Here is a 56,201-nt window from a genome sequence, read left to right as displayed (position 1 = left end):
GCTGAGCATCGGCAGGCACTCGCCTTCCCCCTCATCGTCGGCGAAGAACTCGGCCTGCCAGGCGATATCGCCATCCTGCAAGACGTACTTCTGGATATTGAGCTGCTCGACGCTGGCGCTCTCCTCGTCGCTATCCGGATTATTGGCCAGGTACTCTTCGCGGGCCGCATCGATAGCTTCTTCGAGCGTGGCATAGAAAACGGAATCCTTTGGCATGGCTAACCCCCTAAGAAGAATGAGAAATGGACACGATCCAATCTATAGAAGGCGGCGGGCGATGCGTCAAGGGCAAGGACGCTTTGCGGACTTAATTTACCGAACGATCGCCGGAGCCCCGGCCGTCAGAGGGTTCGCTGCTTCGCGGCTGACGTAAGGTGATGGTCGAGTAGATAGCGTTGAACAGCACCACGCAGGCGGTGACCAAAAAGACCGCCCGGAAGCCATAGTTGGCGGAGACGGAGGCGCCGATGAGCGGGCCGGTGACGTTGCCAATATCGCGAAACGACTGGTTATAGCTGAAGATGCGGCCGGCGACCTGGCTGGTGGAGTTGTACACCAGCAGCGTTTGCACCGCCGGCAGCAGCGCACCGTCGGCGGCGCCGAGCAGGAAACGCAAAATGCCCAGCTGCAGCGGGGTCTGGACGAATGACATCGGAATAAGCAGCAGAACGGAGAGGATCAGCGCCACGATGAGGATTTTTTCCGGCCCGATACGATCGCCCAGCCGGCCAAGACGTGGGGCGCTGATCAGGGCGGCAACGCCGGGTACGGAGGCGATCATTCCGCTGATAAACGCAATATTGCTGATATCCCCGCTCAGATCCCGCACGTACAGCGTCAGGATCGGCGCAATCGACCCGGTCGCGACCTGGATAATCAGGGTGGTGACGAACAGGCTGAGCACCAGTTTTGGGCTTTTCAGGGAGGAGAAGACGTCTCTGGCGCTGAGCATCTCTTTTTTAGCCACCGGCACAAACTGCTCGCGAATAAAGAATAGCGTCAGGAGGAAGCATATAAACAGGACGCTGGCGGTGAGAAAGAAGACGGGGCGCAGGCCCCACAGGTCAGCGAGAAAACCGCCGGCCAGCGGGCCAAGTAGGGCGCCGCTGACCGCCCCGGTGGAGAGTGTTCCCAGCGCCCACCCGCTCTTCTGGCGAGGAATTTGGGTGGCGATAAGGGCGTTGGCGTTCGGGATAAACCCGCCTAACAATCCCAGCAGCGCGCGCAGCAGCAGAAATTGCCAGATATTTTGCGCCAGCCCCATCAGCACCATGACGATAGCCATTCCGAGTGCGGAACGGAGCAGCATAATTTTGCGACCTTTTCGGTCGGCCAGGCCGCCCCAGAACGGTGAGGCAACGGCGGAGAAAAGAAAGGTAATGCTGAAGACCAGACCCGACCACATATTGAGGGCACTGTGGCCCGTTACGCCGAGCTGTTCAACGTAAAGCGGAAGGAACGGCATCACGAGGCTGAACGCCGCGCCGGTTAAAAAACAGCCGAACCAGGTGACGGTAAGATTACGTTTCCAGTTAACAGGTAGATCGGCAGACGACATAGGATCCCACTGGCCTGCGCCGCAGGCCAAAAGTTGAAAATATGAGCCTGCTAATTATGCGCCTGAGAAACGGTTGCCGCAATGGAGGAGCGCTTTTAATGCTAAGGTGGTGGCCCCCAAACGGGGGCTTTGGGCGTAATAACGGCAGCTATTCGTAGCGCGAAGGGACGCCGGGCGGGCGCGACTTGAAGCGGCGATGCATCCACATATACTGCTCCGGCGCCATCAGAATGCACTTCTCGACGATGTGGTTCATCCATACGGCGGTCGTCTGCGGGTCATCCAGCGGCGGATCGCACTCCGGCGGCAGAATAATCAGCTCGTAGCCTTTGCCGTCGGGCTTACGCCGCGGCACGAAGGGAACGATGCAGGCTTTCGACATTTTTGCCAGCATCCAGGTACCGGAGGTGGTGGCGGCCTGTTCGACGGCGAAAAAAGGCACAAAGACGCTGGAGGCCGGGCCGTAGTCGTGATCCGGCGCGTACCAGATAACATCGCCTTTTTTCAGCGCCCGCACCATGCCCTTCAGGTCCTTACGGTCGATCATATCCTTGTTGGAACGCAGTCGTCCCCACGTCTGGAGCCAGTCGATAACCGGATTATCATTCGGGCGATAGACGCCAATACCCGGCTCATTCATCCCGAACATCCGGGCGCCCATTTCGAGAGTGAGGAAGTGGATACCGATCAGCAGAATGCCGCGTTTTTGCGCCTGTACGGCCCTGATATGTTCGACGCCGATAGAATCGGTCCAGCGCGCTATGCGGTGCGCAGGCCAGAACCAGGCCATGCCGGTTTCCATCAGGCCCATGCCAACGGATTCAAAATTTTGTTTTATCAGCTGATGACGTTCCTGCTCGCTCTTCTCGGGAAAGCAGAGCTCCAGGTTACGGTAGGCAATTTTTGCGCGCCGGGTCATCAGGCGCATCGCGAGTCGACCCAGGGCGGTACCCAGGCGATAAATCAGCGGATAGGGGAGTTGGACAACGAGCCACAGCAGGCCGATTCCTGGCCAAAGTAGCCAATAGCGCGGATGCAGCAACGCCACGGAAAATTTAGGTAAATGGGTCATCTCATACCTGTTTAATTAAGCAACGCGTTCTATTATCGCATTTTTTTATGGTTCAGCCAAAACCAGCGAACAGGTTGGCATTTATTGTTAAATCATAGCTAAGGTTGCTGTAAAAAATGTAGCGTGAAATGTATGGATGTAAATTAATGCCTTTTACTATATGATGCCGGCCGTTTGTTTTACTCATTTTTATGTCGAGCAGGTACACCATGCCAGTGTTACATAACCGCATTTCAAATGAGACGTTAAAAGCGCAGATGTTGGCCGAGACCGAGCCGCGCACGACGATCTCTTTCTATAAGTACTTCACCATCGTTGACCCAAAAGCGACGCGCGACGCCCTGTGGATTGCGCTGACTAAGCTGAACGTATTTGGCCGTATTTACCTGGCCCACGAAGGGATCAATGCGCAAATCAGCGTCCCGCAAAGCCGAGTTGAGGCCCTGCGCGAATATCTGTACGCCTTCAACCCGGCGCTGGAAGGGCTGCGCATGAACGTCGCCCTCGACGACGACGGGAAATCGTTCTGGGTGCTACGCCTGAAGGTGCGTGACCGAATTGTTGCCGACGGTATCGATGATGAGACCTTTGATTCCTCTGACGTCGGTGACTACCTGAAGGCTGCGGAAGTTAACGAGATGCTGGACGATCCCGATACGGTCTTTATCGATATGCGTAACCATTACGAATACGAAGTGGGGCATTTCGAGCAGGCGCTGGAAATTCCCGCCGACACCTTCCGCGATCAGTTGCCGAAGGCGGTTGAGATGATGCAGGAGCATAAAGATAAAAAAATCGTTATGTACTGTACCGGCGGTATCCGCTGCGAAAAAGCCAGCGCGTGGATGAAACACAACGGCTTCAGCAAGGTCTGGCACATTGAAGGCGGCATTATTGAGTACGCGCGTCGCGCGCGCGAGCAGGGTTTGCCGGTGCGTTTTATCGGTAAAAACTTTGTTTTTGATGAGCGCATGGGCGAACGTATTTCTGACGACATCATCGCGCATTGTCATCAGTGCGGTGAGCCCTGCGATAGCCACACCAATTGCCTGAACGACGGCTGCCATCTGCTGTTTATTCAGTGTCCGAGCTGCGCGGAGAAGTTTGCCGGATGCTGCAGTGAATCCTGTATGGAAGAACATAAGCTGCCGGAAGAGGAGCAGCGTCAGCTGCGGGCCGGGCGTGAGAACGGGAATAAGATCTTCAATAAATCCCGCGGGCGTCTGAATACCAAGCTGGGGATCCCGGATCCTGAGACGTCAGAAAAACCATAGCCAGACGAGGTCGATGATGGCCAGCAGCAGCCACAGAGCGAGATAGATCATAAAGTGCTCGCGGACGTTGTTGATCAGTAAGTCATACAGGCGACGCATAGGATCTCTCAGTGATAAACGGCCTCCGATGAGGCCGTTTTTTTATCGGTGCGGTGGCGGCACCGCGGGTGGGCTATTATTGCTGAAAGCGGGCCAGTGAGAAGGGGGTCAGATCAAACGCTGACGATTCTCCGCGGGCAAACTGGACGGCGATTTCGCCCAAAACCGGCGCAAACTTAAAGCCATGACCGCTCAATCCACTGATGAGCAGCGTTTGCGGATGACCGGGGAGTGTATCGATAATGAAGTCCTCATCCGGCGTATTGTCATAGGTGCAGGATGCGCCGTGCAGGCAGCCGCCGATGCCGGGCAGGACGTTGCGCAGGAAACTGAACGATTCCGAACCGTCCGTCGCCACGCTGCCAAACGGCGTGCGCTCTTGTGCAGTAGAGATAAGCTGCCCGCCGTTGTGCTTGCCGATTTTGAGTTCATTATCTTCCGCCGGGAAGCCGTAGAACTGGTCGCCGTTAGGCAGCTCTCCGGTAAATGCCGGAAAGTTATTTTTGCTGCTGTAGCGGCCATCGGCCTGGAACCAGGCAAAGATTTTGCGCACCGGCTGAACCGGCAGATCCGGCAGCAGGCGCGTCACCCAGGTACCGGCGCTGATCAGCAGTTTTTTAGCGCTGTACTGGCCGTCGGCGGTGTCGATAGTGACGCCGTCCTGGTGATGGTCGATAGCGGTGACCGGACAGTTGAACAGCTGCGCGCAGCCCGCTTCACGGGCCAGGCGAATCCAGGTTTCAATCGCCAGCTCGCTGCGCAGGACGCCTGATGCCGGCTCAAAAACTCCGCGATAGCCCTCAGGCACGCGAATCTCCGGCCAGCGGGCCATAATGGCCTGGGCGTCCATCTCTTCAACGTTGAGCTCAAATTCACGAGCGCTGTTCATGACGTTGGTGAGAAACGCAGACTCCGCCGGGCCAAGATTGATAACCCCGGTACGCTCAAAAACGGCTTCACCGCTGAGGGCCGCCAGTTCATCCCACAGCTGCTGCGCCCGCAGCACCAGAGGGACATATTTTTCACCTTCACCATAGGCGTGGCGGATAAGACGCGTATTGCCGTGATGACTGCCTTCCTGATGCGGAGGCTGGTGGGCGTCGATCATCAGAACGTTGAGTCCTGCGCGACGAGCGTAATAGCCTGCGGCGGCGCCGGTTGAGCCGCTGCCGATAATGATGAGGTCGTATTGCATGGTATGTTCCGGGTTTTTGCTTTATTAGCAGGGTAATTAACAACCCGCACTTATTCAAGCCCGAAAATAAATCAGGCACCAATCGGTGCCCGTTTAGTTAGAGTATATGGATGACAGCAGAATCACTAATGTCTGCGGTACTCATTTATCTGGTATTCACCTGCTTCAATCTTCGCAATACCGGCTTCAAGAATAGAAATAAATTGACGTGCGACGTCCGTCGTCAGCCATAAAGTCTGGCCAATTTCAGCTTCATTACTGCTTTCATGAGTGGGGTTCTGGTAGTGCAGGCGCAACATCAGCGCGTCGTAGCTGTCTACAGTGCTGATGTCCCATCCGACGAGGGGATGGGTCTGGATGACTTCATTATTCTTTTCCATCATAACCCCTTATTCATATGTTAAAAGACAACAATTCTCGAGGTTTAATGCATATTTTTTGAAGCAAGTTAATTATATCAGGAGTTAAGAATAAACTCGAGAAATTAACGCACGCGGGGCGATATTTTCTCTTTTTGCCGCTTTTCTTGCGCAAATTTTGTCCCGCCGTACGTTATTTTGTAAGGAAATAATCAGGAAATTAAAGAAAAGTCTGAGTATTCAGGAAGAGGGAATAAAAAAGCCGGGGCGACCCGGCAAAAGAAGCACAATGAGGGAGCGAATTAATTTGCTGTACCGGTCAGACTTCGAGTCGCATGAGCATGGAACAGGCAAAAACCTCGATGAACGACCTGAGGTATTTTGCGCCGCCGCCTGCATGCAACCCGAATGACTCAGGGTACGTCGTGGATAAACCAGTCATCAGCGCTTTCCCAGGTTTCTTGCAGGATTTCGCTTATCCGGTCTTTATCTTCTTTAAGGCCACCAATAACAGAAAGATTGTTAGCGGTGGCGAAGCGTACGGTTACCTGGCTTGGTTTGGCCGGGAACTGCTGATCGATACGTCGGGAGAGTTCATTATTCAGCGCTTCTAAAGCGCCGCTCGGTAAGGCGGTAGTTTTGGCGATAGACACTTCGATGCGCATGATAGCCCCCTGTGTAATATACTGTTTATTTATACAGTATCGTTTGCGTATTTACAACAGAGGGCAGCGTTTTATTTTTTCATCGTCCAGCGCACTGTTTCACCGGCCAGGAAGGGGACCAGCGTGTCGCCAGGCAGCGCGATGCTCTCTGCCACAACGCTCTCTTCGCGCACCAGTTCAACAAAGGTCTCGTTAACCGGCAGACCGTAGAAGCGCGGGCCGTTAAGCGAGCAAAACGCCTCGAAGTGCTGCAGCGCATTCATCTCTTCAAACACCGTCGCGTAGCTGCCCAGCGCGGTCGGCGCATTAAAGCAGCCGGCGCAACCGCAGCTGGCTTCCTTACGATGACGGGCGTGCGGCGCGGAGTCGGTGCCGAGAAACGCGCGCGTAAAGCCGCTGGCGACCAGCTCGCGCAGCGCCTGCTGGTGAATATTACGTTTGAGGATCGGCAGGCAGTAAAGGTGCGGACGAATACCGCCGACCAGCATGTGGTTACGGTTAAACATCAGATGCTGCGGCGTAATGGTGGCGGCCAGCAGCTCGTTGCCATCGCGAACGTACTCTGCGGCGTCTTTGGTGGTGATATGTTCGAACACCACCTTCAGGCCGGGCAGGCGCTGGCGCAGCGGCTCCATGACCGTCTCGATAAAGCGCGCCTCGCGATCGAAAATATCGATTTCCGCGTGCGTAACTTCGCCGTGGACCAGCAGCGGCATGCCGAGTTTTTCCATGCGCTCAAGCACCGGCATAATGGTATCGATGCTGGTCACGCCATGGCTGGAGTTGGTGGTGGCATTGGCCGGGTAGAGTTTAGCCGCGGTGAAAACGCCGGCCTCAAATCCGCGTTCCAGCTCGGCTGGATCGAGCGTATCGGTGAGGTAGCAGGTCATCAGAGGGGTAAAGTCATGCCCGGCGGGCACGGCGTTAAGGATCCGCTGGCGATAGGCGACGGCGGCTTCAACGGTGGTGACAGGGGGCGCCAGATTCGGCATCACGATCGCCCGACCGTAAAACTCGCTGGTATAAGGCACGACGGTTTCCAGCATATCGTCATCGCGCAGATGGATGTGCCAGTCGTCAGGGCGACGGATTTTCAGTACCTGGGGTTGTGCTGTCATGGAAGGCTCCGGCTAATAGGTTCAGTCATCAGGGCTGTTTTTCACCGGGCACAAAGGATAAGCGTAAACGTTTTCCTTTGCATCAACTTCCGTAAAAAAACGGACGCCTGGCGCCCGTGATGTTAATTGGTGAAGGGGATGATTATCTCACCCGGCTTGACCTCTATGCCTTTCGCGTACTTTTTCGCCAGCGCTTCGCCGGTGCTGGCGTCTTCGCGCAGAACGTAGGCGGGCTGCTGGTTAAAATAGCTGCGCAGGGATTGATTCAGGTAGGGGATCAGCGTCTGCACGACCGACTGCAGCTTCTCCGGCGCGACTTTCGCATCGACGACTTCCATCTCCTGCAGGAAGATCGCTCCTTTTTCCTTGTTGAATACCGGCAGCGCTTTCAGCTTAAGGTCAATCGTGGCTTTTTGATTACCGAACAGCGAATTGAGATCCAGGCTGGCAACGCCGCTCAGAGTCACCTTATTCGGCTCCTCGCGACCAATCGCGCTGGTTAAATTGTGCAGTTCAATATGCGCATCCGCCACGCCCGGCAGGCCGATATCCTTGGCGAAGTGATTACGTTTCTGCAGCGCCTGATTAATTTCCTGTTCGCTTACCGAATACTGCGTAAGCTGGTTACAGCCGCTCAGGAGGCCGCTGACGATAAGCGCGGCCACGATAAACATCTTTTTCATTGGGTTCCTTAACGTAATGCCATGGACTCATCCTGACACAAAGCAGCATGGCCTGCCAGCACCACAGGCGCTAGCGGAAAATGCTGAAAATCAGCCCGGCATGACGCATCGAATCAGGTTCGTGGCTCCAGCATGCCGGAGGCCGAACGCCTGGCGCTGAATTGCCACCACAGGGCGATAAAGGTGATGAAGCCGATAATACCCAGCATCAGCCACGGCAGCTCCGGTTGATTGACCGCTTTACCGGCGTCAAATAGCCACCCGCCGCCGGCGTAGCCAAAGGCCCCACCAAAGGCCAGCCCTAGTCGACTAAAGCCCATATAGCTGCCGCGCGCGCGTGCGTCGGCCAGCGATGCGCCCAGCGTTTCACGCGCCGGCTCGGCGATGATCGAACCCATATAGAAAATGCAAATCAGCGTAAACAGCTGCTGCAGGTTGCTGGTTAAGCCTATCGGCAGCATGGCCAGCGTCATGACCAGCAGGCCGGCCATCAGCCGATGCTCCAGCCGATAGCGTTTTTCACTCCAGCGGGCAATCGGATAGAGCAGCGTCAGGGAGATAGCCGCTTCAATGGCATACATCCATTTGACGGCGGCAGGGGAGCCGGCGATGTCGTTGACCATAATCGGCAGCATCAGCATGACCTGCACCGCCAGCATGTAATAGCCGGTTAGCGTCAGGACATAGGTCACGAAGCGCCTGTCGCGCAGCACGCGCCCCAGCCCCTCGCGCAGCGGCGTTTTCACCGTCGACAGCTTCCACGCCGGGAGATACCAGGCGTTAAAGCCAGCGCAGGTGACGAACAGCGCCGCGCCTACGCTGCAGACGAGGCGGAAATCGTACTGTAACAACCAGCTGCCGAGCAGGGCGCCGATGACCGCGCCGGCGCTGTCCTGCATCATCAGGATCGAAAAGAAGCGGCCGCGCTGATGCGGGCGCACCAGCTTAACCACCAGCGCCGCGCGCGGCGGGTCGAACAGCGTCCCGCCGAGGCCAGATAGAATGCAGGATAGCCAGAGTACCCATGGTTCGTGGGCCACCGCCATCGCGGCAAAGCCGCCCGCGCGCATCAGCATACCGGTGACGATCATCGGCTTGGCGCCGAAGCGGTCGGCAACCGCGCCGCCAAAAATCCCCAGCCCCTGCTGCACCAGCTGGCGCAGGCCGAGGGCGATCCCGACCATCAGCGCGGCCCAGCCCATCTGGTCAACAAAGCGAATTGAAATCAGCGGGAAAACGACAAAAAAACCGAGAACGACCAGCATATTGTCGACCAACAGGAAGTATTTACCCAGGCTCCTTGCCTGCGATACGCGGGACATTTCCCCTCCAGGGAAAATAGAGATTAGCCCCTCTAGTGTGCGGGGAAGGGCGGGCGTTTCCCAGCGAACCTGCGACAATATTTTTTTATCAAAAAGCAAGTTTGATTGAGGCTATTCATCGAAAAGGGGAGATGGTGCAGAAAATGGTATGTTGCTGTTTTCACACCGTCGTTCAGGACAGGTATAGTGAAGGGAGCAGGGTAATAAGTCAGGGGAACAGGAGAGGGGAATGTTTGGCTACCGCAGTAACGTACCAAAGGTGCGTTTGACGACGGACAGGCTGGTGATGCGGCTGGTCCACGATCGTGACGCCTGGCGTCTGGCCGACTACTACGCGGAGAATAAAGGGTTCTTAAAACCCTGGGAGCCGGTGCGCGATGACAGCCACTGCTACCCCTCCGGCTGGCAGGCGCGCTTGTCGATGATTTCGGAGTTTCATAAGCAGGGATCGGCGTTCTACTTTGCGCTCCTCGATCCGGAAGAAAAAGAGATAGTCGGCGTGGCGAATTTTTCGAACGTGGTGCGCGGCTCGTTTCATGCCTGCTACCTCGGCTACTCCATCGGCGAGAAGTGGCAGGGGCAGGGCCTGATGTTTGAAGCGCTGACTTCGGCGATTCGCTATATGCAGCGCACGCAGCATATCCATCGCATTATGGCCAACTATATGCCGCACAACCAGCGCAGCGGCGATTTGCTGGCGCGTCTTGGCTTTGAAAAAGAGGGTTATGCCAAAGATTATCTGTTAATCGATGGCCAGTGGCGTGACCACGTATTGACGGCGTTGACGACACCGGACTGGATCCCGGGTCGCTAAGGAGAGAGCATGAAATATCAGTTAACCGCGCACGAAGCGCGCGTTATTGGCTGCCTGCTGGAGAAACAGGTCACGACGCCGGAGCAGTATCCTCTATCGGTTAACGCGGTGGTGACCGCCTGCAACCAGAAAACCAACCGCGAGCCGGTGATGTCGCTCAGCGAAAGCGATATCCAGGATCAGCTGGATACGTTAGTTAAGCGTCATTTCCTGCGCACGGTGAGCGGGTTTGGCAATCGGGTGACCAAATACGAACAGCGTTTTTGCAACTCCGAGTTCGGCGATCTGAAGCTGACCCCGGCGGAGGTCGCTGTGGTCGCGACGCTGCTGCTGCGCGGCGCGCAGACCCCGGGTGAGCTGCGCAGCCGGGCGCAGAGAATGTACGAATTTAGCGATATGGCTGAAATCGAAGGCGTGCTCGAGACGCTGGCTGGCCGCGAAGATGGCCCGTTCGTCGCGCGTCTGCCTCGCGAGCCGGGGAAGCGCGAATGCCGCTACATGCATCTGTTTTGTGATGATATGGACTCGCTGATTACGGCGGTAGAAGCGGTATCGCCGTCGGGAGACGATCTCCAGACCCGGGTTGAGGTGCTGGAGGCCGAAGTGGCGGAACTTAAAGAGCGGCTGGCCTCGCTGCTGGCTCATCTGGGGGATTAATCGTGACGGCGAAACTACGCGTTGGAGTGGTGGGACTGGGCGGCATTGCGCAGAAGGCCTGGCTGCCGGTATTAGGCGCCGCAGACGGCTGGACGCTGCAGGCGGCGTGGTCTCCGGGGAAAGAGAAGGCGCTGCGCGTCTGCGAAACCTGGCGCATACCCTACGCTGACTCTCTGGAGCAGCTGGCGGCGCAGTGCGATGCGGTATTTGTCCATACCTCAACGGCCTCGCATTTTGAGGTCGTCAGCCGGCTGCTTGGCGCCGGGGTGCACGTCTGCGTGGATAAGCCGCTGGCGGATAAGCTCAGCGACGCCGAATCCCTGGTCGAGCTGGCCGCCCGCCGCGGGCTGACGCTGATGGTCGGATTTAACCGTCGCTTTGCGCCGCTTTATCGCGAGCTGAAAGCGCATCTGGACGATGCCGCCTCGCTGCGTATGGATAAGCATCGCAGCGACAGCGTTGGCCACGATCTGCGCTTTACGCTGCTTGATGACTACCTGCACGTGGTCGATACCGCGCTGTGGCTGGCCGGCGGGAAGGCGCGTCTCAGCGGCGGTCTGCTGCAAACCACCGCCCAGGGCGAAATGCTCTATGCTGAGCACCACTTCAGCTCGCCGCAGCTGGAGGTCACCACCAGCATGCACCGGCGCGCCGGCAGCCAGCGGGAGTGGGTGCAGGCGGTTACCGACGGCAGCCTGTATGAGGTTCGCGATATGCGCGAGTGGCAGGAAGAGGGCGGTCAGGGCGTGGTTCAGCGTCCGGTTCCCGGCTGGCAAACCACTCTCGAGCAGCGCGGCTTTGTCGGCTGCGCGCGTCATTTTATCGAATGCGTGCAAAATCAGACGGTTCCCGAAACCGCTGGCGAACAGGCGCTGCTGGCCCAGCGCATCGTTGAAAAGCTGTGGCGCGAGGCGATGAGCGAATAATTCGTTGTAACATCTGGCAGTAGTAATTCATGACGAACCCGGTAGACTATCGCCACTTTCCAGCGCCCGCCATTGCGGGCGTTTTACTTCAGGGTTGTGGAAAACACCTCAATGAATCTTTTAAAATCACTGGCGGCAGTCAGTTCGATGACCATGTTTTCGCGCGTGCTGGGCTTTGCGCGAGACGCCATCGTCGCGCGTATTTTTGGTGCCGGCATGGCGACGGACGCCTTTTTTGTGGCGTTCAAATTACCGAATCTGCTGCGGCGCATTTTTGCCGAAGGCGCGTTTTCTCAGGCGTTTGTACCGATACTGGCTGAATATAAAAGCAAGCAGGGCGAAGACGCCACCCGCGTATTTGTCTCCTACGTTTCAGGCCTGCTGACGCTGGTTCTGGCAGTAGTGACCGTGCTCGGCATGCTGGCCGCACCGTGGGTCATCACCGTGACCGCGCCAGGGTTTGCCGACTCCCCGGATAAATTTGCGCTGACGACCCAGCTGCTGCGCATCACCTTTCCCTATATTTTGCTTATCTCGCTGGCCTCGTTAGCCGGCGCGATCCTTAATACCTGGAACCGTTTTTCGGTCCCCGCCTTTGCGCCGACTTTTCTTAACGTCAGCATGATTGGCTTTGCGCTATTTGCGGCGCCGTATTTCCACCCGCCGATGCTGGCAATGGCGTGGGCGGTCACCGTCGGCGGCGTGCTGCAGCTGGCGTATCAGCTGCCGCATCTGAAAAAAATCGGCATGCTGGTGCTGCCGCGTATCAGTCTGAAAGACGCCGGTGCGGTGCGGGTAGTAAAACAGATGGGGCCGGCGATCCTCGGCGTATCCGTCAGCCAGATCTCACTGATTATTAACACCATATTCGCCTCTTTCCTCGTTTCCGGGTCGGTCTCCTGGATGTACTACGCCGACCGCCTGATGGAGTTTCCCTCCGGCGTGCTGGGCGTAGCGCTGGGGACTATCCTGCTGCCGTCGCTGTCGAAAAGCTTTGCCAGCGGCAATCATGATGAGTACTGCCGTTTGATGGACTGGGGGCTGCGCCTGTGCTTCCTGCTGGCCTTGCCGAGCGCGGTGGCGCTGGGGATCCTCGCGAAGCCGCTGACGGTAGCCCTGTTCCAGTACGGCAAGTTTAGCGCCTTTGATGCGGCGATGACCCAGCGTGCGCTGGTGGCCTATTCCGTCGGCCTGATGGGGCTAATTGTCGTCAAGGTCCTGGCGCCGGGGTTCTACTCGCGCCAGGATATTAAAACGCCGGTTAAAATCGCCATCGTCACCCTGATTATGACCCAGGTGATGAATCTGATCTTTATCGGTCCGCTGAAGCATGCCGGCCTGTCGCTCTCTATCGGGCTTGCCGCCTGCCTCAACGCCGCGCTGCTCTACTGGCAGCTGCGTAAGCAAAAAATATTCACCCCGCAGCCGGGCTGGTTTACCTTCCTGCTGCGTCTGGTGATTGCGGTGCTGGTGATGTCTGCGGCGCTGCTCGGGATGATGTACATCATGCCGGAGTGGTCCCAGGGGACCATGCCGTTCCGTCTGCTGCGCCTGATGGCGGTGGTGGGGGTTGGCGTAGTGGCCTATTTTGCCAGCCTGCTGCTGCTGGGCTTTAGGGTGAAAGAGTTTGCCCGACGCACGGCCTGACGCTAAACGTCGGGTAGAAACAGACCCGTTCCGCAGCGCGGAGCGGGTTTTTTTACTCTCCTGCGCGCTGTAGCGCCGCGATCCGTGCGTTTTCCAGCAGGCGAATTGCAAGGGCGATTGCGCCCGCGGCGACGGCCAGAATCACCACGCCGCTCCAGCCGGCTATCACGTACAGCTTGCTGCCGAGCACGGAGCCGAGCGACATACCGATAAAGACCCCGGTGAACAGCAGAGCGTTCAGCCTGCCGCGAGCCTGCGGCTCCAGGCCGTAGACGAGGTTCTGGTGCGCCACGAGGCTTGACTGCAGGCCAAGGTCGAAGCCGATAGCCGCGATGGCGATCAGCACCAGCTGGCCGTGGGGCGGCAGTACCGGCATCAGGAACATCAGGGCAAAGGAGAAGGTAACCAGCGCGGCGCCCAGCTGGGTGACCTTCCCTGCGCCATACTTATCCGCCAGGCCACCGGCCAGCGGTGCGGCGAGCGCGCCTGCGGCCCCGGCGATGCCGAATCCACCGGCAACGGCGCTGCCCATCTGATAGCGTTCGAGCAACATGACCGCCAGCGTTGACCAGAAGGCGCTGAAGGCGACGGAGAGAAATCCCTGCGCCAGCGCGGCGCGGCGCAGGGCGGGGTAGCGCTGCCAGAGATGCGCCATCGACTTCATCAGCTGCGGATAGCTCAGCGCGGAGTGAATTTCAAACCGCGGCACCACCCGCCACATCAGCAGGCCAATCAGCGCGATGCTCACCGCCGCAGCCTGGTACATCACCCGCCAGCCAAATAGCGCGCCGACCACGCCGCTCACCGTTCTTGAGAGCAGGATCCCCAGCAGCAGGCCGGTCATGACGGTGCCGACCATTTTCCCCTGTTTTCCCGCCGGAGCGAGGATAGCGGCGGCCGGAACGATGTCCTGGGCCATCGTCGCCGCCATACCGATAAGCAGGCTGGCAATCAGCAGGGAAGTGAGCTGCCCCGTCAGGCTACACAGCAGCAGGAGCACGGCCAGCGCCGCGCTTTTCAGCAAAATTAGCGTACGGCGGTCATGACGATCGCCCAGCGGCAGAAGAAACAGAATGCCGAGCGCGTAGCCCGCCTGAGTCAGGGTAGGAACCAGCCCCATGCCTTCGACGCTAAGATGTAGATTGGCACCCATCAGCGGCAGCAGCGGCTGCGCGTAGTAAATAGAGGCGACGCTAAAACCTGCGCCAAGTGCGAGTATGAAGATAATCCAGCCGGCTTCGCGGGAGGATAGTGTTGTCGGTGCCATGATAAAGCCCTCGTAGATGCGATGGCGCTATTTTTCCCTGAATCCGGCTGGCGCGGTAGATAGCGTGGTGGTAAAACGGTTATACGCAAAACGTATAGGCATGGTAGGTATGAAACGGCAGGAACGTATAGACCGAATTGAACTGATGCGCACCTTTATTCGAATCGTCGAAGCCGGTTCGCTTTCTGCCGCTGCGCTGCAGATGACCACGACCCAGGCGACGGTGAGCCGGCGCCTGCAGTCGCTGGAGGGGCTGCTGGGCAGCAAGCTTATTCTGCGAACCACCCATGCGATGAAGTTGACCGACGACGGCGAGCGCTGCTATCAGCATGCGCGTCGGGTGGTTGATGCGTGGCTGGCGCTGGAGGACGACCTGAGCATTGCCTATGACCGACCCGTCGGCGTGCTACGGGTACGCGCGCCGCACGCTTTTGGTCAGCAGCAGCTGCTGGAGCCGCTGGTCAGCTTTCTGCAGCGCTATCCTCAGCTCTCCGTAGAGTGGATGCTCAATGACAAAAACGTCGATTTTCTCAGCGATAATATCGATTGTGCGATTCGCGTCGGGGCCGAAGTTGATCCGGAGACGGTGTCGGTGCTGCTGGCTGAAGTACCGCGCAGCGTGGTTGCCTCTCCCTCTCTGCTGGCGCGCTATCCGGTATTAGAAACGCCCCAGCAGCTGTCGCAGCTGCCGTGGGTGGCGATCAGCACCTTTTATCAGCATGAGGTGAAATTATTCCATCAGGAGCAAAGTCAGCAGCAGGTCTTCGGCATCGTGCCGTGCCTGAGCACCGACAGCGTCTACGTGGCACGCAATACCGCGCTGGCGGGATTGGGAGTGGCTATCGTTTCAAGCTGGGCGGTGGTGGAGGATATCGCCGCCGGACGGCTGGTCGAGCCGTTCCCACAGTGGCGAGCCTCTTCGCTGCCGGTCCACCTGGTCTATCCGTGGGCGCGGTACTATCCGACCCGTTTACGCAAGTTTCTCGACCTGATGCGCGAGGTTATGCCGCAGGTAGCGGGTATGCAGCGCCCGGAAGGGGAATAAAAAAAACCGGCCAGAGGCCGGTTTTTTTAGGCTTAACGCTTACTCGACGGACTGTGGGCGGGTTGGTTCCGCCGTAGCCTGATGAGTTGCGCTATGGCCGCCGGCAGAACCTTTGCCGTCGAACGCGAACGACGGACGAACCCAGTCGCTGCGACGCGGTGCTTCCGGTTCGTAAGCCGGAGCCGGTGCGCGGGTCATCGGCGCGGTAGCGTGGTGGTCAGTATCGATAGCCGCTGCAGCGACGGGAGCGGGTGCTACCGCGGCAACAGGGGCCGGCGCTGCTGCCGGTGCCTGGTCAACGACCTGCGGTGCCACAGCTTCTTCCACTTCAGCCGGCGCTTCTGCCTGGATTGCAGGCTCGGCGTCAACGACGGCGGTTTCAGGCTCGGCAGCCGTCTGCTCAACCACGGTTTCTTCGTCTACGGCTGCAGACTCAGCGGCGGTGACAGGCTCAGCAGCGATAACCGGCTCAGCGACGGCTTCAGCTTTAACCTCAACCTCAACTTCAGCTTCAGCTGCGGCTTCTGCTGCTACGGTCTCGGCAACGACTTCCTCAGGCGCCGCCTGCGGTTCGCTGGCAGCGACGTCAGCCGCGACCGGTGCGATGACTTCCGCAACAGCCGGTTCGCTAACGATCTGCTCGGCAATAGCCGGCTCGGCAACAACAGTTGGCGCGACGGTTTCGGCAACAGCCTGAACCTGCGGCTCTTCCTGCTGCTGGTCGTTCGGGCGAGCTACCGGGTAACGGATCCAGATTTTACCTGAAGCCATTTCCGGCGATGCACAGGCTACGGTCAGCGGCATCGGTGATTGGGTCGGATAACGCTCGTCACGGTAACGACGACGACGCTGGCCGCTCACGCGCAGGTGGCGCGGCGAACGACGGGAGCGACGCGGCATACCGTTAGCATCACGAGATTCGTTGCTCTCTTCGTGCTCGACGTGAGTCTCAACCACCGCAGGCAGGTCAACTTTCGCCAGTTCAGTACGCGGAGCCACAACAACGTCTGGCTGCGCTTTCTCAACTACGGCTTCAGCTGCTTCTACGGCGACTTCCGCTACCGCAGATTCAATGCGAACCTTCTGGGCCAACTGGCGAGGTTTACGACGCGGCATGTTCTGAACGCGTTCTTCCAGCTCAGCTTCCTGCAGAACAACCGGCTCATCCTGTACTTTAGCGGCTTCCAGCGGTGCCTGACGCTTATCGTCATTATTACGACGACGGTTACGTTCACGACGCGGCTGCTGCTCGTCACGGGATTTCGCTTTTTCCGCTTCGTCGCCGGTGGCCTGGCGAGGTTCGCGCTGCTCGACGTTCTGCTGCTGCTTCTCACGACGGTTACGGCGGTTCTCCTCGCGAGATTCACGAGACTCACGGCCTTCGCCATTTTCGCTGCGGTTATCGCGGTCAGCACGCTCTGCACGGTTATCGCGCTCGGTACGGCTGTCGCGCTCGGTACGGCTGTCGCGCTCGGTACGGTTGTCGCGGTTGTCACGATTTTCGCGGTTATCGCGACTATCACGGCCTTCGCGGTTGTCACGACGATCGTTACGATCGCGTCGATTATTGGTGCGCGGTTTACGACGTTCCTGCTGACGCTCCGGCTTCTCTTCGACCTTTTTCTCTTCCTGGACTTCAGCCGGTTTGGCTTCTTCCGTACCAGAGAAGATATTTTTCAAGGCACCAAAGAAGCGAGAGATCAGGCCCGGCTCGGCCGGCGCTGAGGCCACGGCCGCAGTCGGTGCGCTGGCGGCTACGGCTACGGCGACGGCTTCAGGCTCTTCATATGCCGGCGCAGGCGGAGCATCCGGCATCACGAAGGTTGCCAGAGCCGGCTGTTCCGGACGTTTACGTTCTGCCGGTTCTTCATCAGCTGGCAGCGCCATCTCTTCTTCATGCAGCTTCGGCAACAGATAGCTCAGGGTAGAGGTCTCTTCGCCTTTGCGCACGCGCAGCACGGAATAGTGTGGGGTTTCCATCTGATCGTTCGGCACGATGATAACGCGCACGTCGCCCTGACGGGTTTCGATAGCACTTACCGCCGCACGTTTTTCGTTCAGCAGATAGGAGGCGATTGGCACAGGAACGATCGCGTGAACTTCCTGGGTGTTCTCCTTCAGCGCTTCTTCTTCAATCAGACGCAGAATGGAGAGCGACAGGGATTCGTTATCGCGTACGGTGCCGGTGCCGCTACAGCGCGGGCAGACGTGATGGCTGGATTCGCCGAGCGACGGGCTCAGGCGCTGACGCGACATTTCGAGCAGGCCGAAGCGAGAAATATGGCTGATCTGGATGCGCGCGCGATCCTGACGTACGGCTTCGCGCAGGCGGTTTTCTACCGCGCGCTGGTGGCGTACCGGAGTCATATCGATAAAGTCGATAACGATCAGACCGCCAAGGTCGCGCAGACGCAGCTGGCGGGCAATCTCATCGGATGCTTCAAGGTTGGTGTTGAAGGCGGTTTCTTCGATGTCGCCGCCGCGGGTTGCGCGTGCGGAGTTGATATCGATCGCGGTCAACGCCTCGGTGCTATCGATAACGATAGAGCCGCCGGACGGCAGACGAACTTCACGCTGGAAAGCGGATTCGATCTGCGATTCGATTTGGTAGTGGCTGAACAGCGGGATTTCACCGGTGTAGAGCTTAATTTTGCTGCTGAAGTCCGGACGACCCAGCGCGGCGATGTGCTGGCGAGCCAGCTCAAGCACTTTCGGGTTATCGATAAGAATTTCACCGATATCCTGACGCAGGTAGTCGCGGAACGCGCGCACGATGACGTTGCTTTCCTGGTGGATCAGGAACGGCGCCGGGCGGCTTTCTGCGGCTTTCTGGATAGCTTCCCAGTGCTTCAGGCGGAAGCTAAGGTCCCACTGCAGCGCTTCGGCAGATTTGCCGACGCCCGCGGTGCGTACAATTAGCCCCATACCGTCCGGCAGCTCGAGGCTGGCCAGCGCTTCTTTCAGCTCGGTGCGATCGTCACCCTCGATGCGGCGGGAAATACCGCCAGCGCGCGGGTTATTCGGCATCAGTACCAGATAGCTGCCTGCCAGGCTGATAAAGGTGGTGAGCGCGGCGCCTTTGTTGCCACGTTCTTCTTTATCAATCTGAACGATAACTTCCTGACCTTCACGCAGCACATCCTTAATATTAGGACGGCCGTGAGCGTTGTAGCTGGCTGGGAAGTATTCGCGGGCAATTTCTTTAAGAGGGAGGAAGCCATGACGCTCGGCGCCGTAATCAACAAATGCGGCCTCCAGGCTAGGTTCAATACGGGTGATTTTGCCTTTGTAGATGTTCGCTTTTTTCTGTTCGTGCCCGGGGCTTTCGATATCCAGGTCGTACAGGCGCTGCCCATCAACAAGGGCGACGCGCAACTCTTCCTGCTGAGTTGCGTTGATTAACATTCTTTTCATCGTAACTTACTCATTATTCTTACATTGACGACTAAGCTGCGGGCAGAGTAACGCCTTGCCGGGGGAAACCGATGGCCTCGTGTCTGTTTCACGTCGCCAACCTCACGGTTGTCGCGCGCTTAAGAGGCGCAGAGTGTCGGTCGCCTGCATTTCAAACGGAAACACAGCGCAATTGTCAGGGGAATTGCCTGGGATGTATCACCAGAGAAGATTCCATTTATACACTTCATGCATCGAGCTGCTTTTGCACTGGCTGCGCTCGTTCATCCCTGTTACCTGGCGATGCAGGCTTCCGGGGATTCACTCTCTTGCTGCCATGACGCATCTCGAATAATTTTGCGTATATTCTATCGTCTTTCACGTTGCAGGCGTGTTGGCTTAACCTGCTCATCACAATCATGCGATTATTATGAGCTCCCGGGGATACCCGGAGTCGACGCCTTCCTGCGACGTGAAATCCATAGAGCCTGTACCGGTAAGGACTGCAACCCGCAGCCCGCTAACTGTCTGAAAGATCAATACGTCTTACGCCATTGCTGCGTTGATGATCGGTCAGACAAAATTGGTCATTCCGCTAATCTCTTGTTCTAACAAGATTCAACACGGAAAACGGCATCATTATTCCATTGCTAAGCTTGTTATAGCAAGTTGACTTTTACCTTTTATCACCCGGTTACTCACAGTTTTATCACCTGCGTATACAGATTGTTCTAATAACAAACAAAACGACGATGACGCATACGATGAAAACCGGATAATGATAAATATAAGCATATAAAAATGAGTGGCGCTAATGCGTCGGGCTATTTAGAATCGCGCACCATGAAAACTGAGACCCCAACCGTAAAAATGGTTGCCATTACCGCTGATGAAGCGGGGCAACGCATCGATAACTTTTTGCGTACGCAGCTTAAGGGCGTACCGAAGAGTATGATTTATCGCATCCTGCGTAAGGGCGAGGTGCGGGTAAACAAAAAACGCGTCAAGCCTGAGTACAAGCTGGAAGCGGGCGATGAGATCCGTATTCCACCGGTCCGCGTAGCCGAGCGTGAGGAAGACGCGGTCTCCCCGCATCTGCAAAAAGTCGCGGCTCTGGCGGACGTCATTCTGTATGAAGACGATCATATCCTGGTGCTCAACAAGCCTTCCGGTACCGCGGTTCACGGCGGCAGCGGCCTGAGCTTTGGCGTGATTGAGGGCCTACGTGCGCTGCGTCCTGAGGCGCGCTTCCTCGAGCTGGTGCACCGTCTTGACCGCGATACCTCCGGCGTGCTGCTGGTGGCGAAGAAGCGTTCCGCGCTGCGTTCGCTGCATGAGCAGCTGCGCGAGAAGGGGATGCAAAAGGATTATCTGGCGCTGGTACGCGGGCAGTGGCAGTCGCATACCAAAGTGGTACAGGCACCGCTGCTGAAAAACATCCTGCAAAGCGGCGAGCGTATCGTGCGCGTGAATCAGGAAGGCAAGCCGTCGGAAACCCGCTTTAAGGTAGAAGAGCGCTTTACCGACGCCACGCTGGTGCGCTGCAGCCCGGTGACCGGTCGAACCCATCAGATTCGCGTGCACACGCAGTATGCCGGACACCCGATCGCGTTTGACGATCGTTACGGCGATCGGGAATTTGATAAGCAGCTCACGGGAACCGGCCTCAATCGCCTGTTCCTGCACGCCGCGGCGCTGAAGTTTACCCACCCGGGTACGGGTGAGGTGATGCGCGTTGAAGCGCCGCTGGACGGCCAGCTGAAGCGCTGCCTGCAGGTGCTACGCGACAAGAAGTAACGGAACGGCGGATGCACTCTCCGCCGCTTCACCGCGCGGGCCGATAAGCCCGCGGCGCTAATGCTTAGAGCGTGGCTCCGCGCTTCAGGTAAGCAGCGGATTATAGCCTTCTCTGCGCAACATCTGACAAAGCGCAATCAGCGGCAGGCCGACCAGCGTATTGGGGTCCCGGCCTTCTAAGCGCTCGAAAAGCGCGATCCCCAGCCCTTCGCTTTTAAAGCTCCCGGCGCACTGCAGCGGGTTCTCTTTACGCACGTAGGCCTCTATCTCCCGGTCGCTTAAATGGCGAAAATGAACGTCAAAGGGCTCGCATTCGGTTTGCAGATGGCCGTTCGCCGAGTTGTAGAGCGCCAGCCCGGTGTAAAACGTCACGATGGTGCCGCTGGCTTTTCTTAACTGCAGGCAGGCGTTCTCTTCGCTATGCGGTTTACCGGTGATTTCGCCATCAAGGACGCAAACCTGATCGGAGCCTATAATGAGATGCTGCGGGTAGCGGGCGGCGAGAGCCTGCGCCTTAGCCTGCGCCAGACGTACGACCAGCTGGCGAGCGGACTCGCCAGGGTGAGAGGTTTCATCGACCTCAGGTGCCGCGCATTCAAACGGCACGGAGAGTTTTTCCAGCAGCATGCGCCGCCAGGGCGAGGTCGACGCCAGGATCAGCTCAGACATATTTTTTCATCCACATATAGCGCTTCGAAGAGCATCATTTTAAACTATGGGCCGCAATGTGTGCGAATAAATGGCAAAAGGCAACCTGAGGCTGCCTTTTTCTTTGACTCTATGACATTACAAAGTTAATATGCGCGCCCTATGCAAAAAGTAAAATTACCCCTGACTCTTGACCCGGTTCGCACGGCTCAAAAACGCCTTGATTACCAGGGCATTTATGCTCGCGATCAGGTAGCACGTGTGGCCGATTCTGTAGTCAGCGTGGACACCGATGTGGAATGCAGCATGTCGTTCGCTATTGATAACCAGCGTCTTGCCGTTATAACCGGCGATGCGACGGTGTCAGTAACCCTCGAATGTCAGCGTTGCGGGAAACCGTTCCCCCGTCATGTCCACACAACGTATTGTTTCAGCCCGGTCAGAAATGACGAACAGGCCGAAGCACTGCCGGAAGCGTATGAGCCGATTGAGGTTAACGAATTCGGTGAAATCGATCTGCAAGCGTTGGTTGAGGATGAAATTATTCTCTCCTTGCCTGTAGTTCCGGTGCATGATTCTGAACACTGTGAAGTGTCCGACGCGGACATGGTTTTTGGTGAACTGCCTGCAGAGGCACAGAAGCCAAACCCATTTGCCGTATTAGCCAGCTTAAAGAAATAAGTAATTGAGGAGTAAGGTCCATGGCCGTACAACAGAATAAACCAACCCGTTCCAAACGTGGCATGCGTCGTTCCCATGACGCTCTGACCGCAGTCACCAGCCTGTCTGTAGACAAAACTTCTGGTGAGAAACACCTGCGTCACCACATGACTGCCGACGGTTTCTACCGCGGCCGCAAGGTTATCACTAAGTAATCACGCGATACTCTATGAACTTCGCGTTGCATGAAGTCCGTGCAGTTAACGGTGCTGCAGCGTGAAGGTCAACGAGTATAAGCGTGGTGAAGCTTAGTGAGGATTTCCCCAGGTTACTGGGGAATAACCGAACCGGGCAGCGACGATACCTTGACACGTCTAACCCTGGCGTTAGATGTCATGGGGGGCGATTTTGGTCCCTCCGTGACGGTGCCTGCAGCACTGCAGGCACTGATCTCTAATTCGCAACTCACACTTCTTTTAGTCGGCGACCCCGACGCCATCACGCCATTACTTGCCAAAGCTGACTTCGAACAACGTTCACGTCTGCAGGTTATTCCTGCGCAGTCAGTTATTGCCAGTGATGCGCGACCCGCGCAGGCGATTCGCAGCAGCCGCGGAAGCTCAATGCGCATGGCGCTCGAGCTGGTGAAAGAGGGGCGGGCAGAGGCCTGCGTCAGCGCGGGCAATACCGGCGCGCTAATGGGGCTGGCAAAACTATTGCTCAAGCCCATTGAGGGAATTGAGCGCCCGGCGCTGGTGACGGTGCTGCCGCATCAGCAGAAGGGGAAAACGGTGGTGCTGGATCTTGGCGCCAACGTCGACTGTGACAGCACCATGCTGGTCCAGTTTGCGGTGATGGGGGCGGTACTGGCGGAAGAAGTTGTCGGTATTGAAAATCCCCGCGTCGCGCTGCTGAATATTGGCGAAGAAGAAATGAAGGGCCTCAGCAGCATTCGCGACGCCGCGGCGGTTTTGAAAACGCTGCCGTCTCTCAACTATATAGGCTATCTTGAAGCCAATGAACTCTTGACGGGCAAAACCGATGTTCTGGTTTGTGATGGATTCACGGGCAACGTCACATTAAAAACCATGGAAGGTGTTGTCAGAATGTTTCTTTCGCTGCTGAAATCGCAGGGAGAGGGCAAAAAACGGTCGTGGTGGCTGCTGTTATTGAAACGTTGGTTACAAAAAAGCCTCGCAAGGCGATTCAGTCACCTCAACCCCGACCAGTATAATGGCGCCTGTCTGTTAGGATTGCGCGGTTCCGTGATTAAGAGTCATGGTGCTGCCAATCAGCGTGCCTTTAGCGTTGCAATAGAGCAGGCAGTGCAGGCGGTGCAGCGGCAGATACCTCAACGGATCGCCGCTCGCCTGGAATCTTTATACCCAGCAGGCTTTGAACTGCCGGGGGGCGGCAGAAACGGGAACTCCCGACAGCAAAGCGGGACGAACGAGCAGGACTGACGCCCCAGCGGTTTGAACAAGGCGGGTATGTTACCCAAGAGTGACTGAGCGTACATGTATACGAAGATTATTGGTACCGGCAGTTATCTGCCTGAGCAAGTGCGTACTAACGCCGACCTGGAAAAAATGGTAGATACGTCTGACGAGTGGATTGTCACCCGTACGGGTATCCGTGAACGTCGTATTGCCGCGCCGAATGAAACCGTTGCTACGCTGGGTTTTGAAGCTGCAAAAAATGCGCTGGATATGGCGGGCGTTAAGCCGGAGCAAATTGGTCTGATTATTGTTGCGACCACCTCCGGCACCCACGCGTTCCCGAGCTCGGCCTGTCAGATTCAGTCTTTGCTGGGCATTAACGGCTGCCCGGCGTTTGACGTTGCTGCGGCCTGTGCCGGCTTCACCTACGCCCTGAGCATCGCCGACCAGTATGTCAAAAACGGCGCGGTAGACTACGCGCTGGTTATTGGCGCTGACGTTCTGGCGCGCACCTGCGATCCAACCGATCGCGGGACGATCATTATTTTTGGCGACGGCGCGGGTGCCGTTGTGCTGGGCGCGTCCAGCGAGCCGGGCATTATCTCGACCCATCTGCACGCAGACGGCCGCTACGGCGAGCTGTTAACATTACCGAACGCCGATCGCGTAGATCCGGAAAACTCGATCTATCTGACGATGGCGGGTAACGAAGTCTTTAAAGTGGCCGTGACCGAGCTGGCGCATATCGTTGACGAAACGCTGGCGGCGAACAATCTTGAACGCTCCGCGCTCGATTGGCTGGTTCCGCATCAGGCCAACCTGCGTATTATCAGCGCGACGGCGAGAAAGCTCGGGATGTCGATGGACAACGTGGTGGTGACGCTCGATCGTCACGGCAATACCTCCGCCGCCTCTGTTCCCTGCGCGCTGGACGAAGCGGTGCGCGATGGCCGTATTCAGCGCGGTCAGCTGATTCTGCTGGAAGCCTTTGGTGGCGGTTTCACCTGGGGTTCCGCGCTGGTTCGTTTTTAGTATAAGGATTTAGAGATGACGCAATTTGCTTTTGTGTTCCCGGGACAGGGCTCGCAGGCGGTAGGCATGTTGTCAGAGATGGCAGCAGCTTATCCGGTGATTGAAGAGACTTTCCGTGAAGCCTCCGCGGCGTTGGGTTACGATCTGTGGGCGCTTGCTCAGCAGGGCCCGGCAGAAGAACTGAATAAAACCTGGCAGACACAGCCCGCGCTGCTGACCGCCTCGGTGGCGCTGTATCGCGCGTGGCAACAGCAGGGCGGCCAGGCGCCGGCTCTGCTGGCAGGCCATAGCCTTGGCGAATACTCCGCGCTGGTTTGCAGCGGGGTGATTGATTTCACCGACGCCGTGCGTCTGGTTGAGATGCGTGGCAAATTCATGCAGGAAGCGGTACCGGAAGGTACCGGCGCCATGTCGGCCATCATTGGCCTCGACGATGCGTCAATTGCCAAAGCCTGCGAAGAGTCTGCCGAAGGCCAGGTGGTTTCACCGGTCAACTTCAACTCCCCGGGTCAGGTGGTTATCGCGGGCAACAAAGAAGCCGTAGAACGCGCTGGAGCCGCCTGCAAAGCTGCCGGCGCCAAACGCGCGCTGCCGCTGCCGGTGAGCGTCCCGTCCCACTGCGCGCTGATGAAACCTGCCGCGGAAAAGCTGGCGGTTGAGCTGCAAAAAATTACCTTTAACACCCCGGCTATTGCGGTGGTGAACAACGTTGATGTGAAGTGCGAAACCGCGCCTGACGCTATTCGCGACGCGCTGATCCGCCAGCTTTACAGCCCGGTTCAGTGGACCAAAAGCGTCGAGTTTATGGCCTCTCAGGGCGTAGAACATCTGTATGAAGTGGGCCCGGGTAAAGTCCTCACCGGCCTGACTAAACGTATTGTTGACACCCTGACCGCTTCCGCGCTTAACGAGCCTGCAGCGCTGTCTGCGGCGCTTGAGCAATAAAAGAGGAATATCATGAATTTTGAAGGAAAAATCGCGCTGGTTACCGGTGCAAGTCGCGGGATCGGCCGTGCAATCGCTGAAACGCTCGTCGCCCGTGGCGCGAAGGTTATCGGTACTGCCACCAGCGAGAGCGGTGCGCAGGCGATCAGCGACTATTTAGGTGCTAACGGTAAAGGTCTGCTGCTGAATGTGACCGACCCGGCATCTATCGAATCTGTTCTGGGAAATATTCGCGCAGAGTTTGGTGAAGTTGATATCCTGGTTAATAATGCCGGTATTACTCGTGATAACCTGTTAATGCGGATGAAAGATGACGAGTGGAACGATATTATCGAAACCAATCTGTCATCAGTTTTCCGTCTGTCAAAAGCAGTAATGCGCGCTATGATGAAAAAGCGTCACGGTCGCATTATTACTATCGGTTCTGTGGTCGGTACCATGGGAAATGCTGGTCAGGCTAACTACGCTGCGGCGAAAGCGGGTCTGATCGGTTTTAGTAAGTCGCTGGCACGTGAAGTCGCGTCCCGCGGTATTACGGTTAACGTTGTTGCTCCGGGCTTTATTGAAACGGACATGACGCGTGCGCTATCTGACGATCAGCGTGCGGGTATTCTGGCGCAAGTTCCGGCGGGTCGCCTCGGCGATGCAAAAGAAATCGCCAGTGCGGTTGCATTTTTAGCTTCTGACGAAGCGGGTTACATCTCTGGTGAAACCCTGCACGTCAACGGCGGAATGTATATGGTCTGACCGAGTTTTGTGCAAAACGTTCAGGAACCGCGCAGTCTGTGCGGTTCCGGGTACGGTTTTGTGCAAAATGATTTGCGTTATGAGGGCAAACAGCCGCAAAATAGCGTAAAATCGTGGTACGACCTGCCGGGATTTAGTTGCAAATTTTTCAACATTTTATACACTACGAAAACCATCGCGAAAGCGAGTTTTGATAGGAAATTTAAGAGTATGAGCACTATCGAAGAACGCGTTAAGAAAATCATCGGCGAACAGCTGGGCGTTAAGCAGGAAGAAGTTACCAACAATGCTTCCTTCGTTGAAGATCTGGGCGCTGATTCTCTTGACACCGTTGAGCTGGTAATGGCTCTGGAAGAAGAGTTTGATACTGAGATTCCGGACGAAGAAGCTGAGAAAATCACCACTGTTCAGGCTGCCATTGATTACATCAACGGTCACCAGGCGTAAGTGAACATCTCCAGGCGGTCATTCGACCGCCTGAGTTTTATCTTTAGTTTGTCCCACAAGAATCTATTTTCCCTCCCTGGAGGACAACCGTGTCTAAGCGTCGTGTAGTTGTGACCGGACTGGGCATGTTGTCTCCTGTCGGCAATACCGTAGAGTCTACCTGGAAAGCTCTCCTTGCCGGTCAGAGTGGCATCAGCCTGATCGACCATTTCGATACTAGCGCCTATGCAACAAAATTTGCTGGCTTAGTAAAGGATTTTAACTGTGATGACATTATCTCGCGCAAAGAACAGCGCAAGATGGATGCCTTCATTCAATATGGAATTGTCGCTGGCGTTCAGGCCATGCAGGATTCTGGTCTTGAAATAACGGAAGAGAACGCGGACCGCATCGGCGCAGCTATTGGCTCCGGCATCGGCGGCCTCGGCCTGATTGAGGAAAACCACAGCTCGCTGACCAACGGCGGACCTCGTAAAATCAGCCCGTTCTTTGTACCGTCTACAATTGTTAACATGGTGGCCGGACATCTGACCATCATGTTTGGTCTGCGTGGGCCGAGCATCTCCATCGCGACCGCCTGTACTTCCGGTGTGCATAATATCGGTCAGGCCGCGCGTATCATTGCCTACGGCGATGCTGACGCTATGGTTGCCGGCGGTGCGGAAAAAGCCAGTACCCCGCTTGGCGTGGGCGGCTTTGGCGCAGCGCGTGCGCTCTCTACCCGCAACGACAATCCGCAGGCGGCAAGCCGTCCGTGGGATAAAGATCGCGACGGCTTCGTGCTTGGCGACGGCGCGGGCATGGTGGTGCTGGAAGAGTACGAGCACGCTAAAAAACGCGGCGCGAAAATCTACGCGGAAATCGTCGGTTTTGGTATGAGCAGCGATGCCTACCATATGACTTCTCCTCCGGCGAACGGTGCCGGTGCCGCGCTGGCAATGGTTAACGCCATTCGCGATGCGGGCATTGAACCGGGCCAGATTGCCTACGTCAACGCGCACGGTACCTCGACGCCAGCGGGCGATAAAGCGGAAGCTCAGGCTGTTAAGTCAGTCTTTGGCGATGCGGCTCGCAGCGTAATGGTCAGCTCGACCAAATCTATGACCGGGCACCTGCTGGGCGCCGCAGGAGCGGTAGAATCTATCTACTCAATCCTTGCGCTGCGCGATAGCGTGGTTCCGCCGACCATCAACCTGGATAACCCGGACGATGGCTGCGACCTGGACTTCGTTCCGCACGAAGCCCGCCAGGTTTCCGGTATGGAGTACACGCTGTGTAACTCCTTTGGCTTTGGTGGCACTAACGGTTCGCTGATCTTTAAAAAGGTCTAAGCGCGTTAGTCGCCTCACCCAGCCATGACTCAGGCCTGCATTTATGCGGGCCTTCTTTTTTCTTCAGCTTTCTCTGCTTGTCCTGCGTAATTCATCCTGCGACACTAGCGAGCCACCGATAAGGAGCCACTATGTTCTTGATTAATGGCCTTGAACAGGACGTCCTGGCCGCTAACGACCGGGCGATACAGTTTGGCGACGGATGCTTTACCACCGCGCGGATTGTAGAAAGTCACGTGCAGATGCTGCCTGCCCACCTTCGGCGTTTGCAGCAGGCCTGTGAAAAGCTGATGATCCCCTATGCCCACTGGCAAACGCTGGAACAGGAGATGCTGCGCCTGGCACAGGTCCAGAAAAGCGGCGTCCTCAAGGTTATCCTGACGCGCGGTTCCGGCGGCCGCGGCTATAGCGGTACGCTGTGCCAGCAGCCGACCCGTATCCTCAGCGTATCCCCGCTGCCGGCGCACTACTCCCGCTGGCGCGAAGAGGGCATCACCCTGGCCCTGAGCCCGATACGGCTGGGGCGTAACCCGTCGCTTGCCGGCCTTAAGCACCTTAACCGCCTGGAGCAGGTGCTGATCCGCTCTCATCTTGAGCAGACGGACGCCGACGAGGCGCTGGTTCTTGACAGCGAAGGGTGGCTTACGGAATGCTGTGCCGCGAATCTGTTCTGGCGCAAGGGAATGGAGGTATTTACGCCGCGCCTTGACCAGGCGGGCGTGAACGGGATCATGCGCCAGTATTGTATCGCGCGGCTGGCACAATCGCCGTTTCGCGTTGTCGAAGTCACCACGGGCCCTGATGCGTTGCGCGATGCCGATGAAGTGCTGATTTGCAACGCCCTGATGCCGCTGGTGCCGGTTCGCCGCTGGGACGAGAGCCGTTGGTCCTCGCGCGAGCTTTATCATTTTTTAGCCCCACTGTGTGAGCTGTCTGGTTAGTCATGAAGAAAATGTTACGTTTTATCCTGCTGTTGTTAGTGGTGTTTGGCATTGCCGCAGGCGTGGGCATGTGGAAAGTCCGCCAGCTCGCTGACAGCAAGCTGCTTATCAAAGAAGAGACCATCTTCACCCTTGAAGCCGGCTCCGGGCGCATCGCGCTGGGCCAGCAGCTGTATGGTGACAAGGTCATCAACCGGCCTCGCGTCTTCCAGTGGCTGCTGCGCATTGAGCCGGAGCTGTCGCACTTCAAAGCCGGGACCTACCGCTTCACGCCGCAAATGACGGTGCGCGAAATGCTCCAGCTGCTGGGCAGCGGCAAAGAGGCCCAGTTCCCGCTGCGCTTTGTTGAAGGAATGCGGGTGAGCGACTATCTGCGCCAGCTGCGCGATGCGCCGTATGTGAAGCATACGCTGGCTGACGACAGCTACGAAACGGTGGCGAAAACGCTCGACCTTGAACACCCGGACTGGGTCGAAGGCTGGTTCTGGCCGGATACCTGGATGTATACCGCCAATACCAGCGATGTAGCGATCCTCAAGCGGGCGCATCAGAAGATGGTCGCCGAGGTGGACAAGGCGTGGGAGGGGCGGATGGATAACCTGCCGTACGAGGATCGAAACCAGCTGCTGACCATGGCGTCAATTATCGAAAAAGAGACGGCGGTAGCGGAAGAGCGCGATCGCGTGGCGTCGGTATTTATCAACCGCCTGCGCATCGGCATGCGTCTGCAGACCGACCCGACGGTGATTTACGGCATGGGTGAGAGCTATAATGGCAGGCTGACGCGCAAGGATCTCGAAACCCCGACGGCCTATAATACCTATGTGATTAGCGGTATGCCGCCGGGACCGATCGCCGCGCCCGGAGAGGCTTCGCTGACCGCCGCCGCGCACCCGGCGAAAACGCCGTACCTCTATTTTGTCGCTGACGGCAAGGGCGGACATACGTTTAATACCAATCTGTCCAGCCACAACCGCTCGGTTCAGGATTATCTAAAAGTTCTTAAGGAAAAAAATGCGCAGTAATTACATCGTTATCGAAGGCCTGGAGGGCGCAGGGAAAACCACCGCGCGTAACCTGGTGGTGGAGGCGCTGGAACAGTCTGGCGTCAGCGATCTGCTGTTTACCCGTGAACCGGGCGGCACCATCCTCGCCGAGAAACTGCGCAGCCTGGTTCTCGATATCCAGTCCACCGGCGATGAAGTGATTAATGATAAAGCCGAAGTGCTGATGTTTTATGCCGCCCGCGTTCAGCTGGTGGAAACGGTGATTAAGCCGGCCCTGGCCCGCGGGCAGTGGGTGATTGGCGATCGCCACGATCTCTCAACCCAGGCGTATCAGGGCGGCGGCCGCGGCATTGACCAGACGATGCTGGCGACGCTGCGCGACGCGGTGCTCGGCGATTTTCGCCCGAACCTGACGCTCTATCTCGACGTGACGCCTGAGGTGGGCCTCAAGCGAGCCCGCGCCCGCGGCGAGCTCGATCGCATTGAGCAGGAGTCGCTGGACTTCTTTAACCGCACCCGCGCGCGCTATCTTGAGCTGGCGACGCAGGACCCGACGATCCGCACCATCGACGCCACTCAACCGCTGGAAGCGGTCGCGCGCGATATCCGCGCGACGATCGGCCAGTGGGTGGCGGAGCAGCGCGCATGAAATGGTATCCGTGGTTACGCCCGCCGTTCGAGCAGTTAGTCACCAGCTATCAGGCCGGGCGGGGTCACCATGCGTTACTGCTTCAGGCGCTGCCGGGAATGGGCGGCGATGCGCTGCTCTACGCGCTGTGCCGCTACCTGATGTGCCGACAGCCGGAAGGGCACAAAAGCTGCGGCCACTGCCATAGCTGCCAGCTGATGCAGGCCGGTACCCACCCCGACTACTACACGCTGGTGCCGGAGAAGGGCAAAAGCGTCCTCGGGATTGATGCCGTTCGCGACGTGAATGAAAAGCTCTACGAACGCTCGCGCCTCGGCGGAGCCAAGGTGGTGTGGATTAGCGACGCGGCGCTGCTGACCGATGCGGCAGCCAATGCCCTGCTGAAAACGCTGGAAGAGCCGCCGGAAAATACCTGGTTCTTCCTCGCCTGTCAGGAGCCGGCGCGGCTGCTGGCCACGCTGCGCAGCCGCTGCCGTCTGTATCATCTTGCTCCGCCGGCGGAGTCCTACGGCCTGGCGTGGCTGGAGCGTGAGGTAGCGCTTGAGCAAAACGTCTTGCTGGCCGCGCTGCGTCTGAGCGCTAATGCGCCAGCGGCGGCGCTGGAGCTGCTCGATGAGAGCCGCTGGGCCGCCCGGCAGCAGCTCATCCAGACTCTGGCAAGCGCATTAATCGGCGGTGACTGGCTAACGCTGCTGCCGATTCTCAATCATGAACAGGCCGCCGTTCGCCTGCACTGGCTGGCATCGCTGCTGCTGGATGCACAAAAAAGGCAGCAGGGAATCTCCCTGGTGAGCAACCCCGATGCCTGGACGCTGATAAACCAGCTGGCGCAGGCGTTGCCGGCCAGCCGCCTGCAGGCCATTGCGCGGGACGTCAGCGCCTGCCGAGAGCAGCTGCTGAGCGTGGTCGGCATCAACCGCGAACTGCTGCTAACCGAGCGCCTTTTGCGCTGGGAACATTACCTGCAACCTGGGGCGGTCCTGCCCGTTTCCCACCTCTGAGCGAGACATTATGTTTTTAGTCGACTCCCACTGCCATCTTGATGGCCTGGATTATGAAACTCTGCATAAAGACGTGGACGATGTGCTGGCAAAAGCCACCGCGCGTGACGTGAAGTTCTTCCTTGCTGTTGCGACTACGCTGCCGGGATATCGCGGGATGCGCGAGCTGGTCGGACAGCGTGACAACGTGGTTTTCTCCTGCGGCGTGCATCCGCTCAACCAGGATGAAGCGTACGACGTTGACGAGCTGCGCAAGCTGGCCGCGGAAGAGGGCGTGGTGGCGATGGGGGAGACCGGGCTGGACTATTTTTACACCCCGGAAACCAGGCCCCGCCAGCAGGAGTCCTTCCGCGATCATATCCGCATCGGCCGCGAGCTCAACAAGCCGGTGATTGTGCACACCCGCGACGCGCGGGCCGATACGCTGACAATTTTGCAGGAAGAAAAAGTGACGGATTGCGGCGGCGTACTACACTGTTTCACAGAGGATAGAGAGACAGCGGGTAAATTGCTGGACATGGGGTTCTATATCTCGTTTTCCGGTATTGTCACGTTCCGCAACGCCGAACAGCTGCGCGACGCCGCGCGCTACGTTCCCCTTGACCGCCTGCTGGTGGAGACCGATTCGCCGTACCTCGCGCCGGTACCCCATCGTGGTAAAGAGAACCAGCCGGCAATGGTCCGTGACGTTGCCGAATATATGGCGGTTCTGAAGGGCGTTTCGCTGGAGCAGCTGGCACAGCAGACCACCGATAATTTCGCCAGATTGTTCCATATCGACCCCTCCCGCCTGTAACCCAGCGATCTTCCTATTATTTTAAGGCTCGTAATTAATTCTTAAAACGAGTAAAGTTCACCGCCACAAAAGGGGCGGTGACCGGCTTTTGGCAACATTTAGATACGGCTTATGTAAGTTGATGTAAATTTTTCCACGCCGACTGATTGAAACGTGATAGCCGTCAAACAATCATTCCGCCAATTATTTTACTCTGTGTAATAAATAAAGGGCGCTTAGATGTCCTGTCCACGGCACGGTACTCCCCCCGTGCCAATGCGTGAAAACGTAAAAAAGTACCAAATACTCAGGAGCACTCTCAATTATGTTTAAGAATGCATTTGCTAACCTGCAGAAGGTCGGTAAATCGCTGATGCTGCCGGTCTCCGTACTGCCTATCGCAGGTATCCTGCTGGGTGTCGGTTCCGCAAACTTCAGCTGGCTGCCAGAAGTCGTTTCCCACGTCATGGCAGAAGCAGGCGGTTCAGTATTCGCTAATATGCCGCTGATCTTCGCTATCGGTGTCGCGCTTGGCTTCACCAATAACGACGGTGTATCCGCGCTGGCTTCGGTCGTTGCTTACGGCATCATGGTGAAAACCATGGCGGTTGTTGCCCCTCTGGTTCTGCATTTACCTGCTGAAGAGATTGCGGCTAAACACCTGGCTGATACCGGCGTACTTGGCGGTATTATTTCCGGTGCAATCGCAGCGTACATGTTCAACCGCTTCTATCGCATCAAGCTGCCAGAGTATCTGGGCTTCTTTGCGGGCAAGCGTTTTGTGCCGATTATCTCCGGTCTGGCCGCTATTTTCACCGGCGTGATCCTCTCCTTTATCTGGCCACCGATCGGTACTGCTATCCAGACCTTCTCTCAGTGGGCTGCGTACCAGAACCCGGTTGTGGCGTTCGGTATCTACGGCTTCATTGAACGTTGCCTGGTACCGTTTGGCCTGCACCACATCTGGAACGTTCCTTTCCAGATGCAGATTGGTGAATACACCAACGCGGCAGGTCAGGTCTTCCACGGCGATATCCCGCGCTACATGGCTGGTGACCCGACTGCGGGCAAACTGTCCGGCGGCTTCCTGTTCAAAATGTACGGCCTGCCGGCTGCGGCTATCGCTATCTGGCACTCCGCTAAACCGGAAAACCGCGCGAAAGTGGGCGGTATCATGATCTCCGCAGCGCTGACCTCGTTCCTGACCGGTATTACCGAGCCGATCGAGTTCTCCTTCATGTTCGTTGCGCCGCTCCTCTACATTATCCACGCAATTCTTGCAGGTCTGGCATTCCCGATCTGTATCCTGCTGGGTATGCGTGACGGTACATCGTTCTCTCACGGCCTGATCGACTTTATCGTCCTGTCCGGTAACAGCAGCAAGCTGTGGCTGTTCCCGATTGTCGGTATCTGCTATGCGATCGTGTACTACGTTGTCTTCCGCGTGCTGATTAAAGCACTGGACCTGAAAACTCCGGGTCGTGAAGATTCAACCGAAGACAGCAAAGTGGGCGCAACCAGCGAAATGGCTCCGGCTCTGATCGCGGCGTTCGGCGGTAAAGAAAACATCACTAACCTTGATGCGTGCATCACCCGTCTGCGCGTTAGCGTTGCTGACGTAGCGAAAGTTGATCAGGCTGGCCTGAAAAAACTGGGTGCTGCCGGTGTGGTCGTTGCAGGTTCAGGCGTTCAGGCTATCTTCGGGACTAAATCCGATAACCTGAAAACTGAAATGGACGAGTACATCCGCGCCAACTAAGTTGTGATGTGGGGAGACTAAGGCAGCCGAATGGCTGCCTTTTTTATACCTGAATGAACACCACCTCCTATGGAGGTGGTCAGCAAAAAGTTGGCTCTGCCAGTAATGCTACTCATGGGAAAATCCGAATCTGTTATCCCCATAACTGATAAGGATTTAACCATGAGTAGATTCCAGAAAGCATCTCATGTGCTCTGGTGTTGTCAATATCATATCGTATGGACACCCAAGTACCGATTTCGCATCCTTAGGAACAATGTTGGGAAAGAGGTCTACAAGCAGATAAGGATCTCAAGCGAGCAGCTTGGGATAGAAGTGGTAGAACTGAATGTTCAGATTGATCATGTCCACTTACTGGTAAAAGTACCACCGCGACTTTCTATTTCACATGTGATAGGTCATTTGAAAGGTAAAACAGCCCTTCGGCTGTTCAGTAAATTTCCTTACCTACGGAAGAACAAGTTGTGGGGAAATCACTTTTGGGCACGGGGTTACTGCGTGGATACCGTAGGTATAAACGAAGAAATGATAAGAAAGTATGTGAAGTATCAGGAAAAGCATGAAGTTGAAGAGAGCCAGCTCCCTCTAAAAGAGGTGTGAAGGGAAGGCTCTCAGAGTCTGGACTTAGTACGCCCCTATGGGGCGTTTTCAATGCCACCTGCTATGCAGGTGGTTTTTTACTGGCTTAAGCGAGTAAAAAGGGAGCCAGCTGGCTCCCTGGGTTCTGCTGGTCAGCGCTGAGGATAAATCAGAACTGGTAGCTGGCGGTGATGCTGAAGTTGCGCGGCTCGCCGTAAACAATCGAGCCGTCAATGTTGGTATCGTAGGTTTTATCGAACAGGTTGTTGATATTACCCTGCAAGGCAAAGTTTTTGGTGACCTGGTAGCGGCTGAATAAATCAACCAGCGCGTAGCTGCCCTGCTCGGCGCGGAAGGTGCCGTACGGCGTGACGGTATCTTTATAGACGCGGTTCTGCCAGTTCACGCCGCCGCCAACGGTCAGCTCGGGTATCGCCGGCAGACGATAGCGGGTGAACAGCTTAACGCTGGTGCGCGGCAGGTTGGGGTTTACCGCATTGCCTTCATTATCTTCCGCAACGTAGCGCGTGGCCCCGAAGGTCATCTGCCAGTTATCCGTCAAGGCGCCGTTAATCTCGAACTCAACCCCTTTACTCACCGTGCCGTCCGCCGTTCTGTAGGCCGTTTCGCCGTTACTGCCGGCAATCGGCGTCCCGGTAGACTGGCCCAGGTTATCCTGTTCGATACGGAAAATCGCCAGGGAGGTGGTCAGACGGCTGTCCATCCAGTCTGATTTCAGGCCAAGCTCATAGTTGTTACCGGTGATCGGCGTCAGATATTTACCCGAGCTGTCGCGGACGTTCTGCGGCTGGAAGACGGAGGTATAGCTGGCGTAGGTCGACCAGTTATCATCGATGTCGTAAACCAGGCCGGCGTACGGCGTCGTATGGTTTTTCTCCATGCTGTAGGAGAGGGTGTCGATACGCCAGTTGGTATAACGAACGCCAAGAATCAAGTGCAGCGGATCGGCCAGCGAGAAACGCGTCGCGGCGTACAGGGACTTCATCCGCGTGGTGTCGTCCTGGGCGAGGCTTTGCGGGCCCCAGTTGGTTTCAGGGAAGTTAGCCGCATTGAAGCCAGAGAAGCTGCCGATCTCATCCGGGAATACGTTTGCCCAGGAGCTAAGGTAGCGGTTGTTCTGCTTGCTGTAGCTGCCGCCGAGCATCAGGTTATGCTGGCGGCCGAACAGATCGAAGCCGCCGTCGCTAAACAGATCCACGGCATCGACTTTACGTTTGCCGCTGTTCCAGCCCGTCCCGCCAACGTAATCGTAGCCCGGCCCATAGCTGCCATAAGGGCCGACCAGCATGCCCGTCTCTTTGTTAACGTACGCATCGACGTACATCATTTTGCTGTCGAATTTGACCTCTGAGTGGGTTGCCGTCATGGTCGCCTGCCAGGTATCGGCAAAGCGCTGTTTCAGCGTGACGAAGACTTTGTTGAACTCTTTATCGTTATAGGCCCAGTCCGGCGCGGTGCTGTGGGCGCGATCGTAGTGGTTCTTGCTGCCGTCGGTGTTCCAGCGCGGCAGGCCGCCCCAGGTTGGGCTGTTGACGTCGATGCGCTGGTATTCGTAGCCGGCGGAGAGGCTGGTTGCGCTGCCGAGGTCGGCATCGAGAATGCCGGAGAAGAACGTCTTTTCGCTATTGTAGCGATCGAGCCAGGAGTCATTATTCTGATAGCCGGCGACAATACGCGCCCGCACGTTACCGTCCTCGGTCAGCGGGCTCTGCATATCGGCGACGTAGCGCTGCTTGTTCCAGCTGCCGTACTCGGTGGAGATATTGCCGGTAAACTCGCGGCTGGTGGCATGCTTGCGGATCATGTTGATCGATGCGGAGGGGTTGCCCGTCCCGGTCAGCAGGCCGTTGGCGCCGCGTACGACCTCGACCCGCTCAAAGAGCGCGGTATCAGAGAGCGCGTCGCCGAGGTTCCAGCGGGATTCAAACCAGGTCGGAATACCGTCGACCATATAGTTGTCTATCAGAAAACCGCGGGAGTAATAGCTGCTGCGATCGGAGTCGGCCTGGCTCCTGCTGATGCCGAGCGTGTTGTCCATCACGTCGCCGAGGGTTTGCAGCTGCTGATCCTGCATCCGCTGCTCGCTGATGATGCTGACCGACTGCGGAATATCGCGCTGGGTCATCAGCATTTTTGTTCCGGCAGAGGTGGTTTTAACGCTGTAATCCTGCCGCTGTTCGTCGGTTCCGGCCGGCGTTGTTCCTTCTACAATGATGGTGTCGTCGGTGGCGTCGGCGGCAAGGCCGAGGGCGGGGTAGAGCGCTAACGCAATGCCGACGGCGAGGAGAGACGGCGCGCGGCGGCCGTCCCGGGAGCTGGTAGTGAAAGACATGATTAACCCTTAATTAGAGACTATCGTTCTACGCCGAGGCTCTGTGGCCGCGGTCGAATCATTCCCGAAGTGCGGTGCGTCCATGTAGTGAATACAAATGAGAAATATACGCATTTATATTTAATGTGTAAACAGACGTAAGAATAGTGGTCAAAAAGGCTCTTATCGCCGGCGGCGCCGGGACATAATCAGGGATATGCTTAATCCGTCATCAGCTAAGTCCGCCGCCGCGTAAGAAAAAGTGCATTCGGGTTGAAAGAGGGGGAGTAACTCGCTCATACTCTTAGACGCATCCTGTGCATCCGCGTTTATCTGCAGAGGCAGGCCAGAGCACGGTATAAAAATTAATAAGGAATCAGTCATGGCAGAAGAAACGATTTTTAGCAAAATCATTCGCCGGGAGATCCCGTCGGATATTGTTTATCAGGATGAGCTTGTTACCGCCTTTCGCGATATTTCTCCGCAGGCGCCGACCCATATTCTGATTATCCCCAATATCCTGATTCCTACCGTCAACGACGTCACCACGGAGCACGAGCTGGCGCTGGGTCGCATGATGACCGTCGCGGCGAAAATTGCGCGTGATGAAGGTCTTGCCGACGACGGCTATCGCCTGATCGTCAACTGTAACCGCCACGGCGGCCAGGAAGTCTACCATATCCATATGCACCTGCTGGGCGGTCGCCCGCTGGGTCCCATGCTGGCTCACAAAGGCTAATCAATGCGCGCAGCTCATTTCGGCACTCTTCTGGCGGCGGCGCTGCTGGCCGGCTGTGGTTCTCACGCGGAAATTCCGGTGGGAGAGCAGCAGACGCTGGTGATGGAATCTAACGTCTTAGCCGCAGGTATCAGCGCCGATGCGCCTGAGGTCACCGCCTCACAGATTCAGGCCACCGCCACCTCAAGGCTGTTCAACGAACGCCAGGAGCCGATCGTCGTGCATTACCGCTTTTTCTGGTATGACGCCAGAGGGCTGGAGATGCACCCGCTGGAGCCGGCGCGCAGCATAACGGTGCCCGCACGCTCATCCGTGACGCTTTACGGTAGCGCAAATATTTTGGGGGCGCATAAGGCCCGACTCTATCTTTATCTGTAAGAGGTAACTGTGATGATTAAAATGTGTCGCTATGCGTTGATCACAGCACTGGCGATATTCCTTGCCGGGTGCGTTGGGCAGCGTCAGGAGCCCGCGCCGGTAGGGGAGGCGCAGCCGAAACCGGAGCAGCCAGTTCAGCCTACGGTACCAACGGTGCCGGGCATTCCGGCAGTGCCGGCGCAGCCGGGTCCGATTGAGCATGAACAGCAGCCGACTCAGCCAACCCCGCGCGTTCGCCACTATGACTGGAGCGGTGCGGTACAGCCGATGGTCGGGCAGATGCTGCAGGCGGGCGGCGTGAATGCGGGCAGCATTCTGCTGGTCGATAGCGTCAATAACCGCACGAACGGTACGCTAAACGCGGGCGAGGCGACCGAGGCCCTGCGCAATGCGCTGACGGGAAACGGCAAGTTTACGCTGGTCTCGCAGCAGCAGCTCGGCGTGGCGAAACAGCAGCTTGGCCTGTCGCCGCAGGATAGCCTCGGCAGCCGCAGCAAAGCGATGGGCATTGCGCGCACCGTTGGCGCCCAGTACGTGCTCTACTCTAATGCCACCGGCAACGTCAACTCACCTGAGCTGAAGATGCAGCTGATGCTGGTACAAACCGGCGAGATTATTTGGTCAGGTAAAGGTGCAGTTCAGCAACAGTAAGCTAACGCGCGATGAGCTATTGTCGCGCTTTTTCCCCCGCTATTCGCCGCTCGACGATCCGGCCTTTGCCGGTCTGAGCGGCGGTAGCTGCATTGTCAGCGACGGCACCCGGCGGCTGGTATTACGCCAGCCGCACGATCCTGCCGCGCCCGCCAGCGATTTCCTTCGTCAATATCGCGCGTTATCCCGGATGCCGGATACGCTTGCGCCGTCGCCGATTTTTTACTCTCCGCGCTGGATGGTGGTGGAATACTGCATCGGTGAAATGAAAAGCGCGCTGCCGCCGTGCTCGCAGCTGGCCGGGGTGCTGTATCATCTGCACCAGCAGCCGTGCCTGGGCTGGCGTATCGCGCTGGCGCCGCTGCTGGAAAGCTACTGGCAGCAGAGCGATTGCTCGCGACGAACCCCGCTATGGCTGCGCTGGTATAAGCGTCTGCTACGACGCGGAGAGCCCCGGCCACTGCGCCTGGCGCCGCTACATATGGACGTACATGCGGGTAATCTGGTTCATACCGAGGGCGGGCTGCGGCTGATCGACTGGGAATATGCCGGCGACGGTGATATTGCGCTGGAGCTTGCCGCCGTGTGGATTGATTCCGCACAGCGGCGACGGCTGACGGCGGAGTATGCCCGGCTGGCGAAGATTAATGAACGTCAGCTGTGGCGACAAATTCAGCGCTGGCGCCCGTGGGTATTGATGCTCATGGCAGGCTGGTACGAGCGTCGCTGGCAGCAAACCGGCGACCGACAGTTTATTGCCCTGGCAGATGCGGCCTGGCGTCAGTTAGACACATAATATAAGAGAGGTCAGTGTGGGTCCGGTAATGTTGGATGTCGAAGGTTTTGAGCTGGATGCGGAAGAGCGGGAGATCCTCGCGCACCCTTTGGTTGGCGGGCTGATTCTCTTCACCCGCAACTATCACGATCCGGCGCAGCTGCGCGAGCTGGTGCGTCAGATCCGCGAAGCTTCGCACAATCATCTGGCGATCGCGGTCGATCAGGAAGGCGGGCGCGTCCAGCGTTTTCGCGAGGGCTTTACCCACCTGCCGGCCGCGCAGTCCTTTGCCGCACTGCTGGGAATGGAAGAGGGCGGCAGGCTGGCGGCGCAGGCCGGCTGGCTGATGGCCAGCGAAATGATCGCTATGGACATTGATATCAGCTTTGCGCCGGTGCTCGACGTTGGCCACATCAGCGCCGCCATCGGCGAGCGTTCTTATCATGAGGATCCCGAGAAGGCGCTGGCCATCGCGCGCTGCTTTATTGACGGCATGCATGAGGCGGGTATGAAGGCGACCGGGAAGCATTTCCCAGGCCACGGCGCGGTCACTGCGGATTCACATAAAGAGACGCCGCGCGATCCGCGCGCTGAGGCGGAAATTCGTGCCCGGGATATGGCCGTTTTCCGCACCCTGGTTGCGGAGCAGCGCCTTGATGCGATTATGCCTGCCCACGTCATTTATACCGACGTTGACCCGCGTCCGGCCAGCGGCTCGCCGCACTGGCTGAAGACGGTACTGCGCGGGGAGTTAGGCTTTGATGGCGTGATTTTCTCCGACGACCTGTCGATGGAAGGCGCGGCGATTATGGGCAGCTATGCCGAACGCGGACAGGCTTCCCTGGATGCGGGTTGCGATATGATCCTGGTCTGCAATAATCGTAAGGGTGCGGTCAGCGTGCTGGATAACCTGTCGCCGATCAAAGCAGAGCGTGTTACGAAATTGTATCATAAAGGTTCCTTTACCCGTCAGGAGCTAAGGGATTCCGCCCGTTGGAAGAGGGTCAACGCGCAGCTGGAGCAGCTCCACGCGCGCTGGCAGGAGGCGAAGTCCGCGTAGCGAACCTGAAGGGTGTTGTTGTCTGGTGAGGATGCGATGATTATCTATTTACACGGTTTTGACTCTAACAGCCCCGGTAACCATGAAAAGGTGCTGCAGCTGCAGTTTATCGATCCCGACGTGCGGTTGATTAGCTACAGTACGCGGCATCCGAAACACGATATGCAGCACTTGTTAAAAGAAGTCGATAAGATGCTGCAGCTCAACGCCGACGATCGGCCGCTGATTTGCGGCGTCGGTCTCGGCGGCTACTGGGCGGAACGGATTGGTTTCCTCTGCGATATCCGCCAGGCTATTTTTAACCCGAACCTGTTTCCCGATGAGAATATGGAAGGCAAGATCGATCGCCCGGAAGAGTACGCGGATATCGGCACGAAGTGCGTGAATAACTTCCGTGAAAAAAATCGCGATCGTTGCCTGGTGATGCTTTCCCGCAAGGATGAAGCGCTCGACAGCCAGCGTTCGGCTGAGCTGCTGCACCACTACTATGAAATCATCTGGGATAACGAGCAGGGCCATAAATTCAAGAGTATCTCCCCGCACCTACAGCGGATAAAGGCCTTTAAAACCCTCGGCTGATAGCTCCCCTCCAGCCCGCTGTGTGAACGCACCGCGGGCTTTTTTTATCCATTCCGTGATTGCCTGCGCAAAAAATATGCGGTAAAACTTGATGCATATCAATTTTGGTATGACCAATGAACCGTTCATGTTATTCTCGATCCCGCTGAATGGTTTCAATGCTGTAACTTGTTGTTAATTAAAGGCTATTTCTATAACCTTTAATTAACAATTGGTTGATAATTTTAGGGGGTCACGTGACTACACCATTGAAAAAAATAGTAATCGTTGGTGGCGGCGCCGGCGGACTGGAACTGGCTACTCAGTTGGGTAAAAAGCTGGGCCGCAGCAAAAAAGCGAAAATCACCCTGGTGGATCGCAACCATAGCCACCTGTGGAAACCGCTGTTGCATGAAGTGGCAACGGGTTCGCTCGACGAAGGTGTAGATGCGCTGAGCTACCTGGCTCATGCCCGCAATCACGGTTTCCAGTTCCAGCTCGGGTCAGTCGCGGATATCAATCGCGAAACCAAAACCATCACGCTCAGTGAACTGCGTGATGAAAAGGGCGAGCTGCTGGTGGCCGAGCGCAAGCTGCCTTACGACACCCTGGTGATGGCGCTGGGCAGTACCTCTAACGACTTTAATACGCCGGGCGTTAAAGAGAACTGCATTTTCCTCGATAACCCGCACCAGGCGCGTCGTTTCCATCAGGAAATGCTGAACCTGTTCCTGAAATATTCCGCGGATCTCGGCGCCAACGGCAAAGTGAATATTGCTATCGTCGGCGGCGGGGCTACCGGCGTAGAGCTCTCTGCCGAGCTGCACAATGCGGTTAAGCAGCTGCATAGCTACGGCTACAAAGGGCTGACCAACGAAGCGCTGAACGTCACGCTGGTTGAGGCCGGTGAGCGTATTCTGCCGGCGCTGCCGCCGCGTATTTCCGGCGCCGCGCACAGCGAGCTGACCAAGCTTGGCGTACGGGTGCTGACGAAAACCATGGTCACCAGCGCCGATGCTAACGGCCTGCACACCAAAGACGGCGAGTTTATTAAGGCCGATCTGATGGTCTGGGCTGCCGGGATTAAGGCGCCGGACTTTATGAAAGAGATCGGCGGTCTGGAAACCAACCGCATCAACCAGCTGGTGGTTGAGCCGACGCTGCAAACGACCCGCGATGCAGATATCTACGCCATCGGCGACTGCGCTTCCTGCGCCCGTCCGGAAGGCGGATTCGTGCCGCCGCGCGCGCAGGCCGCTCACCAGATGGCAACCTGCGCGTTGCATAACATCCTCGCGCAGATGAAAAACAAGCCGTTGAAACCTTACGCTTATAAGGATCACGGTTCGCTGGTTTCGCTCTCCAACTACTCGACCGTCGGTAGCCTGATGGGTAACCTGATGCGCGGTTCAATGATGATCGAAGGCCGCATTGCACGCTTCGTTTACATCTCCCTGTACCGCATGCACCAGATTGCGCTGCATGGCTACTTTAAAACCGGCCTGATGATGCTGGTAGGGCGCATCAACCGTATCATTCGTCCGCGCCTGAAGCTGCACTAATCCTCGGGTCCTCGGGCGCTCCGCTCCCGGATGACGGCGTTGATGCCTTCTCCGGGTTCGCGGAGCGCGCCGAGCTGTCGCCTGGTCAGATAACGCGCTGCCGGGCGATTATCCGGAATATCGTCTTGTAAGATTCGCTATATCCTCTCGGATTCCTCTGAATCCCCGCGGTTTGCTGCAGATCCTCGCATTTTTCATCCGCTTTCTCATTTGCAAGCTCCCCGGGTAGATAGCAAAATTATTGCTATCAGCAACAACGGAGGATGCCCCGTGAATAAATCAATGTTGGCGGGTATAGGGATTGGCGTGGCAGCCGCGCTGGGCGTGGCAGCTGTCGCCGGTCTGAACGTACTGGATCGCGGACCGCAGTATGCGCAGGTGGTCTCCAGTACGCCGATTAAAGAAAGTGTTAAAACGCCGCGTCAGGAGTGCCGCAACGTCACCGTAACCCACCGTCGTCCGGTACAGGATGAAAACCGTATTGCCGGTTCGGTGCTCGGCGCGGTTGCCGGCGGGGTTATCGGCCACCAGTTTGGCGGCGGCCGTGGCCGCAGCGTTGCCACCGTCGTGGGCGCGCTGGGCGGCGGCTATGCCGGTAACCAGATTCAGGGATCGATGCAGGAAGGCGATACCTACACCACCACGCAGCAGCGCTGCAAAACGGTGTATGACAAATCGGATAAAATGCTGGGCTATGACGTCACGTACAAAATTGGCGGACAGCAGGGCAAGATTCGCATGGAACATGACCCCGGCACGCAAATTCCGCTGGATAGTAACGGTCAGCTGATCCTGAATAACAAAGCGTAAAAAAGACGTTTATTGATATTTGCCCCTCACGCTCAGGGTGAGGGGCTTTTTTTATCAGAAGCTCAGGGCGTAGTTCAGACCAAAGGTGCGGCCGCGGCCTTTGTATTCATACAGTGAGCTGCTGCCGTAGGTTGGGCTGTAGAGCAGCGGCGCGCGCTGGCCCCAGATGGTGACGTAGTCTTCGTTCAGCAGGTTTTCGATGCTGAAGGTCAGCTTACCCAGCGGCAGCGCGTAGCTGCCGATAAAGTCGACGGTATTGTAGCCATCAAGCTTGTTGCCGCTGGCGTCGCTAAGATCGAACACCTGCTGCGTTTGCACGCGCAGCGCCCACGGATCCGGCGCCCAGCCGACCCAGGCGGTGGCTTTCGACGGTGAGGCCAGGGTCACATCCCATTTCTGCCAGCTGCCTTCGCTCTTCACCTGCGATTTCAGGACGTTGAAGTTAGCTCCTGTGCTCCAGTCGCTCTGCGGGAAGGCGTAATCCACCGCCCCTTCAACGCCGTAAATGCGCCGCTTATCGGACTCTACGTCAATCGTCATATCGGTGCGGTTGACGACGATGGTTTTGTCCGACGTTGAGTAGTAGGCCGCCAGCTGCGTGCGCAGGCTGTCGCCGGTGTAGCGCCAGCCCAGCTCGTAAGAGTTAACTTTTATCCCCTGCAGCGGCGAGTCGCCGACGTTGACGCTCGACAGCAGCGGAAGGTTGCCGTTAACGGCGGCGCCGTATTTACCGATGCCGTAGTATTTACCCGGATCCGGCAGCTCGACGCCCTGGGAGAAGTTAAACCAGGTCTGCTGACGGTCGGTAATGTGGGCGACAATCCCGGCATTAAACAGGAAGTTATCGTAATCGGTTTTTCCACCGGGAATGGCGTCCGCCGAGCGGGCTTTCCCGTTGGCGACGTCCTGCTGCTGCGCATAGCCGACAAAATCATTCACCCGGTTTTCCGTCCACTGGTAGCGCACGCCGCCGCTGACGGTGAAGATATCGTTCAGGTCATAGCTGCTCTGCAGAAACGGGGCGAGATTGGTGATGCTGTAGCCCGGGTAGCGGCCGGTGGTGTAGATGGCCTGATTATTCAGCCCACCGGAGGCCATCGATTCGTTGAGGTCGAAGAACATCTGGTTGGCGTTGAAGGTTTCATGATCGGCGTCGAGCCCCCAGGTCAGGTCCCAGCCCTCCAGCGGCTGGCTGTTGAGGGTAATTTTGGCTCCGTACTGATCGGTATCCTGCTTAGAGGAGGAGAAGCTGCTGACCTGGCCCTTAGCGAGGGTCGGGAAGGGGTAGAAGGTCAGGGATTCGTCGCGATAGTAGATCTGGCTGACCAGATTCTGACCGTAGAAGTCGGCGTCGGAATACTGGAGGCTTATCAGGTGGCGCTCGGTACCGGGTACGCGGTCGGAGTCCAGCCCGTCGGTGGTGTAGGCCTTGCCGTCGCCGGTGACCGCCGACATGTTTTTCCCCAGGTACAGGCCGTAGTCGTCGCCCTGGCTTTTATAGTACTGCGTTACCAGCTGGAGCTGGCGACTTTCGTCGATGTCGATGGTACCGGTGCCCATCACGTCGAGGCGATCGGAGTGCTGTAAGCCGGTCTGGGTATTATCGAGGATCAGCGCATCGTTATTGCCGTCATACCAGCCGCCAAAGCGCTGATAAGCCACCGATAATCTGCCGGAGGCGTGGTCGGTACCGCCGCTCACCGCCGCCGCCACCCGCTCATCATGATCGTTGCTGTTAGCAAAACCCGTTTTGCCGCCCAGTTCGAGATCGACCTGGCGATCCTGCTGGCCTTTTTTGGTCACAATATTGATCAGGCCGCCGGTACTGCCGCCGCCGTACAGCGAGGTGGCGCCGGAGATGACCTCGATATGTTCAATGTTGAACGGGTCGATGGCGTCGAGCTGACGGCTGTCGGTGCGGGAGGAGTTTAGCCGCACGCCGTCGATCAGCACCACGATCGCGCGGCCGCGCATATTCATCCCGTAGTTTGTCCGTCCCTGGCTGCTGACGTCGATGCCTGGAATGAGCTGCGCCAGCACATCTTTGAACTCTTTGCCGCCCTGAACCTGCTGTTCAATTTCGTGACCTTCAATAACCCAGGTGGTCTGCGCCATTTCGGCAACGGTACGGTGCGTACGGTTGGCGCTAACGATAAGGTTTTCTTCGGCCGCCTGGGTGCTAAAGACGGGGAGGGTGGTAGCCAGCAGCAGTGGGTTAAGCACCCAGAGACGCGTGTTCATTCGCATTCCTTTTATGAGTTAATTGCTCTGTTGTTAAGCATTGTTGTTCTATTTTTTCGGCGCGGGTGCACCGATTGTTACAGGGTGAAATATTTTGAAAAACTCAAATGCGAATTCTGCACGTAGTGATTATTGTTATCAATATCATTTACAGCAAGTTAACACTTAAAGGTGTGAAAACATTAGTAAAAATGAGGGTAAGGCAGAGGATGGTACGGGGAGACGCAGGCCCGGTGACTGAGATCACCGGGCAGCGGAGCGGGTCAGTGCTGAAGGATTTGCGGCCACAGGCGCAGGGTGGTCTCGGCAATTTGCATTAATTTGCTGAAATCGGCGCCTTCGCGAGCGCTGATCGACATCCCCTGCAGGACGCAGTTTAAGAACTGCGCGAGCTGGCGAACGTCGCCGTTTTCCGGAAGCTCGCCGCGCAGCTGACGCTGCTGCAGAAACTGGGCCAGGGTCTGCTCCTGCTTCGCATGGCGCGATTTGATGGTGTTGGCGATATCGGTAGAGGAGGCCGCCAGCGCCGCGGAGGTGTTGATCATAAAGCAGCCTGCCGGGGTATCTTTACTGGTAAAGCAGGTGGCGATCGCGGTGAAATAGTCCCGCAGGGCCTGGTCGACCGACTTCTCTTCGTCAAACAGCTGCGCTTCGTGTTTGGCGGCAAAGCGCGAGATATAGCGATCGAGCACCGCGCGAAACAGCCCTTCTTTATTGACGAATTCGGCGTAGAGCGTAGGGGCCTTTGCCCCGGTGGCTTCCACCAGGTCGGCAAGGGAGGTTGCCTCATACCCATGCTGCCAGAACAGTGTCATGGCCTTATCCAGCGCCGCTTCCTTGTCGAACACTTTAGGTCGGCCACGGCTTTTTTTTGTGCAACTTTGAACGTCAGTTGTCATGATGCCGCCTGTACCTATGTTGGTTTGTTGAAGGGCCATTATAAAAATAAACGGCGTAACCTGCCAGCAGAGTCAGTCTAAAAATAAATAATTCATATATATATGAATTTTAAGTTGTTTATAAATAATTAAACGATTGTTATAAAAATGCGTTGACGTGTGATTCAGGTCACATTATTATTTACCTATCGATCGTTAAGTTAATTCTTGCGACCCTAATAAAAAAATCATCTGCATAGGTATAATAATCATGAAAACCATCAAAACTCTGACCCTCGCTGCCGTACTAAGCTCACTCTCTTTCGCAAGCTTTGCCGCCGTTGAAGTGCAATCCACTCCTGCTGGCCAGCAAAAAATCGGCACCGTTTCCGCTTCCGCCGGCACTAACCTGGGCTCTCTGGAAGACCAACTGGCGCAGAAAGCTGAAGAAATGGGCGCAACTTCATTCCGCATTACGTCGGTAACCGGTCCTAACACCCTGCACGGGACTGCGGTTATCTACAAATAAGCTGTTCCCTCTGTCATGCCACTGACAAACGCGGTTCTGACCCCTTTATCAGGCCGCGGTAGTAAGCAGTAAGTTGTTCCCCTGTTATGCCAATATTGCGAAGCGGTCCCCACCCCTTATGGGACCGCGATTCGCTATCTGAGTGCTCAGCTACTGTCCTAAAAAAGCACCACCAGAAATGATGCCCGTCAGCAGCACTGCTGACGGGCATTTTTGCGATAAACGTAAGGAAAGAGGAGAACGTGCAGTCAGGCGGTCTGTTCTACCCGTCCCCGACAAGCGAAGTCAGGCACAACGGAGCGATTACAGCGCCTGCCCGGCGTCCGGGTGATGGCGGGTCACGTCAATCGGCATGCCCGAACGCAGTTCGATAGCGCGCTCCATAACCGGCCGATCGGTCAGCGGCGCCTGCTTGAAGGCCAGCATTTCGGCGCTAAGCACGATGGGCAGCGTCTGCGGATCGTCATCAAGGTGCTTCGATAGCGGCTGATGAATCTCGACCAGCCGGCTGCCGTTTGGCTCAACGGAAGTCTTAATCGGCGTGTTGATAATATTCACCCGGGTTCCGGGGGTAATTTTATTGAACAGCGTCTTAATATCATTATCGCGCAGGCGAATGCAGCCCGAGCTTACGCGCATACCGATGCCGAAATCGGCGTTGGTGCCGTGCAGCAGATAGACGCCGCCGTAGGCCGCCAGGCGGATCGCGTGGTGCCCCATCGGGTTATCCGGCCCGGCGGGAACCACGGCAGGCAGCTCGATGCCCATCGCCTTGTAGCGGGCACGGATATTGGCAGTCGGCGTCCAGGTCGGGTTGGCGCGCTTATCCGACACGGTCGTGACCATCGTTGGCGTGAGGGTATCGCCCCCGAGCTGGCCGATACCGATAGGGTAGACGGTCACCTCACTCTTGCCCGGCGGATAGTAGTACAGACGAAGTTCGGCGAGATTAATCACCAGCCCTTCGCGTGGCGCGTCCGGCAGCAGCGTCTGCAGCGGAATGGTCAGCACGCTGCCGGCGCGGGGAACGTAGGGATCGACGCCGGGGTTGGCCTGCAGGAGCGCCAGAAAACCGACGTTATACTTTTTGGCAATGGCTTCCAGCGACCCGCCGTTATCCTGCACCACGTGGAACTGATTTTGCCCCACCAGACGGCTTCCCGGCGGCGGTAAAGGCCAGGTGTTAGCATGGGCCGGAAGCGCCAGCGCGGCGACAACGGCAACCAGCGCCAGCCACAGAGAGATACGCGAAGAGTGTATAGCCATAATAAGTAAGAGGTTATTTTTCTACGAAAACAGAGACAAATTATGGCGCGGGGGAGTGTGGGGAAACCCTGGCGGATTGCAAAACATTTGTAAAGTTTGCTGAATGTGTCGGATAAAAAATGGATACGATGAATGTCACCGTATCCATTTTCTCCGTCACGGTCAGGCGACGGCGTTCTCTTCCAGCTGGCGCATAAACTGGCGAACCCACTCCATGCGCGTTTTCCGCTCGGCGAGATCCTGCATAAACTTCAGCCGCGTCGGCCCGTCAAGGCGGAAGTGCTGCGGCTGTTTCTGCAGCAGGCCAATCAGCCACACCGGGTTGACGTGGTTCTTTTCGTTAAACTCGATCATGCCGCCTTTTTCGTTCCCCTCCAGCTTGCGAATGCCAAGCTTCTGCGCCTTCTGGCGCAGACGGGCGATATCCAGCAGATTTCTGGCCGCGTCCGGCAGCAGGCCGAAGCGGTCGATAAGCTCAACCTTGATCTCCTCCAGCTCGTGTTCGCTTTTAGCGCTGGCGATGCGCTTGTAGAACGAGAGTCGGGTATTCACATCCGGGATAAAGTCGTCCGGCAGCAGGGAAGGCATCCGCAGTTCGACCTCCGTTTGCTGGCTGGTCAGGTCTTCCAGCGACGGCTCGCGCCCGGCCTTCAGGGCATCAACGGCGTTCTCCAGCAGCTCCATATACAGCGAGAAGCCGATGGTGGTCATCTGTCCGCTCTGGTCTTCGCCCAGCAGCTCGCCGGCGCCGCGAATTTCCAGATCGTGGGTTGCCAGGGCGAACCCGGCGCCGAGGTCCTCCAGCGAGGCGATCGCTTCCAGACGCTTTTGCGCATCGGTGGACATCGCCTTCGGATGCGGAGTCAGCAGCCAGGCATAGGCCTGATGGTGTGATCGCCCGACGCGCCCGCGCAGCTGGTGCAGCTGAGCAAGGCCGAAATGATCGGCACGCTCGATGATGATCGTATTGGCGGTCGGGATATCGATCCCGGTTTCAATAATGGTGGTGCAGACCAGCACGTTAAAGCGCTGGTGGTGGAAATCGTTCATCACCCGCTCAAGTTCGCGTTCGCGCATCTGCCCGTGGCCGATGGCGATGCGGGCCTCGGGCACCAGCTCGGCCAGGCGGTCGGCGGCTTTCTGGATGTTTTCCACGTCATTGTAGAGATAGTAGACCTGGCCGCCGCGCAGTATTTCACGCAGCATAGCCTCGCGTACCACCAGCGCATCGTACTCGCGAACGAAGGTTTTCACCGCCAGACGGCGCGCCGGCGGAGTGGCGATAATCGACAGATCGCGCATGCCGCTCATGGCCATATTCAGGGTCCGCGGGATCGGCGTCGCGGTGAGCGTCAGAATGTCGACATCGGCGCGCATGGCCTTGATGCGCTCCTTATGCCGCACGCCGAAGCGGTGTTCCTCATCGACGATCAGCAGCCCAAGATCGCGCAGCTTCACTTCGCTCTGCAGCAGCTTGTGGGTGCCGATCAGAATATCGATTTTGCCCTCGGCCGCCTGTTCCAGAATCTGCGCCTGTTCTTTGGCGCTGCGGAAGCGAGACAGCATTTCGATGCGCACCGGCCAGTTGGCGAAGCGATCGCGGAAGTTGTCGAAGTGCTGCTGAGCGAGCAGGGTCGTCGGCACCAGCACCGCCACCTGCTTATGATTTTCTACCGCCAGGAAGGCGGCGCGCATGGCAACTTCGGTTTTACCAAAGCCCACGTCGCCGCAGACCAGACGGTCCATCGCCAGCGGCTGGCACATATCGCTCAGCACCGCGTTGATGGCCTGAGCCTGATCGGGGGTGGTTTCAAACGGGAAGCCGTCGCAAAAGAGCTGATACTGTTCGCGATCGTGCTTAAAGGCAAACCCGGATTTGACCGCGCGCTGGGCATAAATATCCAGCAGCTCCGCCGCCACGTCGCGCACCTTCTCCGCCGCTTTTTGCCGCGCTCGCGCCCAGGCGTCGCCGCCGAGCTTGTGCAGCGGGGCGCTCTCCTCCGCGCCGCCGGCATAGCGGCTAATCAGATGGAGCGAGGAGACCGGGACGTACAGTTTGGCGTCATTGGCGTAGGTGAGCATCAGGTATTCACCCTTGATGCCGCCGGCCTCGAGGGTGGTCATTCCCGCATAGCGGCCGACGCCGTGCTCAAGATGCACCACCGGCTGGCCGATATGCAGCTCCGCGAGGTTGCGAATCAGGGTATCGGGGTTGATGGTGCGCCGTGAATCCTGGCGTCGGCGCGCCACGCGCTCGCCCAGCAGATCGCTTTCACAAATCAGCGCCAGGCCGCGCGGGCTATCGATAAAGCCGTGCTCGGCGGCGCCAATCATCAGATAGCGGCCGCTGCCGGTCGCCTCTTCGAGACGCAGGATATGCTTGGGCGCAACCTTAATGCGTGCCAGCATTTCGCCCAACGCTTCGCGACGGCCCTCGCTCTCGACCGAGAAGATAACCGGCCCGCTGAAGGATTCGAGGAAGCGGCGCAGGTTATCCAGCGGCGCTTTGTTCTGCGCCTGAATCGCCAGCTCCGGCAGCTTCTGATAGCCGAGGTTGGTATGGGCCGCTTTCTCCGCCAGGCGGTCGGTTTTTAACTGCACGCGCGGCCATTTTTTCAGCTCGCTGAACAGCTCATCGCTGCGCAGCCAGAGCAGCTCCGGCGGCAGCAGCGGGCGCATTGGGTCAACGCCGCGGCTCTCAAAGCGGGCGTGAGTTTCGCTCTGGAAACGTTCGGCGCTGGCTTCCAGCTCGCCGGTATTGACGATCAGCGTGTTCGCCGGGAAATAGCTAAACAGCGGCGGCAGGGGCTCGTTGAAAAACAGCGGCTGCCAGTATTCGATGCCGGTGGGCAGGGTGCCTTTGCTGACCTGCTGATAAATATGCTCGGCATCGCGCTTGACCTCGAAGCGATCGCGCCACTGGCTGCGGAACAGTTCGATGGCGGCCTGATCGGTCGGGAATTCGTGGGCGGGCAGCAGATTGATCGCCGCCACCTCTTCGAGCGTGCGCTGGCTGTCAACGTCAAACAGGCGCAGGCTGTCTATCTCATCATCGAAGAAATCGAGGCGATACGGCTGTTCGCTGCCCATCGGGTAGAGGTCGAGCAGGGCGCCGCGGATCGCGTATTCGCCGTGCTCCATGACCTGATCGACGTGGCGATAGCCCGCGCTATCCAGCTGCTCGCGCAGGGTATCCCGCGACAGGCGCTGGCCTTTTTTCATCACCAGCGCGTGGCCGTGCAGGTAGTTATGCGGACAGACGCGCTGCATCAGCGTGCTGACCGGTACGATAAGCACGCCGCGCTGCATGGTCGGCAGCTGGTAAAGGGTCGCCAGACGGGAGGAGATAATATCCTGATGCGGCGAGAAGCTATCGTAGGGCAGAGTTTCCCAGTCCGCCAGGGCGATGACCATGCTGTCGGTAAACTGCCGAATTTCATCATTCAGGCGCAGGGCGTTTTGCATATCGGGGGCGACGAGGATCACCGGGCCGTCGTGGCGCTCGGTCATTTCTGCGACCAGAGTCGCGCAGGCCGCGCCGGTGAGTTCGCCGAGCTGCCGCTGATCGCCGGGTTTGACCGGCAGTGAGTATCGATATTGTTGAGACATAGCGGTTGTCAGGATCCCTTAGAGCCTATCCCATTAGGCTTTTTTATTTGCCAGCAAAGTACGCCTACCGCAATAGGCTCTGAGTGATTCGCTCTACGATGTAGGGGCAAATCGCTGATATTCAATGCCTCTGATTATCCGCGATTGGCCTTAATTCGCCAACCTGAATGACAAAAGGATGTTCGTTTGCGGGGAAAGATTCTGCTAGATAAGAACTGACATATCAAATATCCGATTGATTTATCTTTACTTTTTCTCCGCCTGGCGACAAAAACTTACCGTTTCAGTGATTTACGCGTTGTGCTATGGCATATATACTCGTGCATCGGCTATCAGCAACCAGATGGAATACATGTACCAACCTGCCGCACTCTTTATCGGCCTTCGCTACATGCGCGGGCGCGCAGCCGACCGCTTCGGTCGTTTCGTCTCCTGGCTTTCAACCATTGGCATTACGCTCGGCGTGATGGCGCTGGTGACCGTCCTGTCGGTGATGAACGGCTTTGAACGCGAGCTGCAGAACAACATCCTGGGGCTGATGCCGCAGGCCATTCTTAGCGCCCAGCAGGGCTCAATCAATCCGCAAACGCTGCCGGAAAGCGCCGTGAAGCTGCAGGGCGTCAGCCGGGTCGCACCGCTGACCACCGGCGACGTGGTGCTGCAAAGCGCGCGCAGCGTCGCGGTTGGGGTAATGCTCGGCATCGACCCGGCGCAAAAAGATCCGCTGACGCCATACCTCGTTAACGTCAAGCAGAGCGACCTGCAGGCCGGGAAATATAACGTTATTCTCGGCGAGCAGCTGGCCGGCCAGCTCGGGGTTAATCGCGGCGACCAGATCCGCGTGATGGTGCCGTCCGCCAGCCAGTTTACGCCGATGGGCCGCGTGCCGAGCCAGCGCCTGTTTAACGTTATCGGCACCTTCGCCGCCAGTAGCGAAGTCGACGGCTACCAGATGCTGACCAATATCGACGACGCGTCGCGCCTGATGCGCTACCCGCTGGGAAATATTACCGGCTGGCGCCTGTGGCTCAACCAGCCGCTGCAGGTGGATACGCTCAGCCAGCAAGCCCTGCCTGAAGGCACGAAGTGGCAGGACTGGCGCGAGCGCAAGGGCGAGCTGTTCCAGGCCGTGCGGATGGAAAAAAATATGATGGGCCTGCTGCTGAGCCTGATTGTGGCGGTGGCGGCCTTTAATATCATCACCTCGCTCGGGATGATGGTGATGGAAAAGCAGGGCGAGGTGGCTATCCTGCAAACCCTCGGCCTGACGCCGCGGCAGATTATGCTGGTCTTTATGGTACAGGGCGCCAGCGCCGGTATCGTCGGCGCGCTGCTCGGCGCGCTGTTCGGCGTGCTGCTCGCCAGCCAGCTGAACAATTTGATGCCGATTATCGGCGCGTTTCTTGACGGCGCCGCGCTGCCGGTTGCCATCGAACCGCTGCAGGTGACGATGATTGCGCTGGTGGCGATGGTGCTGGCATTGTTGTCGACGTTGTATCCTTCCTGGCGCGCTGCCGCCACCCAACCCGCTGAGGCTTTACGTTATGAATAAGATCCTGCTGCAATGCGACAATCTGTGCAAACGCTATCAGGAAGGCAACGTGCAAACGGACGTGCTGCACGATGTCAGCTTCAGCATTGAAGAGGGCGAGATGATGGCGATTGTCGGCACCTCGGGTTCCGGCAAAAGTACGCTCCTGCATCTGCTCGGCGGCCTCGATACGCCGACCTCGGGCGACGTTATTTTCTCCGGCCAGCCGATGAGCCAGCTCTCCGCCGCAGCCCGCGCCGACCTGCGCAACCGCGAGCTGGGCTTTATCTATCAGTTCCACCACCTGCTGCCGGATTTCACCGCCCTCGAAAACGTGGCGATGCCGCTGCTGATCGGCAAGCAGAAGGCGGCCGATATCGAACGCCAGGCAAAAGAGATGCTGCGCGCGGTCGGCCTTGAGCACCGCAGCAGCCACCGTCCGTCCGAGCTCTCCGGCGGCGAACGCCAGCGCGTGGCGATTGCCCGCGCGCTGGTTAACAAGCCGCGGCTGGTGCTGGCGGATGAGCCGACCGGTAACCTTGACGCCCGCAATGCCGACAGCATCTTCCAGCTGCTGGGCGAGCTCAATATCGCACAGCGCACCGCTTTCCTGGTGGTGACCCACGATCTGCAGCTGGCCAAACGGATGAACCGTCAGTTGGAGATGCGTGATGGCCACCTGAACGCGGAACTGACCCTGATGGGGGCCGAGTAATGGCCTCTCCGTTATCCCTATTGATCGCCCTGCGCTTTAGCCGGGGCCGTCGACGCGGCGGCATGGTATCGCTTATTTCGGTGATTTCGACCGTCGGCATTGCGCTGGGCGTGGCGGTGCTGATCGTCGGCCTGAGCGCCATGAACGGCTTTGAGCGCGAGCTCAATAACCGCATTCTGGCGGTGGTTCCCCACGGGGAAATCGAGCCGGTTAAGCAGCCCTGGAGCAACTGGAACGAGGCGCTGGCGAAGGTTGAGAAGGTCAAGGGCATCGTTGCGGCAGCGCCCTATATCAACTTTACCGGGCTGGTGGAGAGCGGCAGCAACATGCGCGCCATTCAGGTCAAGGGCGTCGATCCTCAGCAGGAGAGCCGCCTGAGCTCGCTGCCGACCTTCGTGCAGAATAACGCCTGGGCCGGTTTTAAGCCCGGCGAGCAGCAGATTATTTTAGGCAAGGGCGTCGCCGATGCCCTGCACGTTAAGCAGGGCGACTGGGTATCGATAATGATCCCGAACTCCGACGCCGAGCACCAGCTGCTGCAGCCGAAACGCGTCAGGCTGCACGTCAGCGGGATCCTGCAGCTGAGCGGCCAGCTCGATCACAGCTTCGCCATGATCCCGATGCCGGATGCTCAGCAGTATCTGGATATGGGCAGCAGCGTCACCGGGATCGCGATTAAAGTCACCGACGTCTTCCACGCCAACACCCTGGTGCGCGACGCCGGTGAAGTCACCAACAGTTACGTCTATATCAAGAGCTGGATCGGCACCTACGGCTATATGTATCGCGATATCCAGATGATCCGCGCCATTATGTATCTCGCGATGGTACTGGTTATCGGCGTTGCCTGCTTTAACATCGTTTCCACCCTGGTAATGGCGGTGAAAGATAAAAGCAGCGATATTGCGGTGCTGCGCACGCTCGGCGCGAAAGACGGCCTGATCCGCGCGATTTTCGTATGGTATGGTTTACTTGCCGGTTCGGTCGGAAGCCTGATCGGGGTCGCTATTGGCGTGGTTTGCGCGCTGAAGCTGACGTCGATTATTAACGGCCTTGAATCCCTGATTGGGCATAAATTCCTCTCCGGCGACATCTATTTTATCGACTTCCTGCCGTCTGAACTGCACTGGCTGGACGTCATTTACGTGCTGGTGACGGCACTGTTGCTGAGTTTGCTGGCCAGCTGGTATCCCGCCCGCCGCGCCAGCCGCATTGACCCGGCGAGGGTGCTGAGTGGCCAGTAATTTATCGTCATGACCCGCTAATGCGCTTCATTTTGCAAGGTGAAGCGCAGGGTTAGAAAGAGGAATTGCTGAAATGTATTACGGATTTGACATTGGCGGCAGCAAGATTGCGTTGGGCGTATTTAACAAGGAGCGGCGGCTGCAGTGGGAAAAGCGCGTCGCCACTCCGCAAGCGAGTTATGAAGATTTTCTCCAGGCGGTAGAGGCGCTGGTGCTTGAGGCGGACGCCCGCTTCGATTGCCAGGGCTCAGTCGGGATCGGCATTCCGGGAATGCCGGAGACCGCGGACGGCACTCTGTACGCCGCCAACGTGCCTGCCGCCAGCGGTAAACCGCTGCGCGCCGACCTCAGCGCCCGGCTGGGGCGTGAGGTGCGTCTGGATAACGACGCCAACTGTTTTGCGCTCTCGGAAGCCTGGGACGACGAGTTTACCCGCTATCCGCTGGTAATGGGGCTGATTCTCGGCACCGGC

Annotated in this window: 53 protein-coding genes (2 of these 53 only partly in view); 35 read left to right on the top strand and 18 right to left on the bottom strand. The window is 57.5% G+C overall.

The window, feature by feature from the left end; all coding sequences use genetic code 11:
* The 3 genes from GVK32_RS05450 to GVK32_RS05440 form a co-directional block, all read right to left on the bottom strand.
* On the bottom strand, window positions 1-216 hold the 5' portion of the coding sequence (locus GVK32_RS05450) for a MysB family protein (protein ID WP_045854824.1). The gene continues 171 nt to the left of window position 1, outside the view; 216 of the gene's 387 nt are visible here — the first part of the coding sequence; it begins with the start codon at window positions 214-216; its stop codon lies beyond the left edge, outside the window.
* 91 nt (window positions 217-307) lie between these two features.
* Window positions 308-1,558 carry a multidrug efflux MFS transporter MdtG gene (gene mdtG / locus GVK32_RS05445; protein WP_159866876.1) on the bottom strand — a complete coding sequence of 417 codons (1,251 nt, stop codon included), beginning with the start codon at window positions 1,556-1,558 and terminating at the stop codon, window positions 308-310.
* A gap of 148 nt (window positions 1,559-1,706) precedes the next feature.
* On the bottom strand, window positions 1,707-2,630 hold the full coding sequence (locus GVK32_RS05440) for a Kdo(2)-lipid IV(A) acyltransferase (protein WP_123707422.1): 924 nt from the start codon (window positions 2,628-2,630) through the stop codon (window positions 1,707-1,709).
* A gap of 209 nt (window positions 2,631-2,839) precedes the next feature.
* On the opposite strand from GVK32_RS05440, the gene GVK32_RS05435 reads away from it, so the two are divergent.
* Entirely contained in the window at window positions 2,840-3,904 is a 1,065-nt protein-coding gene (locus tag GVK32_RS05435; protein WP_159866873.1) for a rhodanese-related sulfurtransferase, read from the top strand.
* On the opposite strand, the gene GVK32_RS05430 is transcribed toward GVK32_RS05435, so the two are convergent.
* The 7 genes from GVK32_RS05430 to mdtH all read right to left on the bottom strand — a co-directional run bounded on the left by GVK32_RS05430 (window position 3,890) and on the right by mdtH (window position 9,345).
* A complete protein-coding gene (locus GVK32_RS05430) occupies window positions 3,890-4,003 on the bottom strand; it encodes a DUF2770 family protein (RefSeq protein WP_071844905.1) in 114 nt (37 codons plus the stop codon). The genes GVK32_RS05435 and GVK32_RS05430 overlap by 15 nt on opposite strands.
* A 76-nt stretch (window positions 4,004-4,079) precedes the next feature.
* Window positions 4,080-5,198, bottom strand: a complete 1,119-nt coding sequence (gene solA / locus GVK32_RS05425; protein WP_159866870.1) for an N-methyl-L-tryptophan oxidase — start codon at window positions 5,196-5,198, stop codon at window positions 4,080-4,082.
* 125 nt (window positions 5,199-5,323) lie between these two features.
* The gene (gene bssS, locus GVK32_RS05420; protein ID WP_159866867.1) at window positions 5,324-5,578 is read right to left on the bottom strand and encodes a biofilm formation regulator BssS; all 255 of its coding nucleotides are present in this window, start codon (window positions 5,576-5,578) and stop codon (window positions 5,324-5,326) included.
* A 392-nt stretch (window positions 5,579-5,970) separates the two neighbouring features.
* The gene (gene dinI / locus GVK32_RS05415; RefSeq protein ID WP_041144950.1) at window positions 5,971-6,222 is read right to left on the bottom strand and encodes a DNA damage-inducible protein I; all 252 of its coding nucleotides are present in this window, start codon (window positions 6,220-6,222) and stop codon (window positions 5,971-5,973) included.
* Window positions 6,223-6,293: 71 nt separating this feature from the next.
* The gene (gene pyrC, locus GVK32_RS05410; protein WP_132510994.1) at window positions 6,294-7,340 is read right to left on the bottom strand and encodes a dihydroorotase; all 1,047 of its coding nucleotides are present in this window, start codon (window positions 7,338-7,340) and stop codon (window positions 6,294-6,296) included.
* A gap of 122 nt (window positions 7,341-7,462) precedes the next feature.
* On the bottom strand, window positions 7,463-8,023 hold the full coding sequence (locus GVK32_RS05405) for a lipoprotein (protein ID WP_041144952.1): 561 nt from the start codon (window positions 8,021-8,023) through the stop codon (window positions 7,463-7,465).
* Window positions 8,024-8,136: 113 nt separating this feature from the next.
* Window positions 8,137-9,345, bottom strand: a complete 1,209-nt coding sequence (gene mdtH / locus GVK32_RS05400; protein WP_159866864.1) for a multidrug efflux MFS transporter MdtH — start codon at window positions 9,343-9,345, stop codon at window positions 8,137-8,139.
* Between the two features lie 229 nt (window positions 9,346-9,574).
* On the opposite strand from mdtH, the gene rimJ reads away from it, so the two are divergent.
* From rimJ to murJ, 4 genes are all read left to right on the top strand, one after another.
* Complete coding sequence (gene rimJ / locus GVK32_RS05395) at window positions 9,575-10,159, top strand: ribosomal protein S5-alanine N-acetyltransferase (protein WP_159866861.1); 585 nt, start codon at window positions 9,575-9,577, stop codon at window positions 10,157-10,159.
* Window positions 10,160-10,168: 9 nt separating this feature from the next.
* The gene (locus GVK32_RS05390; RefSeq protein ID WP_159866858.1) at window positions 10,169-10,816 is read left to right on the top strand and encodes a YceH family protein; all 648 of its coding nucleotides are present in this window, start codon (window positions 10,169-10,171) and stop codon (window positions 10,814-10,816) included.
* A gap of 2 nt (window positions 10,817-10,818) precedes the next feature.
* Window positions 10,819-11,742, top strand: a complete 924-nt coding sequence (locus GVK32_RS05385) for a Gfo/Idh/MocA family protein (protein ID WP_159866855.1) — start codon at window positions 10,819-10,821, stop codon at window positions 11,740-11,742.
* A 111-nt stretch (window positions 11,743-11,853) separates the two neighbouring features.
* Complete coding sequence (gene murJ / locus GVK32_RS05380; protein ID WP_041144957.1) at window positions 11,854-13,389, top strand: murein biosynthesis integral membrane protein MurJ; 1,536 nt, start codon at window positions 11,854-11,856, stop codon at window positions 13,387-13,389.
* Between the two features lie 52 nt (window positions 13,390-13,441).
* Here the strand turns inward: murJ and GVK32_RS05375 are convergent, their stop codons facing one another.
* A complete protein-coding gene (locus GVK32_RS05375; RefSeq protein ID WP_159866852.1) occupies window positions 13,442-14,656 on the bottom strand; it encodes an MFS transporter in 1,215 nt (404 codons plus the stop codon).
* Between the two features lie 16 nt (window positions 14,657-14,672).
* Here GVK32_RS05375 and GVK32_RS05370 point away from each other — a divergent pair, with 16 nt between their 5' ends.
* Window positions 14,673-15,701 carry a LysR family transcriptional regulator gene (locus GVK32_RS05370; RefSeq protein ID WP_200842833.1) on the top strand — a complete coding sequence of 343 codons (1,029 nt, stop codon included), beginning with the start codon at window positions 14,673-14,675 and terminating at the stop codon, window positions 15,699-15,701.
* A gap of 39 nt (window positions 15,702-15,740) precedes the next feature.
* Here the strand turns inward: GVK32_RS05370 and rne are convergent, their stop codons facing one another.
* Entirely contained in the window at window positions 15,741-19,115 is a 3,375-nt protein-coding gene (gene rne, locus GVK32_RS05365) for a ribonuclease E (RefSeq protein ID WP_159866846.1), read from the bottom strand.
* A gap of 822 nt (window positions 19,116-19,937) precedes the next feature.
* Here rne and rluC point away from each other — a divergent pair.
* Window positions 19,938-20,891: a 23S rRNA pseudouridine(955/2504/2580) synthase RluC gene (rluC, locus tag GVK32_RS05360; RefSeq protein WP_166646121.1), complete on the top strand. Its 954-nt coding sequence runs from the start codon at window positions 19,938-19,940 to the stop codon at window positions 20,889-20,891.
* An 84-nt stretch (window positions 20,892-20,975) separates the two neighbouring features.
* Here rluC and GVK32_RS05355 read toward each other — a convergent pair whose 3' ends face one another.
* Entirely contained in the window at window positions 20,976-21,560 is a 585-nt protein-coding gene (locus GVK32_RS05355; RefSeq protein ID WP_123707429.1) for a nucleoside triphosphate pyrophosphatase, read from the bottom strand.
* A 141-nt stretch (window positions 21,561-21,701) separates the two neighbouring features.
* Here GVK32_RS05355 and yceD point away from each other — a divergent pair, with 141 nt between their 5' ends.
* The 15 genes from yceD (at window position 21,702) to tnpA (ending at window position 34,872) form a co-directional block, all read left to right on the top strand.
* Complete coding sequence (yceD, locus tag GVK32_RS05350) at window positions 21,702-22,220, top strand: 23S rRNA accumulation protein YceD (protein ID WP_159866843.1); 519 nt, start codon at window positions 21,702-21,704, stop codon at window positions 22,218-22,220.
* A 20-nt stretch (window positions 22,221-22,240) separates the two neighbouring features.
* Window positions 22,241-22,414 (top strand): 50S ribosomal protein L32, encoded by a 174-nt coding sequence (gene rpmF, locus GVK32_RS05345; RefSeq protein WP_071844907.1) that lies wholly within the window; start codon window positions 22,241-22,243, stop codon window positions 22,412-22,414.
* 150 nt (window positions 22,415-22,564) lie between these two features.
* Entirely contained in the window at window positions 22,565-23,662 is a 1,098-nt protein-coding gene (gene plsX, locus GVK32_RS05340; RefSeq protein WP_206110955.1) for a phosphate acyltransferase PlsX, read from the top strand.
* A gap of 54 nt (window positions 23,663-23,716) precedes the next feature.
* Entirely contained in the window at window positions 23,717-24,670 is a 954-nt protein-coding gene (locus tag GVK32_RS05335) for a beta-ketoacyl-ACP synthase III (RefSeq protein WP_159866837.1), read from the top strand.
* A gap of 15 nt (window positions 24,671-24,685) precedes the next feature.
* The gene (gene fabD / locus GVK32_RS05330) at window positions 24,686-25,615 is read left to right on the top strand and encodes an ACP S-malonyltransferase (protein ID WP_132510985.1); all 930 of its coding nucleotides are present in this window, start codon (window positions 24,686-24,688) and stop codon (window positions 25,613-25,615) included.
* A gap of 12 nt (window positions 25,616-25,627) precedes the next feature.
* Window positions 25,628-26,362, top strand: coding sequence for a 3-oxoacyl-ACP reductase FabG (fabG, locus tag GVK32_RS05325; protein WP_159866834.1), 735 nt, complete (start codon window positions 25,628-25,630; stop codon window positions 26,360-26,362).
* Between the two features lie 210 nt (window positions 26,363-26,572).
* Window positions 26,573-26,809: an acyl carrier protein gene (acpP, locus tag GVK32_RS05320; protein WP_000103754.1), complete on the top strand. Its 237-nt coding sequence runs from the start codon at window positions 26,573-26,575 to the stop codon at window positions 26,807-26,809.
* Window positions 26,810-26,898: 89 nt separating this feature from the next.
* Window positions 26,899-28,140, top strand: coding sequence for a beta-ketoacyl-ACP synthase II (gene fabF / locus GVK32_RS05315; RefSeq protein WP_159866831.1), 1,242 nt, complete (start codon window positions 26,899-26,901; stop codon window positions 28,138-28,140).
* Window positions 28,141-28,271: 131 nt separating this feature from the next.
* A complete protein-coding gene (gene pabC, locus GVK32_RS05310; protein ID WP_159866828.1) occupies window positions 28,272-29,081 on the top strand; it encodes an aminodeoxychorismate lyase in 810 nt (269 codons plus the stop codon).
* Between the two features lie 2 nt (window positions 29,082-29,083).
* A complete protein-coding gene (gene yceG / locus GVK32_RS05305; protein WP_159866825.1) occupies window positions 29,084-30,106 on the top strand; it encodes a cell division protein YceG in 1,023 nt (340 codons plus the stop codon).
* The gene (gene tmk, locus GVK32_RS05300; RefSeq protein WP_159866822.1) at window positions 30,096-30,737 is read left to right on the top strand and encodes a dTMP kinase; all 642 of its coding nucleotides are present in this window, start codon (window positions 30,096-30,098) and stop codon (window positions 30,735-30,737) included. Before yceG ends, tmk begins: the two co-directional genes overlap by 11 nt.
* The gene (gene holB / locus GVK32_RS05295) at window positions 30,734-31,738 is read left to right on the top strand and encodes a DNA polymerase III subunit delta' (RefSeq protein ID WP_159866819.1); all 1,005 of its coding nucleotides are present in this window, start codon (window positions 30,734-30,736) and stop codon (window positions 31,736-31,738) included. The genes tmk and holB overlap by 4 nt, the downstream gene beginning before the upstream one ends.
* Before the next feature lie 10 nt (window positions 31,739-31,748).
* Window positions 31,749-32,534: a metal-dependent hydrolase gene (locus GVK32_RS05290; protein WP_159866814.1), complete on the top strand. Its 786-nt coding sequence runs from the start codon at window positions 31,749-31,751 to the stop codon at window positions 32,532-32,534.
* A gap of 304 nt (window positions 32,535-32,838) precedes the next feature.
* Window positions 32,839-34,272 carry a PTS glucose transporter subunit IIBC gene (gene ptsG / locus GVK32_RS05285; RefSeq protein ID WP_159866811.1) on the top strand — a complete coding sequence of 478 codons (1,434 nt, stop codon included), beginning with the start codon at window positions 32,839-32,841 and terminating at the stop codon, window positions 34,270-34,272.
* Window positions 34,273-34,434: 162 nt separating this feature from the next.
* Window positions 34,435-34,872: an IS200/IS605 family transposase gene (gene tnpA, locus GVK32_RS05280; protein ID WP_032751944.1), complete on the top strand. Its 438-nt coding sequence runs from the start codon at window positions 34,435-34,437 to the stop codon at window positions 34,870-34,872.
* A 148-nt stretch (window positions 34,873-35,020) separates the two neighbouring features.
* On the opposite strand, the gene fhuE is transcribed toward tnpA, so the two are convergent.
* Window positions 35,021-37,204 (bottom strand): ferric-rhodotorulic acid/ferric-coprogen receptor FhuE, encoded by a 2,184-nt coding sequence (gene fhuE, locus GVK32_RS05275; RefSeq protein WP_159872783.1) that lies wholly within the window; start codon window positions 37,202-37,204, stop codon window positions 35,021-35,023.
* A gap of 361 nt (window positions 37,205-37,565) precedes the next feature.
* Here fhuE and hinT point away from each other — a divergent pair, with 361 nt between their 5' ends.
* The 8 genes from hinT (at window position 37,566) to GVK32_RS05230 (ending at window position 43,716) form a co-directional block, all read left to right on the top strand.
* On the top strand, window positions 37,566-37,922 hold the full coding sequence (gene hinT, locus GVK32_RS05270) for a purine nucleoside phosphoramidase (protein ID WP_041144975.1): 357 nt from the start codon (window positions 37,566-37,568) through the stop codon (window positions 37,920-37,922).
* Between the two features lie 3 nt (window positions 37,923-37,925).
* Window positions 37,926-38,300, top strand: coding sequence for a YcfL family protein (locus GVK32_RS05265; protein ID WP_045854851.1), 375 nt, complete (start codon window positions 37,926-37,928; stop codon window positions 38,298-38,300).
* A 21-nt stretch (window positions 38,301-38,321) separates the two neighbouring features.
* Window positions 38,322-38,951 (top strand): penicillin-binding protein activator LpoB, encoded by a 630-nt coding sequence (gene lpoB, locus GVK32_RS05260; RefSeq protein ID WP_200842837.1) that lies wholly within the window; start codon window positions 38,322-38,324, stop codon window positions 38,949-38,951.
* Window positions 38,932-39,747 (top strand): thiamine kinase, encoded by an 816-nt coding sequence (gene thiK / locus GVK32_RS05255; protein WP_159872787.1) that lies wholly within the window; start codon window positions 38,932-38,934, stop codon window positions 39,745-39,747. The genes lpoB and thiK overlap by 20 nt, the downstream gene beginning before the upstream one ends.
* A gap of 28 nt (window positions 39,748-39,775) precedes the next feature.
* Window positions 39,776-40,786: a beta-N-acetylhexosaminidase gene (gene nagZ / locus GVK32_RS05250; RefSeq protein ID WP_161795650.1), complete on the top strand. Its 1,011-nt coding sequence runs from the start codon at window positions 39,776-39,778 to the stop codon at window positions 40,784-40,786.
* Between the two features lie 36 nt (window positions 40,787-40,822).
* On the top strand, window positions 40,823-41,365 hold the full coding sequence (ycfP, locus tag GVK32_RS05245; RefSeq protein WP_041144980.1) for an alpha/beta hydrolase YcfP: 543 nt from the start codon (window positions 40,823-40,825) through the stop codon (window positions 41,363-41,365).
* A 236-nt stretch (window positions 41,366-41,601) separates the two neighbouring features.
* Window positions 41,602-42,906 (top strand): NAD(P)/FAD-dependent oxidoreductase, encoded by a 1,305-nt coding sequence (locus GVK32_RS05235; protein ID WP_041144981.1) that lies wholly within the window; start codon window positions 41,602-41,604, stop codon window positions 42,904-42,906.
* A 270-nt stretch (window positions 42,907-43,176) separates the two neighbouring features.
* Window positions 43,177-43,716 (top strand): glycine zipper 2TM domain-containing protein, encoded by a 540-nt coding sequence (locus GVK32_RS05230; RefSeq protein WP_052698707.1) that lies wholly within the window; start codon window positions 43,177-43,179, stop codon window positions 43,714-43,716.
* Window positions 43,717-43,770: 54 nt separating this feature from the next.
* Here the strand turns inward: GVK32_RS05230 and GVK32_RS05225 are convergent, their stop codons facing one another.
* Window positions 43,771-45,957 (bottom strand): TonB-dependent siderophore receptor, encoded by a 2,187-nt coding sequence (locus GVK32_RS05225; protein ID WP_159872791.1) that lies wholly within the window; start codon window positions 45,955-45,957, stop codon window positions 43,771-43,773.
* Window positions 45,958-46,220: 263 nt separating this feature from the next.
* Complete coding sequence (locus GVK32_RS05220; RefSeq protein WP_159872793.1) at window positions 46,221-46,856, bottom strand: TetR/AcrR family transcriptional regulator; 636 nt, start codon at window positions 46,854-46,856, stop codon at window positions 46,221-46,223.
* Window positions 46,857-47,106: 250 nt separating this feature from the next.
* On the opposite strand from GVK32_RS05220, the gene bhsA reads away from it, so the two are divergent.
* Window positions 47,107-47,364, top strand: a complete 258-nt coding sequence (gene bhsA / locus GVK32_RS05215) for a multiple stress resistance protein BhsA (RefSeq protein WP_041144985.1) — start codon at window positions 47,107-47,109, stop codon at window positions 47,362-47,364.
* A 303-nt stretch (window positions 47,365-47,667) separates the two neighbouring features.
* Here bhsA and GVK32_RS05210 read toward each other — a convergent pair whose 3' ends face one another.
* Window positions 47,668-48,630, bottom strand: coding sequence for a L,D-transpeptidase family protein (locus GVK32_RS05210; RefSeq protein WP_159872795.1), 963 nt, complete (start codon window positions 48,628-48,630; stop codon window positions 47,668-47,670).
* A gap of 162 nt (window positions 48,631-48,792) precedes the next feature.
* Window positions 48,793-52,239, bottom strand: coding sequence for a transcription-repair coupling factor (gene mfd, locus GVK32_RS05205; protein ID WP_159872797.1), 3,447 nt, complete (start codon window positions 52,237-52,239; stop codon window positions 48,793-48,795).
* A 352-nt stretch (window positions 52,240-52,591) separates the two neighbouring features.
* Here mfd and lolC point away from each other — a divergent pair, with 352 nt between their 5' ends.
* The 4 genes from lolC to nagK form a co-directional block, all read left to right on the top strand.
* On the top strand, window positions 52,592-53,791 hold the full coding sequence (lolC, locus tag GVK32_RS05200) for a lipoprotein-releasing ABC transporter permease subunit LolC (RefSeq protein WP_159872799.1): 1,200 nt from the start codon (window positions 52,592-52,594) through the stop codon (window positions 53,789-53,791).
* Window positions 53,784-54,485: a lipoprotein-releasing ABC transporter ATP-binding protein LolD gene (lolD, locus tag GVK32_RS05195; RefSeq protein WP_041144989.1), complete on the top strand. Its 702-nt coding sequence runs from the start codon at window positions 53,784-53,786 to the stop codon at window positions 54,483-54,485. The genes lolC and lolD overlap by 8 nt, the downstream gene beginning before the upstream one ends.
* A complete protein-coding gene (gene lolE / locus GVK32_RS05190) occupies window positions 54,485-55,729 on the top strand; it encodes a lipoprotein-releasing ABC transporter permease subunit LolE (protein WP_159872801.1) in 1,245 nt (414 codons plus the stop codon). Before lolD ends, lolE begins: the two co-directional genes overlap by 1 nt.
* Window positions 55,730-55,802: 73 nt before the next feature.
* Window positions 55,803-56,201 carry the 5' end (the start) of an N-acetylglucosamine kinase gene (gene nagK / locus GVK32_RS05185; RefSeq protein WP_159872803.1) on the top strand. The gene runs 513 nt beyond the window's last position, so only the first 399 of its 912 coding nucleotides appear in the window; it begins with the start codon at window positions 55,803-55,805; its stop codon lies beyond the right edge, outside the window.

The organism is Klebsiella sp. 18074, from assembly GCF_902705905.1.
Taxonomy (GTDB): Bacteria; Pseudomonadota; Gammaproteobacteria; order Enterobacterales; family Enterobacteriaceae; genus Klebsiella; species Klebsiella terrigena.
The sequence above is the reverse complement of the archived record's forward strand: the minus strand, read 5'-3'. Positions and strand labels throughout refer to the sequence as shown.

What these genes read in the sequence shown, in the direction of transcription:
- mdtG (WP_159866876.1), bottom strand. Translation starts at nt 1,558, where the DNA reads ATGTCGTCTGCCGATCTACCTGTTAACTGGAAACGTAATCTTACCGTC.
- GVK32_RS05440 (WP_123707422.1), bottom strand. Translation starts at nt 2,630, where the DNA reads ATGACCCATTTACCTAAATTTTCCGTGGCGTTGCTGCATCCGCGCTAT.
- GVK32_RS05435 (WP_159866873.1), top strand. Translation starts at nt 2,840, where the DNA reads ATGCCAGTGTTACATAACCGCATTTCAAATGAGACGTTAAAAGCGCAG.
- GVK32_RS05430 (WP_071844905.1), bottom strand. Translation starts at nt 4,003, where the DNA reads ATGCGTCGCCTGTATGACTTACTGATCAACAACGTCCGCGAGCACTTT.
- solA (WP_159866870.1), bottom strand. Translation starts at nt 5,198, where the DNA reads ATGCAATACGACCTCATCATTATCGGCAGCGGCTCAACCGGCGCCGCC.
- bssS (WP_159866867.1), bottom strand. Translation starts at nt 5,578, where the DNA reads ATGGAAAAGAATAATGAAGTCATCCAGACCCATCCCCTCGTCGGATGG.
- dinI (WP_041144950.1), bottom strand. Translation starts at nt 6,222, where the DNA reads ATGCGCATCGAAGTGTCTATCGCCAAAACTACCGCCTTACCGAGCGGC.
- pyrC (WP_132510994.1), bottom strand. Translation starts at nt 7,340, where the DNA reads ATGACAGCACAACCCCAGGTACTGAAAATCCGTCGCCCTGACGACTGG.
- GVK32_RS05405 (WP_041144952.1), bottom strand. Translation starts at nt 8,023, where the DNA reads ATGAAAAAGATGTTTATCGTGGCCGCGCTTATCGTCAGCGGCCTCCTG.
- mdtH (WP_159866864.1), bottom strand. Translation starts at nt 9,345, where the DNA reads ATGTCCCGCGTATCGCAGGCAAGGAGCCTGGGTAAATACTTCCTGTTG.
- rimJ (WP_159866861.1), top strand. Translation starts at nt 9,575, where the DNA reads ATGTTTGGCTACCGCAGTAACGTACCAAAGGTGCGTTTGACGACGGAC.
- GVK32_RS05390 (WP_159866858.1), top strand. Translation starts at nt 10,169, where the DNA reads ATGAAATATCAGTTAACCGCGCACGAAGCGCGCGTTATTGGCTGCCTG.
- murJ (WP_041144957.1), top strand. Translation starts at nt 11,854, where the DNA reads ATGAATCTTTTAAAATCACTGGCGGCAGTCAGTTCGATGACCATGTTT.
- GVK32_RS05375 (WP_159866852.1), bottom strand. Translation starts at nt 14,656, where the DNA reads ATGGCACCGACAACACTATCCTCCCGCGAAGCCGGCTGGATTATCTTC.
- GVK32_RS05370 (WP_200842833.1), top strand. Translation starts at nt 14,673, where the DNA reads ATGCGATGGCGCTATTTTTCCCTGAATCCGGCTGGCGCGGTAGATAGC.
- rne (WP_159866846.1), bottom strand. Translation starts at nt 19,115, where the DNA reads ATGAAAAGAATGTTAATCAACGCAACTCAGCAGGAAGAGTTGCGCGTC.
- rluC (WP_166646121.1), top strand. Translation starts at nt 19,938, where the DNA reads ATGAAAACTGAGACCCCAACCGTAAAAATGGTTGCCATTACCGCTGAT.
- GVK32_RS05355 (WP_123707429.1), bottom strand. Translation starts at nt 21,560, where the DNA reads ATGTCTGAGCTGATCCTGGCGTCGACCTCGCCCTGGCGGCGCATGCTG.
- yceD (WP_159866843.1), top strand. Translation starts at nt 21,702, where the DNA reads ATGCAAAAAGTAAAATTACCCCTGACTCTTGACCCGGTTCGCACGGCT.
- rpmF (WP_071844907.1), top strand. Translation starts at nt 22,241, where the DNA reads ATGGCCGTACAACAGAATAAACCAACCCGTTCCAAACGTGGCATGCGT.
- GVK32_RS05335 (WP_159866837.1), top strand. Translation starts at nt 23,717, where the DNA reads ATGTATACGAAGATTATTGGTACCGGCAGTTATCTGCCTGAGCAAGTG.
- fabD (WP_132510985.1), top strand. Translation starts at nt 24,686, where the DNA reads ATGACGCAATTTGCTTTTGTGTTCCCGGGACAGGGCTCGCAGGCGGTA.
- fabG (WP_159866834.1), top strand. Translation starts at nt 25,628, where the DNA reads ATGAATTTTGAAGGAAAAATCGCGCTGGTTACCGGTGCAAGTCGCGGG.
- acpP (WP_000103754.1), top strand. Translation starts at nt 26,573, where the DNA reads ATGAGCACTATCGAAGAACGCGTTAAGAAAATCATCGGCGAACAGCTG.
- pabC (WP_159866828.1), top strand. Translation starts at nt 28,272, where the DNA reads ATGTTCTTGATTAATGGCCTTGAACAGGACGTCCTGGCCGCTAACGAC.
- yceG (WP_159866825.1), top strand. Translation starts at nt 29,084, where the DNA reads ATGAAGAAAATGTTACGTTTTATCCTGCTGTTGTTAGTGGTGTTTGGC.
- tmk (WP_159866822.1), top strand. Translation starts at nt 30,096, where the DNA reads ATGCGCAGTAATTACATCGTTATCGAAGGCCTGGAGGGCGCAGGGAAA.
- holB (WP_159866819.1), top strand. Translation starts at nt 30,734, where the DNA reads ATGAAATGGTATCCGTGGTTACGCCCGCCGTTCGAGCAGTTAGTCACC.
- GVK32_RS05290 (WP_159866814.1), top strand. Translation starts at nt 31,749, where the DNA reads ATGTTTTTAGTCGACTCCCACTGCCATCTTGATGGCCTGGATTATGAA.
- ptsG (WP_159866811.1), top strand. Translation starts at nt 32,839, where the DNA reads ATGTTTAAGAATGCATTTGCTAACCTGCAGAAGGTCGGTAAATCGCTG.
- tnpA (WP_032751944.1), top strand. Translation starts at nt 34,435, where the DNA reads ATGAGTAGATTCCAGAAAGCATCTCATGTGCTCTGGTGTTGTCAATAT.
- fhuE (WP_159872783.1), bottom strand. Translation starts at nt 37,204, where the DNA reads ATGTCTTTCACTACCAGCTCCCGGGACGGCCGCCGCGCGCCGTCTCTC.
- hinT (WP_041144975.1), top strand. Translation starts at nt 37,566, where the DNA reads ATGGCAGAAGAAACGATTTTTAGCAAAATCATTCGCCGGGAGATCCCG.
- GVK32_RS05265 (WP_045854851.1), top strand. Translation starts at nt 37,926, where the DNA reads ATGCGCGCAGCTCATTTCGGCACTCTTCTGGCGGCGGCGCTGCTGGCC.
- lpoB (WP_200842837.1), top strand. Translation starts at nt 38,322, where the DNA reads ATGTGTCGCTATGCGTTGATCACAGCACTGGCGATATTCCTTGCCGGG.
- nagZ (WP_161795650.1), top strand. Translation starts at nt 39,776, where the DNA reads ATGTTGGATGTCGAAGGTTTTGAGCTGGATGCGGAAGAGCGGGAGATC.
- ycfP (WP_041144980.1), top strand. Translation starts at nt 40,823, where the DNA reads ATGATTATCTATTTACACGGTTTTGACTCTAACAGCCCCGGTAACCAT.
- GVK32_RS05225 (WP_159872791.1), bottom strand. Translation starts at nt 45,957, where the DNA reads ATGAACACGCGTCTCTGGGTGCTTAACCCACTGCTGCTGGCTACCACC.
- GVK32_RS05220 (WP_159872793.1), bottom strand. Translation starts at nt 46,856, where the DNA reads ATGACAACTGACGTTCAAAGTTGCACAAAAAAAAGCCGTGGCCGACCT.
- bhsA (WP_041144985.1), top strand. Translation starts at nt 47,107, where the DNA reads ATGAAAACCATCAAAACTCTGACCCTCGCTGCCGTACTAAGCTCACTC.
- GVK32_RS05210 (WP_159872795.1), bottom strand. Translation starts at nt 48,630, where the DNA reads ATGGCTATACACTCTTCGCGTATCTCTCTGTGGCTGGCGCTGGTTGCC.
- mfd (WP_159872797.1), bottom strand. Translation starts at nt 52,239, where the DNA reads ATGTCTCAACAATATCGATACTCACTGCCGGTCAAACCCGGCGATCAG.
- lolC (WP_159872799.1), top strand. Translation starts at nt 52,592, where the DNA reads ATGTACCAACCTGCCGCACTCTTTATCGGCCTTCGCTACATGCGCGGG.
- lolD (WP_041144989.1), top strand. Translation starts at nt 53,784, where the DNA reads ATGAATAAGATCCTGCTGCAATGCGACAATCTGTGCAAACGCTATCAG.
- lolE (WP_159872801.1), top strand. Translation starts at nt 54,485, where the DNA reads ATGGCCTCTCCGTTATCCCTATTGATCGCCCTGCGCTTTAGCCGGGGC.